This window comes from Paenibacillus oenotherae (assembly GCF_019443105.1).
GTDB classification, from domain to species: Bacteria; Bacillota; Bacilli; order Paenibacillales; family Paenibacillaceae; genus Paenibacillus_Z; species Paenibacillus_Z oenotherae.
Map to the genome: position 1 here is coordinate 57672 of NZ_JAHZIJ010000012.1, position 57671 is coordinate 115342.

Here is a 57671-nt window from a genome sequence, read left to right on the forward strand (position 1 = left end):
ATCTGCGGCGGGCTTCTACCAGAGCGTTATCGCCTTTATCATCATTATGCTGTGCAACAAATTGGCCAAGCGCATCAATGAAGAATCTTCGTTATTCTAGACGCAATCGGCAGCAAGGGAGGGGATATTGTGGAACATCGCCTAAGCAATCGAATTTATGTTGGTCTTATGTACAGTATCGTTATTTTGTTCGCCGTGTTTTGCGCCATCCCGTTTTTATTGGTGCTTAGCAGTTCCTTTACAAGTGAGGAATCGATCCTCCAGCACGGCTATAATTTATTCCCGCGCGAGTTTGATTTATCCGCTTACCGTGTCCTTTGGCTGGATGCGGAGCGATTAATGAACGGCTATAAAATTTCAATCATCGTTACCGTTGTCGGCACGGTCGCCAGTCTGGCCATTACGGCCATGTTGGCTTACCCCTTGTCTCTGAAACGATTCAGGTTAAGAAAAGCGCTGAATGTCTACACGCTCATTACGATCCTGATCAACGGAGGGATCGTTCCATGGTATATCGTCTGTGTCAAATATCTGCATCTGCAGGACAATTTGCTCGCATTGATTGTGCCCTACTTGTGCATGGCCTGGAACGTTTTCCTGCTCCGCAGTTTCTTTCAGACCATTCCAGAGGAAATTAGCGAGTCAGCCAAAATAGACGGTGCGGGCGAGTTTCGAATATTTCTGTCGATTATCGTTCCATTGGCGAAACCGGCGCTCGCAACGATTGGTTTGTTCATCGCCCTGATGTACTGGAACGACTGGTGGCTTGGACTTACGCTGTTAAACAAGGTCGAGCTGCAGCCACTCCAACTTCTGCTGCGAACGATACAGTCCAATGTTCAGTTTATTTCGACATCGGCGCAAGGTGCCGAGATCATCCGGGCTACGGGTGGGCGTCTTCCGTCAGAAGGAATCAAGATGGCGATCTGTGTATTAACGATTGGTCCCATCGTGTTTCTCTATCCGTTTATTCAGCGCTATTTCATCAAAGGGTTGACAATCGGCGCCGTTAAAGGCTGATCAGTACCAGCTTAGGGAGCCGTTGTTCATAGGAAAGTACAAATTTGAATGATGATGGGGAGGATTACAATGGCAATAAAGAGAAAAAAAGCGGCGCTCCGTTTAATGCTGGTCTTGCTCGCTGGACTGCTGGCGGCATGCACCTCAAACAACAATGGCACTTCGACCGGAAATTTGGACAATCCTGCAAAAGCTTCAACAGATGGAGCAGCTTCGCTAACCGATCTGGAAGAGGTTAAGTTGAAGATTTTTCTGCCCGGCGATGACAAGGTAGCGAAGAATGAAGTGCTGCAGGCGCTTTATGAGAAAACAAAAGACCGGTTAAACGCCAAGTTTGAGATCAACTTTGTCCCGTTTGGCGACTATCAATCCAAGCTGACGATGCTGGCCTCCTCCGGAGACCAGTACGATGCGGCTTTCACCGCCGACTGGTACGGTTACTCGCAAATGGTTAACAAGGGAGCTTTTCTTGATCTAAGCGAGCTTGCGCCCAAGCACGCTCCTAATTTGTACAAAATATACTCGGACAAAAACATGCTGTCTTCGGCGAGTATAAACGGCAAGCTGATGGCGCTGCCTTGGACGGAAATCAAAACATCAAAGCCGGTATTTCAATACCGTAAAGATATTGCGGAAAAATTAAATGTAGATCCCGGCGATCTGACTACAATTGAAGGAATCGACAAATTCCTCACCGCCATTAACAAGGCCAAGCCCGGAATGCCGATATTTTATCAGAACATGAATGCTTCCGAGGGAAGTGTTGGCGCTCTGTTGGTTTCCAAATACGAGTACATCGATCTTGGCTTCCACTCGTTGTACATTGACCTGAATGACCCGGCGCTTAAAGTGATGCCGATCGAACAGACGCCGCTGTTCAAAGAAGCGGTGACGCTTGCGAAGAAATGGTATGATGAGGGGATTATTTCCAAGAACACCCTGAACGATAAGACGAATATGCCGTTTGAGAACGCCAATGTTTTCTCTCAGAAAAATACGCTCGGCGCGCTCTATGATGCCGTGAACTTCACGGATAAAAATGCGGAAAATGCCGCAGTCGTCATTTATCCAGACAATAAATACATTCGCGACTCGCAAATGAACAATGCGATTGCCCTTAACAAAAATGCCGCGAATCCGGAACGCATGCTCATGTTTATGGATTTGCTGTCGACCGATCAAGAGGTCTACGATATGTTCTTCTATGGCATTAAGGATAAGACCTACACTGTTGACAGCAATGGGGTTATCGGATTTGTCCCGGGTGAAGATCCATCCAAACCGCTGTGGCAAAATTGGTTTAACTGGGGCTTCCTCAGAGATGAGTTTACACGTCCGACTGTAGGCCGTTCCGCCGAAGCGATCGAAGCTTCAAGAGAATTTGCTACACGTCCGAACATATTAGTTTCGCCGACGGCCGGACTTGTGCCGATTACCGATAATATTAAAACAGAGCTGGCCGATCGGGATCAATTGATTGCCGAAGACGGCAAGCTGTTATTGGTCGGCATTATTAGAGGCGATGTGGATCAGGCAATTAACCGTTATATCGAAAAACAAAAAACGGTCGGTCTGGACAAAATCATTGCGGAAGTTCAAAAGCAGATTGATGATTTTATAAATAAATAAATTTGCCGATGCCGAAAGCTCTTCTCATCCTCCGGGATGGAAGGGCTTTCATGTTGAGGAGGAGGAAAAAAGATGGATTGGACAACGGACGATTTTCTACACCGGTTATATGAGGACGCAGAGGCGCGAAAAAAGCGGAACACGGAGCGTGTCACTCTGGCGGAGCGGCAGATTCGGCTGCGAAACGCGCTGAAGCGGGCATTGGGCGAGTTCCCCGAGCGGGATCGCCCGCTTGATGCGATTGTGCTGGATCGCGCAGATTACTTCGATTTCACAATGGAGCGAGTCGCGTATACGACGATGGAGGGGGTCCATGTCCCGGTTATGGTGCTGATTCCGAGGTCGGGCACGGGACCTTGGCCCGCCGTTCTCGCTTGTCACGGCCACGGAAACGGGTATTGTGATGCGGTCGGACTGGACTCCGAAGGAGCAGAACTGGAGGATCCGGGGATTCACAACCGGTTCGCCGTCCAGTTGGTCAAGGCGGGAATGCTCGTCGTCATACCGGAAATTATGGGCTTTGGAGTCCGCCGGATGGCCGAGGAACTGAAGGCTGTGCCCAATTACAGCTCGTGCGGCACGCTGTCCGCGCAGCTGCTAATGTACGGCAGAACGCTGGCAGGCATGCGGGTGTTCGAGGCGATGCGGGCTATCGACTACATATCGGGGCGCGAGGATGCGGACGCCGGGCGGATCGGCGCTTTCGGGTTCTCCGGGGGCAGCTTGGTCGCCGCGCTCGCCTCCGGACTGGATGATCGTGTGAAGGCCACCGTCCTGTGCGGTTGGACGAACACCTTCAAGGGCAGCATTATGGCGATGCATCACTGCATTGACAACTATCTGCCCGGCATTCTGCTAAGTGCGGAGCAGCCGGAGCTGACCGGGCTCATAGCCCCGCGCCGCCTGTTCGTAGAATCGGGGGAGCAGGACCCTATATTTCCGGTCGAGCATGTGCGGCAGGCGCTGTCACAGCTGGAAGAGACTTACGCGGGCTGGGGAGCCTCCGAACGTTTCGGGTACGACATTCATCCCGGAAGCCATGAGATCTTGGGTGACCAATCGATTCCGTGGCTGTTCAAGGCGCTGGCGGCTGGCGGCAAGGACAAGCCTTGATCCCATGAAAGCTTCACATAGCTTCTTAAATTCACCGCATACGAGCCTTAAAAAACTGCATTCAACAAAAAAAATCGAAATGGTAGTCTTAAATCAAGCAATTTACTACATTGCTTCGAAACGAAAAGGGAGGCACAAAAAAGATGAAAAAGAAATCGTTTCTGCAGTTGTTCACCACCATACTTGCCCTATCGATGATACTGGCAGCTTGCAGTGGAAACAACAACAAGCCAAGCAATACGTCAACCAATACTCCGCCTGCTGATCCATCGGGCGACCAGAAAGAGGTAACCATTTCAATCGGTTACGCGACAGGTGATCCATCAGGCAAAAAGGCGACCGAGGATGTAATTGACGCATTCATGAAAGCGCATCCAAACATTAAGATCAAGAACCTTAGCGAAACGACAAGCGATTCTTATCTGGATTGGCTGAAAACAAAAGATGCGGTAGGCGAATTCCCGGATATTATCGAGATGCGTGATACGAAGGTGTTTGCGGATGCCGGCAAGCTGGCCGAACTTCCGGAAGAGCTGCACAGCCTGTTTACGTTTCTTCCCACTTACGAAGGGAAATATTACAACGCTCCGCTTTCCGCCAATGCGCCTAACGGCATTCTGTACAGCAAGAAAGCGTATGCTGATGCAGGTGTAACGGAACTGCCGAAAACGTACGACGAGTTTCTCGAAATTCAGAAGAAGCTTCAGGCATCAGGTATTTCTCCAATCGTAGTTGGCGGTAAAGACTTGTTCCACATGGGCTTCTGGGTCAACTACTTCCTGATCACGAATGTGTTTGCCGAAGATCCGGATTGGAACTCCAAACGTACGGCCAAGACGGCAAGCTTTACGGACGCGCAGGTTGTTCAGGCCATTACGGATTACAAGGAACTGTTCACGAACTATGTCGATAAAGGCTGGCTTAGCACGGCCGACAACCAGACCGCATCGATTCTCGTATCCGGCAAAGCGGCACAGCTGTTCTCCGGCCCTTGGATGATCGGACAAATCATGGAAGCGGATCCGAGCTTTGAATTTGGGTTCTATCCGCTCCCTGACCGTAAAGGCAACCTTGTGATCAACGGTCTGCCTACTCTGGCAGGCTGGTCGTTGTCAGCGGCAGCAGCCAAAGACCCGGACAAAGTGGATGCGTTCAAGAAGTTCATCAACTTCTTCTTCGACCCGGCTCAATACGCTCCATACACAGAGAAGGCCGGCAGCATTCCTTCCATTGCCGCGAAGGTTGACATTAAGACCAATGAAGTGATGCAGCAAGTTCTGGACGCTGTTGCGAACCCGGACATTAAGAAGTCGATGATGTTCAATCAATGGTACGGCGACAATGCGATACCGCCTCAATTCCGCAACTGGTTCTACAAATGGCTGCAGGAAATGGTCATCAACAAGGGCGACGTCGCGGACTATATGCAAAAAGCAGATCTTGAGTATGACAACAATGTCGCAGCAAATCAGAAATAGCAGTTGAAACAGCAGTTGACCTAGCAGTTGCTGCAGCCGGTTAGGAGAAACGATGAATCGAGATAACCCCGCCGCAGTGGCGGAGGTTATCTCACTCATCAACATGACAAAGTTTACTTGGAAGGCAGGAGAACACCATGAATGCCACTATAGTCAAGAAAAGAAAGAAGAAGTGGTGGCTTAATTACACATTTTGGTTTATATTGCCTTCGTTTGTGCTATATACCTTGTTTGTAATATGGCCGACAGTGAGCAGCATTAATTTAAGTTTTACCTCATGGGATGGAATTAATCCGGAAGTGCGTTATATCGGTTTGGACAATTTCAAAGAAATCTGGGAAAGCACGCGCGTTCATAATGCGCTGAAAAATACAATCATTCTGGCAGTGTCGCTTGTTGTGCTTGAGAACGTCGTAGCGCTGGGACTGGCTATTCTCGTTGATAAGGTGCGATGGTTTCGCAATCTGTTCCGCAGCATCTTTTATTTCCCCGTCTTGATGAGCGGGATCATTATGGGTTTTATTTGGATGATTATTCTGAATTACAACTTTGGTGTCTTTAATCAACTGCTGGATATGACAGGACTCGCATCCTGGAAGCTGGATTGGTTAGGCAATCCGGACTTTGCATTGTGGGCGATTATTTTGTCAACAGTCTGGAAAGCGGCGGGCTACTACATGATTATTTATTTGGCCGGCCTGCAAGGCATCCCTCAGGACTTGCTGGAAGCTGCAAGTATCGACGGAGCCGGAAGATGGAAGCAATTTGTTCATATTACATTCCCATTGCTCGCCGGAGCGACGACCGTATGCGTCATGCTGTCGATGATCGGGTCGCTCAAGCTGTTTGATCAAATTGCTGTCATGACGAACGGCGGCCCCGGTTTTGCAACGGAAACGCTGACATACATCATCTACAGAGTTGCTTTCGGAGAAGGCAGACAGGGCTTTGGCACGGCGCTTTCCCTTGTACTATTTGCGCTAATTTTGATTGTTTCGCTCATCCAGATCAAGTTGCTTCGCAGAAGAGAGGTGCAAATGTAACATGAAAAAGCATAAAAAAATAAAGGCTAGCGACATTATCCTGTTCCTCGTAACCTTGATCATTGCCGTTATATTTGCCTTTCCGATTTTCTTCAACTTGATGTCTGCGTTCAAGACGAACGGCGAAATATTGAGGGATGCTATTTCGTTCCCGAGCGGCCTCTATTTGGAGAGCTTCAAATATTTGCTGACCGAAACGGAATATCCCAAAGCCATCTTCAACAGTGCGGTGCTGACCGTCGTCTCCATTGTTTTCATGGTTTTCATTATTCCGATGGCGGCATATGGAATTGAGCGTACAGCGAATAAATGGACGAATGGCGTCTATATCTATTTTCTGTTCGGTATGATGATTCCATTCCAGGTGTATATGATTCCGTTGTTCAGACAAATGAAAGCGATGGGGCTGTTCGGTACTCTGGCTGGTCCGATCATGATTTATATCGCGGGTTCTGTCGGCTTCGGCGTCTTGTTGTACACCAGTTTCCTGAAGGGCGTGCCGCGCGAGATCGAGGAATCGGCGGAAATCGATGGATGCTCCAGGATGGGCATTTTCTGGAGAATCGTATTTCCGCTGCTGGGACCTGTTACAGCCAGCATGGTCGTCCTGCAGGGGCTTGGCATCTGGAATGACTTCCTTCTGCCGATGCTGGTGCTGCCGTCCGGCGAGCCGAAAACGATGATTGTCGAGCTGTTCTATTATGTCGGAGAATTTTCCTCCCGCTGGGATATGATCTTTGCAGGGACGACGATGTCGCTTATACCTGTTCTGACCGCATTCCTTGCGCTGCAAAAATACTTCGTAAAAGGTGTATCGTCCGGCGCGATTAAAGGATAAGCCACCCTATCATACACGGCCCTTGCTCCTCCAAGCGAGGGCTATAGCTATCTGGCAGCTTGCCGAAGCTGAACGGCTGAAGTGAAGCGGCTGTATTGTTAATCATAGGCCATCTGTGTCAAGAAGGAGCGAGTCATTGTGAATTCAATCGTGAAATATTGGGAGAACGAGAAGCTGCTGCATGCCAACCGGGAACAAGCGAGAGCCTACTATATTCCTTACGCGGATACCGTTTCGGCAGCCTCGCGCAAGCGCTCCCGTTCGCCGTTCTACCGCACGTTGAACGGCTCCTGGAAATTTCGTTACTACGCCAGTGTGAAGGATGCGGATAACAGCTTCTATGAGGCGGATGCGGACGTTAGCGGCTGGGATGATCTGCTTGTGCCGTCCTGCTGGCAGACGAACGGATACGACCAGCTGCACTACACGAATACGAATTATCCGATTCCTTGCGATCCCCCGTTTGTACCAGACAATAATCCTGCGGGGCTTTATGTCAGAACGTTTAAAGTTACAGAGGCCTGGAAGGACAAGGAGAATTATATCGTCTTCGAAGGGGTGAATTCATGCTTTTACTTATGGATAAACGGCTCGTTCGTCGGCTACAGCCAGGGAAGCCGGAATCCGTCCGAATTTAACGTAACCCCTTATTTGAGAACAGGCGACAATCGCATTGCCGTTATGGTGCTGAAATGGTGCGACGGCACCTATATGGAGGATCAGGATATGTGGCGGTATTCGGGCATATTCCGTGACGTATATTTGCTCGCCAGAGACAAGGCGCATGTTCGGGACGTCTTCATCCGGCAGGAGCTATCGGACGATTTCCGTCTCGGCAAGCTGCGGTGCGAGGTGGAAACGACGGGCTCCCGGGAGGTTGCCGTTGAGGTTAAAGATGCCGACGGCGAAACGGTTGGCGCCGCAACCGCTGTCATCGATGGCGGCGGGACCATTGAAATTCAGATCACGGAGCCAACGCTCTGGAATGCCGAGCAGCCGTATTTGTACAGCGTTAATGTCACTGCGGGCGAAGAAGTGCTGGCGTTCAGGACCGGCTTCCGGCAAATCCGGGTTCAGGATGGCGTGTTCCTCATCAACGGGCGCGCGGTCAAACTGAAGGGAGTCAACCGCCATGAGTCCCATCCGGAGCTTGGCGCAACTATACCTCTCAGCCATATGATCCAGGATTTGAATTTGATGAAGCGGCATAACATCAACACGATCCGCACGGCCCATTATCCGAACGATCCGAGGTTCCTTGAGCTGTGCGACGAATACGGATTTTATATGATCGACGAGGCGGATCTGGAGGCTCATGGCATGAGCTCGGCGGAGAAGTACGCCGATGGCGCGCTCAACAGACTGTCGGACAACCCGGAATGGGAAGCGGCGTTTGTAGATAGAGCTGAGCGTTTGGTCGAGCGGGACAAAAACTTCTCCTGTGTCATCATCTGGTCGCTCGGCAACGAGGCGGGCTACGGTGTGAATCATCTTGCTATGGCCCGGTGGACGCGCACGCGCGATGCGTCAAGGCTTGTCCATTATGAAGGTGCGGCGGTTCGTTACAAAGGCAGCACCAATGTCGACGACCTTGATTTGGAAAGCCATATGTATGAGTCGGTATCATTTATTGAGGCATACGCCAAGAACGATTCGGCGGCAAAGCCGTTGTTCCTGTGCGAATATAGCCATGCAATGGGCAACGGTCCCGGAGATTTGCAGGATTACTGGAACGTCATCTATCAATATCCGAAGCTGATGGGCGGCTGTGTCTGGGAATGGTGCGACCACGGGATCAAAGCCGAGACGGCGGACGGCAGTAGCTATTTCGCATATGGAGGCGATTTCGGGGATAAACCGAACGACGGCAATTTTTGCATCGACGGACTAGTCTCCCCGGACCGGATCCCGCATACGGGGCTGCTGGAGTTGAAGCAAGTCATCGCACCCGTCCGATTCGATGCCGGAGAGCTTGCGAGCGGGAAGGTTCGATTGACGAATCTGTATGATTTTATCGATCTGTCCCATCTGGCGCTGTTCTGGAAGGTTGAGAAGGATGGCGCTGCTATCTCGCAAGGGCAAGTGTGGCAGCTCGATGCCGCGCCGCACGGCGGGCAGCAAATGCTGGAGCTTCCGTACACGCTGCCGCAGGAGGAAGGCCGTTATTTCCTTACGTTGTCCTGCAGGCAGAAGCGGGAAACACGCTGGTCCGAGCCGGGTCACGAAATTGTGTTTGCACAATTCGAGCTGCCGTCCGTCCAGCCGAAGCGGCAGCCGGATCGGCGGACGCAAGAGTTGTCCGGTCATCCGTTGCACGACAATCAGATGCACGGTCATGTCATGGATATCATTACGGAGGGCCATCTGCTCGTTATGGAGGGCTTTGACTTCCGTCATACCTTTGATTTGTACAACGGAACGCTCATTGGCATAGCGAGACATGGCGTCTCTATGCTTGCCGCTCCTGCCAGGTGGAATATATGGCGGGCGCCTACCGATAATGATCAGCAAATAAAAGCAAAATGGATCACGGAGGGGTACGATAGAGCATCGATGAAGGTGTACCGCTGCGAATGGACAGCGTCTCCGGGCGGGGACGTAGAGATTACTGTGCAGTACTCGCTCGGAGGGTATACCCGATATCCGCTCCTGCACGGGACGGCGGTCTGGCGGTTCGGCCATGACGGCGGCATATCCGTCCGTACCGATGCCAAGGTGCGCGAGGATTTGCCGTTTCTGCCGCGCTTTGGCCTCCAGCTGACAATGCCGTCCGGAACGGAAGCGGTCGAATATTTCGGATACGGCCCGCACGAAAGCTATACGGACAAGAGACAAGGCGCGCGCATGGGCAAATACGAGCTGTCCCTTAGCGGCATGTTCGAAAATTATATCAAGCCGCAGGAGAACGGATCGCGTTACGGCACGGAATGGGCGGTCGTCTCGAACAGTCAGGGCATGGGCATCAAATGCACCGCTCCGAAGCCGTTTTCGTTCCAGGCTTTGCATTATATGCCGGAGGATTTGGCAGCCGCCGGGCACAACTACGAGCTGCGTCCGCGCAAGGAAACGATTGTGCATCTGGATTATAAAATGAGCGGCATCGGCTCCAATTCCTGCGGTCCGGAGCTGCACGAAAATTATCGGCTGCAGGAGAAGGAATTTTCGTTTGAACTGAACTTGACGCCCGTCTTCAAGGAAGACGAATGCTAGTCATTGCGAACGGGGATTTATTGCGGCTGAATATGAAATGATCCGCCCCGCCGCGTGCGGTGCAGAGCACTCCGTATAACAAAAGCGAGGTGAGTGACATGATCCCGGTATTCAGGGATGTGAGACCCGGAACGGCCCAAATAAGCGAAGGGCCGCTGTCAGACCGCTTTCAGCTCAACAAGGCTTATGTCATGAGCTTGACGAATCAGAACCTGCTTCGCAGCTTCTATATGGAGGCTGGATTGTGGAGCTACAGCGGCAATGGAGGGACAACAACCGCTTCTACGACCAGTATGGAAGGCCCCGAGCATTGGCATTGGGGCTGGGAATCGGTCACCTGCGAGCTCAGGGGCCATTTCATGGGACATTGGCTGTCGGCAGCGGCGCGCATCTACGCGCAAACGAAGGACGCGATGGTAAAGGCGAAGGCCGATACGATCGTGGCGGAGCTTGCGAAATGCCAGGCGGCCGGCGGGGGTGAATGGCTGGCGGCGTTTCCTGAATCCTTTATGAGCCGGCTTGTGAACGGCAAGTGGGTCTGGGCGCCGCATTATACGATTCACAAGCTGTTGATGGGACTGTTCGAAATGTACCAATTGGCGGGCAACGAACAGGCGCTTCTCATTATGAAAGGGATGGCGTCATGGTTTGACAAGTGGACCGGGAATTTCTCGCGGGAGCAGCTTGATGAGCTGCTCGACATGGAAACCGGGGGCATGCTGGAGACATGGGCTGACTTGTATGGCGCGACCGGCGAGGAGGCGCACAGACTGCTGATGCTCCGATATGTGCGAGGGAGATTATTCGACCGGCTGCTGGCAGGGGAGGATGTGCTGAGCAATAAGCATGCCAATACGCAAATACCGGAAATATTGGGCGCGGCCCGCGTGTATGAAGTGACTGGCGACGAGCTATTCCGCCGCATTGTCGAAGCGTTCTGGGACTGTGCGGTCACAAAGCGGGGTTATCTATGCACAGGAGCAGGAGACGATGGCGAGCTGTGGCTGCCGCCGGAGCGGATGGCGGCCAGACTGGGAGCGGGCCAGGAGCATTGCTGCAATTACAATATGATGAGACTCGCTCATATGCTGCTGCGCTGGACCGGAGAAGCCGCCTACGCCGACTATTGGGAGCGGCGGTTTGTCAACGGTGTGCTGGCCCATCAGCACGGGGACACGGGGATGATCTCTTATTTTCTGGGCGTTGGCTCTGGCAGCCGTAAAGTATGGGGCTCGGAAACGCAGCATTTCTGGTGCTGCCACGGCACGCTCGTTCAGGCCAACTCGTCCTACGAAACGCAAATCTATATGCGGGACGCGCAGGGCATTGCTATTACGCAATGGATTCCATCTACCGTGACCTTCGAGCAAGCCGGGTGCGAGATCGGCATTAAGATCGCGCAGGACGGGCAGCATGGCTTGTATCCATTGAACAAATGGTCGGTCACAGGGATGAAGGCCATTACGGAGGTAGATAAGCCGCCGATTCCTGCAGGCCGTCCGGACTGCTTCAGCTATCGGGTAACGGTGTCCACGACCAAGGCTGGGGAGTTTGCAATCAAATTGCGGCTCCCTTGGTGGATTAGCGGCAAAGCTGCTGTTGCGGTTAATGGGACAAGTCAGAATGATGTCCCGGCTGGTGCGGGCTTCTATGAACTTAAACGCTATTGGAGCGACGGAGATACGATTGAGGTTCAGTTCCCTAAAGCGCTCTTGGCCGAACCATTGCCGGGAGCGCCGGATCGGGTCGCCTTCGTCGATGGCCCCGTTGTACTGGCTGGCCTGACGGAGGAAGAGCGTCGGCTGACAGGCGACCCTCATAAGCCGGAGTCGATATTGACACCCGACCGGGAGCGCAACCATAGCTGGTGGAACGCCGGGTATTACCGGACTTATGGACAGAGCAGCAACTTCCGGTTCATTCCGCTTCATGAGATTAAGGATGAGCGGTACACGGTTTATTTTCCCGTTGCACCGATATAATATCGCCTCACTATGACGAAGCAAATCTACAATGAAGGGCAGGATCACCTCGTGTTAAACAATACTGAACGACAATGGCTGGAGAACGTGATAACGAAATTGACGGCGAAGATGGATGCGGTCAGCGAGCGTTCCCGGAACAAAATTCCTTATACGACCGTTAACGGCGTGCATGATGACCGGGCGGTCGATAATCCTACGGGCGCACAAGCGGACGGCATTAACTGGTGGACGAACGGTTTCTGGGGAGGCATGCTATGGCTCATGTACCATGAGACCGGCAACGAGAAATACAAGGAAATCGCACAAATTTCCGAAGCCAGGATGGACCGGTGCTTTGAGGAATTTTACGGCCTGCATCATGACGCCGGATTCATGTGGCAGCCTACCAGTGTCGCGAATTACCGAGTGACCGGCAATCCGGAATCCCGGAAGCGGGCGCTGCATGCCGCAACTTTGCTGGCAGGCCGGTTCAATCTCGCAGGCGGCTTCATTCGCGCATGGAACGACTTGAAGGACGAGGATACGAGAGGCTGGGCCATTATCGACTGTTTGTTGAACCTCCCTCTTCTCTACTGGGCAACGGAAGAAACGGGAGATCCGCGCTTCAAGCAAATTGCAGTCAAGCATGCGGATACGGCGATACCGGCCTTTGTCCGTCCGGATGGCTCCGTCAACCACATTGTCGAATTCGACCCCTTCAATGGAGGCGTGGTCAACACTTACGGCGGTCAGGGTTATGGTGAAGGATCTTCCTGGACGCGCGGGCAGACGTGGGCGTTGTACGGATTCATGACGAGTTATATTCATACCGGGAAGGACGAATATTTGCAGGCAGCCAAGCGGGTTGCGCATTATTTCATCGCTAACATTCCCGAGGACGGCATCATCCCGGTCGATTTCAGGCAGCCGGAGGAGCCGAAGTTAGAGGATGATACGGCCGCGGCAATCGCTGCATGCGGGTTCATCGAAATCGCCAAAGCCGTCGGCGGACATGAAAGCCGCCTGTTCGTATCGGCGGCGCTGAAGCTGCTGAGAACGCTGGATGAATCGCGGGTCGACTGGTCGGCCGATACCGATCATATTCTGCTCTACGGTACGGGAGCCTATCATGCCGAGACGCATCATCATGCCATTATTTACGGCGATTATTATTTTATGGAAGCGATCTTCAAGCTGAAAGGCAACGATCTGTATTTATGGTAACGCTCTTGCCGTGAGAACATGCACACAACGAGGAGGGCAACGCATTGAACAACATGATACGCAACCCGATTCTGAGAGGATGCAATCCCGATCCGTCCGTCATTCGAGTCGGCGAAGATTATTATATTGCCACATCAACTTTCGAATGGTTCCCTGGCGTGCAAATCCATCATTCCAGAGATCTCGTTCATTGGGAGCTTATTACCCGTCCGCTGAACCGCGTGTCCCAACTGGACCTTAGAGGAATCGGCGCTTCGCAAGGCATTTGGGCCCCTTGCCTGACTTACCATGACGGCATCTATTACTTGGTCTATACCGTCGTTAATTCCTTTTATGTCCCGATGTACGATACGCCCAACTATCTGGTGACGGCGACGGACATCTGCGGAGAATGGTCTGAGCCGATTTATCTGAACAGCTACGGCTTTGATCCTTCGTTGTTCCATGATGACGATGGACGCAAATATATCGTCAGCATGGTCACGGATCACCGTGTAACAAAGCGGTATAAGGGTCAGCTTGTCATTCAGGAATACTCCGTGCAGGAACGGCGCATGATCGGCGAAGCGGTCACGATCTATGCGAGCGCCGAGATGTTTCTGGAAGGCCCGCATATTTACAAGCGGAACGGCTATTATTATTTGTTCGCGGCGGACACAGGAACAGGCGAGGGACACGGGCAATCCATCCTGAGGTCGAAAAGTTTGTTCGGGCCTTACGAAGCGTATGAAGGCAATTCATTGCTGACAGCAAGGGATCATCCGGATCTGCTGCTGCAGAAATCCGGCCACGGCGATCTTGTTGAAACACAGAATGGCGATTGGTATATGGTTCACCTCTGCGGCCGGGCGCTGGAGAACCGGACGGAGAAAGGCGATCGCAAATATACGCTGGGGCGGGAGACGGCGATCCAGAAGGTAGAGTGGACCGAGGACGGCTGGCTTCGGCTGGCGAGCGGCACTGTTCTGCCGGATGTTGAGGTGGAAGCTCCTGCTCTCCCGCCGCATCCGTTCCCGAGCAGACCGGCCCGCGATGATTTCGACAATGAGCGGCTGGATATTCATTTTCAATCCTTGCGCATCCCGCTCGACAGCACCTTCTATTCGCTTACGGAGCGGAAAGGGCATCTCAGGCTGTACGGCCGGGAAGGGCTCGGCTCGAAATACAGGCAGAGCCTTATCGCAAGACGCTGGCAGGAGTTCAAATTCACGGCAAGCACATGCCTCGAATTCGAACCGGAGAGCTTCAAGCAAATGGCCGGCTTAATCTGTCTGTACGACACGAACAATTATTACTATTTGCACGTGACATTTCATGAGGATTTGGGACGGTGCATCAGCATCCTGTCTGCGATCAACAATGTTTACGCGGAGCCGATTGGACACGTTCCTCTGCCGGATAACACGAAGCGGGTCTGGCTTCGCGCCCTGGTCGATCATGACAAGCTGCAATTCGCCTATGCAACGGAAGGCGAGGAAGCGTTTGTGGGGATCGGCCCGGTTCTGGACGCCAGCACGTTATCCGATGAAGCGTGCAAGGAGGGCTGGTTCACGGGCGCCTTTGTCGGCCTGTGCTGCCAAGACTTGACCGGATTCCGCAAGCATGCCGACTTCGATTATTTCGAATATATCGAGATGGAGAATTTCTCGGAACAATAGCTGCATGCAGCGAGATCCTATTCATCCGTAATAAGAAAAGCACATAGATGAAGGAGCGTTTTCAAATGGAAATTAGATATGCATCCCATCCGCAACAATCCAAGAGCTTCGATACAGGTAGCTTGCGCGAGGAATATTTGATTGAATCGTTGTTTCAGGCCGATGCATTGACCTTGTACTATTCGCATGTAGACCGTTTTATCGTGGGCGGAGCAGTCCCTGTCCATCAACCCGTCAAGCTTGAGGCTGATAAGCATACGATTGGCGCCGATACATTCCTGGAACGGAGAGAGGTCGGCATTATCAATATCGGAGGCAAAGGGTCCATTACGGTTGACGGGACGGTATTCGAGATGGCGTCCAAAGACTGTCTGTATATTGGTTTAGGAAGCCGGGAGGTCGTGATGGCGAGCGATGATGCGCTTCAGCCTGCCAAATTTTATTTGAATTCAACCCCGGCTCATCATGCCTATAGGACGGAAAAAGCGGCCATCAGTGAAGCGGCTCCGGTGCATTTGGGCAGTCCGGCGAACTCCAATGAGCGCACGATTTATAAATATATTCATACAGGCGGCATTCAAAGCTGCCAGCTGGTCATGGGCATGACGCTGCTGAAGCCGAACAATATGTGGAATACGATGCCTTGCCATACGCATAACCGCAGGTCGGAAGTATACCTTTATTTTGATATGAACGAGGATAGTGTTGTCTTCCACCTGATGGGCGAGCCGCAGGAGACCCGCCATCTGGTCGTCCGCAACGAACAAGCTGTCATTTCTCCGAGCTGGTCGATTCACAGTGGTGTAGGTACGAGCAATTACACCTTTATTTGGGGGATGGCTGGCGAGAACCAAACGTTCGAAGATATGGACGTCGTTGCGATGAAAGATCTTCGATAGCTTTGATTTGTTTACCGTCTAATGATCAACAAGATTATTGAATGGAGGATGGACTGGCATGTTATTTCGATTGGATGGAAAAGTTGCGCTTGTCACGGGTGCTTCGGGCGGGCTTGGGCAAGGCATGGCGCTTGGACTGGCGGAAGCGGGCGCGAACATTATAGCTGTAGCTTCATCCAATTGCGATGAAACCGTGCGGCTGGTTCGGGAGGCCGGCGGCCGAATTGAACAACTATCCGCCGATTTAAGCGATGCGGACAAGCTGGAATCGGCAGTCGCAGACGCACTGAGCATCTATGGCCGTATCGATGTGCTTGTGAATAACGCCGGTATGATACGCCGCGCTCCCGCTGCCTTGCATGCAAGAAAAGACTGGTACGACGTCATTGATCTGAATTTAAACGCCGCCTTCTTCTTATGCCAGCTAGTCGGCAGCCATATGCTGGAGCGGGGGAGCGGCAAGATCATCAATATTGCCTCCATGTTGTCTTACCAAGGGGGCGTTAACGTCCCTGGCTATACGGCGAGCAAGCATGGAATCGCAGGCATAACGAAGGCGCTCGCGAACGAGTGGGCTTCCAGAGGCATTCAAGTCAACGCAATCGCACCGGGATATATGACGACAAACAATACAGCGCCGATTGCAGCGGATGCTGATCGTTACAAGTCGATCACAGAACGGATTCCCGCAGGCCGCTGGGGGCTGCCGGAAGACATGAAAGGACCGGCTGTGTTCCTTGCTTCGGCTGCATCAGATTATATGAATGGCCATGTGCTATGCGTGGATGGCGGTTGGATGGCACGCTAATGGCTGGCCGTTACGGGGAATCACAGCGGCTCGACGTTATTACTTTCGGCGAGAGCATGGCATTAATGTACCCGGAGGGGGATGGACGCGGGCTGGGCAGCGGACGCAAGCTGTCGCAGTCGTTCGGAGGCGCGGAGAGCAATCTGGCGATTGGGCTTGCGAGGCTTGGCTGCCGCAGCGGATGGTTCGGCATGCTGGGGGATGATCCGCTCGGACATGGAGTTGTGAAGAGCTTGCGAAGCGAAGGGGTGGATGTCTCTCGCGTTGGCATGACGAAAGAGGCTCCCACAGGGTTAATGCTGCGGGAATCGGTACGCGGCAAGCTGTCCGTCTACTATTACCGCAGCGGCTCGGCGGCAAGCCGAATGACGCCTGGGCTGCTGGATGCCGATTACATTGCGAATGCGGGGATTCTGCATATTACCGGCATAACTGCCGCGCTTGGCTCATCATGTCTGGATACGGTGCGGGAAGCAGTCCGAATTGCCAGGCAAGGAGGCGTGCGTATCAGCTTCGATCCTAACCTGAGATTGAAGCTGTGGCCGATCGAGCAGGCGCGCCCGATTATTCAGGAGCTGGCGCAGTCCGCCGATTATTTCCTGCCTGGCTATGATGAGCTGAGGCTGATTTACGATACGGAGGATATAGGGACGCTGCTTGCGAACGTTCGGAGGCTGCCTGGAATGACGGTAATTAAAAGCGTGCGTGACGAAAATTGGCTTGTTCGAGGTTCAAGGCTGCACCGGAGGCCATTTGAGAAGATTCATCGGCTGGTAGATCCTGTCGGAGCCGGCGACGGGTTCGCAGCGGGATTTCTGTCCGGCATCATTAAAGGGTTCTCTCCCGTTGAATCGCTGAAGCTCGGAAGCATCGTCGGTTCATTGGTTGTGCAAGAGCCCGGCGATTGGGAGGCTTTGCCCCTCTGGAGCGAGGTCGAGGCGATCTTAAATAAGACTCGGCATATCGAGAGATAGGCGCTGACAACAATGGAAAGGATCGTGCGGCGATGCGGAAGTATCATCTGCTTGAACAAATAAAGGCTGCGGGGGTTGTTGCAGTCATTCGCGGCAATTCCGCAGAGGAAGCCGTTATGCTTTCCCGGAATGCGGTGCTCGGCGGCATCCGGGTGATCGAAGTTACGATGACGACGCCCCAAGCACTGCAAGCCATCGAGACGCTTGTGAAGGAACATCAGAGCAGCGATCCCGCTGCGGCGAATTACGCAGTGATCGGCGCGGGCACGGTGCTTGACTCCGAAACGGCACGAGCCTGCCTGTTAGCGGGCGCCGAGTTTATTGTATCGCCAGCGCTTCACAAAGAAACGGTTCTGCTGTGCAACCGGTACCGGGTGCCGGTCATGCCCGGCGCGATGACAATCAAGGAGATGACAGAAGCGTTGGAGCTGGGAGTGGACGTGGTGAAGTTATTCCCCGGGAATCTCTATAATCCTTCCATCATCCCTACAATACAAGGCCCGCTGCCGCAAGTGAACTTGATGCCTACAGGCGGAGTGAACCTGGCGAATTTGAAGGATTGGCTCGCGGCGGGCGCCTTTGCGGTTGGCATCGGCTCGGATCTGACGAAGGAAGCAGTCAAACAGAGCAATTACGCGCTAGTTATCGATAAGGCGCAAGCGTACACAGAAGCGTTTCGGGAGGCGAAACGGGGGCTGGATTTATTGAAATAAGTTGAACTGGAGCCCGTGAACTTTCATGGGCTTTTTATTTATCGGTTATAATGAATATACTTAGGCAGCGAAGGGGGGAACGGACGGTGAGCAGATGGAAGCTGAAGTGGAACAGTGTGTTTTTCAAATTTTCCGCATCTTTTATATTAGTAGGACTGATACCGTTGTTTGCGCTCAGCTACTTTTCTGTTCAGACCTTTACAGGCCATGTTGAGCGGTATACAGAAAATAATTTGCGGCAGATGATTATGTATATGAGCCTTAATATCAACACGGCTTTCAAAGAATACAATGAAACCTCCAAGCTGATGTATAGATCTGAGAACGATATCGATCAAACGCATCAAGTGAATGTGTTAGGACAAATTAATCAAATTCCGATTGAAGCGTATCTGAAGACGGTATTATATAGCGATCCTAATATAAGAAGCGTTTATTTTGTTCGTTCCTCGGATAAGCAAATCTATTATCAAGGCAAAATTAATCAGGCGTTTCTGCCTGAACTGCTGCCTTTGGAGCAGTGGATGCCCGTTCTGGACGAGGAGCCGAAGCAATTAGCAATCATCCCGACGCATGAAGAAACTTATTTCATGAAGTCTCAAAAGTCGGTCATTACGGTAGGACGAAATTTAATCGATACTTCAGGGCTTCTTACGCATAAACCGAGGGTTGTCGGAACGTTGTTTTTTGACATCGATCCGGCGCTTTTCGACCAATTTTATAAGGAATTAAATTTAGGCGAGCATGATGAAATTTATATCATTAACAACGCGAACCAAATTTTTTTCAGCAATACGGAATTGCAAGCATGGAGTGAAACAAGCGATGATGTGCTTGTGTTAAGCGAAGAAATTCCTTTTCTGCAAGGCAAAGTGACCGTAAAAGTAAATAAGACAAGCTTATTCAATCAAATCGGCACAACGCGGGATGCGGTGTATATCGCTATTGCGATCTGTTCGTTAGTGCTTATCATTATGGGCGGATGGTTTTCGCGGCGCTTGGCGGGGCCGATAAGGGCGCTGACGATCCAGATGACGAAGGTTGAATCGGGCAATCTGGCAGCCAATGTCACGGTTCGGTCGAATGATGAAATGGGCAGGCTGGTTCATGGCTTCAATCGAATGGTGGAACGATTGAAATCGTTCATAGATGAAGTCTACGTTGCCGAGATTAAGCAGAAGCAGGCTGAGCTCTATGCGTTAAAAAGCCAAATTCGTCCGCACTATCTATATAATACACTTGAAGTGATACGGATGAATGCCATCCATCATGACGCCGACGAGGTAGGCGATATGATTCTGTCCTTGTCGAAACAGCTTAAATATGTCATTGATTATGGCGAAGACTGGGTGCCATTGCATAAGGAATTGCAGCATCTGCAAGATTATTTCTACATTATTGATGTTCGGTATGAGCAGCGCTTCGAGCTTAAAATAACTAGCACGGATAACGTCAATATGGATTGGCAAATTCTCAAGCTTTCCATACAGCCGATTGTTGAGAATGCGATTCAGCACGGGCTCCAGCCTAAAGGGAGGGGAACCGTTGGCATTACGATAGAACAACAAGAGGATCAATTAATAGTGACGGTGTTTGATGATGGTGTCGGAATGGACGCAGAGACGGTGGAGCGTCTTCATCGCGCGTTGGCCGATCCCGCCAAACCGACCAAAAGTGTAGGACTCAAAAATGTGCATGAACGCATTCGTTCCGCATGCGGAGAAGAATACGGCCTTGCCATCAGCAGCCGAAAGCATGTCGGCACATCGATTCAGCTGCGATTTCCAATTAAGGAGGACAACTATGCTGCGAGTGATCTTGGCTGATGACGAACCCTGGATTATTAAAGGATTGCGCAAAATGATCGACTGGCCTTCGTACAGCATGGAAATCGTAGGACAAGCGTCGGATGGGCGAGAGCTTATGAGTCTGATTGACACGCAGCGGCCGGACATCGTCATTAGCGATATTAGCATGCCCCATATGAACGGAATTGAAATTATAAAAAGAATTAAGGAAAACAATTTGCCTATCAAAGTCATCTTCATTAGCGCCTATCAGGATTTTAATTATGCCCGTGATGCGGTTACTTATGGAGCGGTTGATTATATCGTTAAGCCTGTTGAGAAATCAAAGCTCGATGAAGTGTTGAATAAGACGATCGATTATTTCAATAAGCGTCAAGAGGAAGAAATACGTAAAGGAAAGCTGCAGCATCTGGAGCACAAAAATCGGGATAAAGAGATTCAGGAAATATTGGCTTTGCTTGCAAGAGGCAAACTGTCGCCGCAAGCCAATGAATATCGATTGGCGAAACAATGGATTTCATACGAACAGTATTGCCTTGGTATTGTCGAATTGGATTATAGGGGCAATCGTTCTGAGAGATGGACGGATCACGAGGCGAAGCTGGTCGAATTTGCAGTAGGCAATATTCTTCAAGAGGTTGTTGTCTCTTCGGGCATCGGTCATGTATTTATGAAAAATAACCGTTATGTGTATTTAAGCAGAGAGATAACGAAAGCGTCCATTTTAGCCCGTGATATTTTGGAGAAAATCCGCTCTTTTCTGAAATTGAATGTATCCATCGGCATATCCGCTCCGGCTAATGAGCTGTTGTCGCTTTCTGCTGCATATGGGCAAGCCGAGCAGGCGCTTGAGCTGAAATTTTTTGACGGATTGAACGATGTATATGTGTATAAGCCTGTCGAGCAGAAGCAGACGCTTGAACAACAAATTTATAATTGCCAGCATGAAGTTATCCGTCATTTAACAAGCAGGCTATGGAAGGAGGCGGAAGTCTCTTTGGCCGGGTTGTTTGATACGATTCGTCTGGCTTCCTATCCGAGCCGAAGCCTTACACTTGCTGCATGTTTTTCGTCCGTCATGTCGATTATGCAAGCGTTAACGAAGACAGGAGCGCTCTCCAGCGCTGCCATTGATATGCATGAGCTTCAGAACAAGCTGGCGGAATATGAAACCTATGAAGAGCTTAAGGCGGAAATAATCCGTGTGCTGGATGAGTTTCACCTTGGTCTGGACGATCAGGCCGGCAATCAGGGGAAGCTGCTTATGGCGAAGGTCGTACAATATATTCACGATCATTATAATGAGGAAATTACGCTGGAATCTGTCGCAAGCATCGCGTTCATGAATCCCTATTATTTTAGCAGCTTCTTCAAAAAGCATACGAAAACAAATTTCAAGCAATATGTAACCGATATTCGCATGAATGAAGCGGTTCGCCTGCTGACGCAAACGGATATGATGGTTTATGAAATTGCCGAGCAGGTCGGATATAGCAACGCCAGACATTTTAGCGATATGTTCAAGAAGCAAATGGGCAAGGTGCCGAATGATTATCGTCAAGATGCGAGAGGGTAAAGACCGTCCGGCAACATCAACAGGTGCTCCGCAGAGGAGAGGTTTTCATTATGAGTAAATTTTGGCTGAAATTACTCGCTATATCTATATTGCTAACGTTGATCCTATCGGCATGCGCGGGAGGAAACAAGGGGAATCATGGCTCTGGCGCCAATGGGGGCGATAACGGCAGCATCGGCATCGAGCAGAAGGAAGTTTCATTCACGATCGGTTATGCGAGTGGCGACCGGGGTACGAAAGAAGCAATAGAACATGCAATTAAAGCGTTTATGGAAGCGAATCCGGCTATCCAGATTGTAGATACTAGCGAAACAACATCGTCATCCTACCTGGATTGGTTGAAAATTAAAGATGCGGTGGGCGAATTCCCGGATCTGGTCGAAATTCGAGATACCAAAATATTTGCAGACGCAGGCAAAATTGCAGAGCTGCCGCCTGATCTGCAGGATTTATTCGAGAATCTGCCGACGGTTGACGGCAAAGCGTATAATGTGCCTGTTTATACCCAAGCGCCGCATGGCCTTATTTACAGCAAAAAGGCATATGAAGCTGCGGGCATTACGAAGCTGCCGCAAACCTATGACGAGTTTCTGGCCATCCAGGAAAAACTGAAAGCATCCGGCATAACGCCGATTGCAGTGGGCGGCAAAGATATCTTCCATATGGGCTTTTGGACGAATAAATTTCTGATTGATTACCTGTATGCGAACGACCCGGACTGGAATTCCAGGCGTACGGCCAGGCAAGCAAGCTTCACGGATGCGAATGTAGTGCAAGCGATAACTGATTATAAAGAGCTGTTTGCCAACTATGTGAATAAAGACTGGCTAAGCACAGCAGACAACCAGACAGCATCGATGCTTATTTCAGGCAAAGCGGCGCAGTTATTCTCTGGCCCTTGGATGTTCGGGCAAATTGAACAAGCCGATCCCGGCTTTGAGTTCGGCTGGTATCCGGTGCCTGACAGGCAAGGGAAGGTTAATATTGTCGGACTCCCTTCACCGATCGGCTGGTCCTTGTCAACGGATGCTGCGAAAGATGCTGACAAGACGGAAGCGATTAAAAAGTTCGTCCGTTTCTTCCTTGAGCCACAACAATATGCAAAATATCTCAAAACGACAAACGCGATTCCAACGACCAAAGAAAAAATCACCTACGAAGTAGGCCAGCAAATGCAGGAAGTATTGCGCGTCATGGCTGATCCGAATGTACACAAATCATTGGCGATCAATAACTGGTGGGGCGAGAACCAAATTCCTCCGGAATTCCGCAACTGGTTCTACAAGCTGTTGCAGGAACTTGTCATCAATGACGGAGATGTCGCCGAATATATGAAGCGGGCTGATGCGGAATATGACAAACAGGTAAAAGCCATTCAACAGTAAACGCAATGAATGGAAAAGGGTTTTGCCGGTTTATCCCCCCATCCAGCTTATTAGAGGATGGGAGGGTTTCCAGTGTTTTTTTCCAAAGGAGGGAATGTTTCTGGAGAAGCGCAGCGTTCGCCTTTGTTCCCGGGATTCCACAATAAACGACTTCATTCAAGAATCCCGGGAACAACAGCGATCGGAAGAAATATCCCTACCAATCCCTACCAATTAAATTTATAGCGCTGTCCCGTATAGTTTCCGGTTCGAGTGATGTCGTAGCTGTCTTCTGACAGCGCAGTTACTTGAACCCAATTGTAGCTGCCCTCACGGAAGTCATAGGTTTTGCCGTCATCCTCATAGAGGGTGCACGCATTGGCGTTGTCGCCGAAGCTGCGGAACGAAATTTCGAATACTGCGTCATCCGCCACATGCTGCAACGGCTGAGCCAGAGGCAGCAGGGTGCCGTCTTTCATGAATACCGGAATGCGCTCCAGTCCTGGCGATACGGAATAATGTTGGCCGCCCGCATACGTTTCATTCGTCCAGAAGCAGTGCCATATCCCATCAGGCAAATAGACGCTTCGTTCCGTTTCGCCCTCAACCATTGGTGCAACGAGCATGTAATCGCCCATCATATAGGCGTCATCGATTTCATAGACGTTCGGATCGTTCGGATAATCCATGACGAGCGCTCTGAACGGAGGACGCCCTTCATAATGGTAGCGCGCATAGGCTGTATACAAATAGGGGATGAGCGACATACGGATTTCGAATAAGGAACGGCAAGTATCACGGAGTTGTTCGCAGTTATCGAGAAATTCGCCGTTTATATTTTTCTCGCGGTCAACCTGCATCCATGGCGGATTCGGAATTCTCCAGCAGTTCAGCAGCGCCATTGGCGAGAACACCGTTGTCTGTATTCTCCGAATCAAGTCCTCGGCCGACTCCGCCTGACGCACTTCCGGTGACCATAGCAGCCCGGAGAATCCGCAATTTACAACGCCGCGAATAAAGACTTTATGATCATACAGATCACTATACAGTACGAATGGAAATGGCGAAGCTAACGCTCCAGAAGAGCGGACTTGGGACAATGTTCGTACGCCCAGCTCCTCATAAGGAGCAAGAATGGCGGATTGATATAACGTTCCTAGTTGATTATGCATTTGTTCCCCATCCATGCCGGAAGGGAATTCTGTAATATCCGGGAAAGACCAGCTGGAATGGACAAAATCAGAGCTGTCGCACTCATCCAGCTTAAAGCCGGATATTCCTTTGGCTGCGAACTCCTTGAGATGATGCCCAGAGAACACTTCCTTTGCTTCCGGGACCGCTAAATCAGGAACGAGACCTTCCCAGACCTCATAATTGCCGGAAACCTCCTTTAACCCTTCGTAGATGGGAGAGCTTGGATGTACAAAAAGATGCTCCCACAGGTTAACGCGGTAGTTCAGGTCATACAATTCCCCGAGCATGGCTTCGTGGTCGGGAAAACGATTGTCATCCCATACGAACGAGCAGGAATAAGCTCTGGATTGCCATCCGGGTTCGAAACCGAACACGTCTACAGGTATTTGATCATTCCGGAAAGTATGCGCCAGCCGCGTCACATCTTCCTTCTTGGCGGCGCTGTAAGCCCGGTACCACATGCCCAGTCCCCATAGCGGCGGCAGGCAGCCGCCACCCGAGAACAGGTTATACCGCTGGACAGCGGCTGTCAGATCAGGGCCTTCAAAAAAGTAAATATCGATCCCGCGTGCAGCAGGAATATCGATCACGACTGTGCGGTCGCCCTCGGAAACCTGATACCCGTATAGTTCAATCTCGGAAGTGCCGACCTCTTTGTTGTCGAGCCTCTTATGTTCCGAGTCGCCCTTGCGCAGATTGGTGCCGCAATAGAATGTGGCGTATCTGGATGTGTCCACATACACGCCATAACCGGCTGTGGAGACATAGAAGGGAACCGGAGCATGGCTGTCGCCTGTATCCGCGACGGGGTCACTGTTCACACGAAGCACCTTTTTGCGGCCTGTATGATCGACGCGGTGCAGCTGCAGTCCGAATCCATAAATATGCTCTTCACTCTTCAGCGGAAGCTCGACCGTAATCCCGCGAGCAGTCTCTTTCGCAATGACTTGCTCATCAGAGAACGGAGCGGTTCCTCCGCAGTGAAGCTGCTGCAATTGTTCATGGCTTATCGCCTTCTCCCGATACAGAAGCGGCGTATGCTGTTCAGGGATGCCGTAACGGTATTTCCATATGCCGTTTAATATTTTTTCCATGTCCCAACCTCTTTTCCGGGTATAATTACAGTGTGTAGTTGCATGTAAATTTAACGTTATTTAATATCAGTATAACGATTTATTAACCCGATAAATTGTGCTGCAGTATCAAAAAATGTTTGTCTATTATCCAACATGGAGGGACTATGAGCAAACTGTTCGAGCCCGTTAATTTGGAGCCCAATTCCGTGCTCTGGGATTACCGCATTCATATTGAGGATTATTTCAAAGGCTATTATCATTGGCATCAGTGCTGGGAGTTTCTGCTTGTCCACGAGGGTACGGGCACGATTGTCGTCAATCAACAAACGTTCGAGATTCGAAGAGGCATGTTTTTTTGTTTTCAGCCGTATCAGCTGCATCAGGTTTATGCGGATGTCGCTCCTGCTCGCCCTTATATCCGTTCCATCTTTTATGCGGATCCGCGATTAATAGACAAGCAGCTGCAGCCATTCCCCTATCGGCAATTGCGGTATCATACGCTGTGCAATCGTTCAGATATAGCGAATGTGTTTGATTTGGAATCCGGGGCAGAAGGAATGGAATACATCTTTGATCAATATGAAAGGGCGGTACAACAAGGGAAGGGCGGGGATGACGAGGAGCTGGCGGTTTTGTTTCTGCAGATGATCAACTATTTGCCGGACAATGGATCACTGCGCCCGGACGGGGATAAGAGGGCCAAAGAAAATCGCCCCTCCCGTTACGCCGACAAGGTCATGAGCTGGGTCGAAAATCATTATCACGAGAAGTTTGATCTGGACAGCCTGGCCAATGAACTGCATTTATCCCGAAACTATATCTCCCGATTATTCCGCGAAGAGACAGGAACGAGCATTACAGAATACTTGACTGCCAGAAGAGTGAAGCAAGCCTGCCGGTTATTGGAGCAGACGGATCTGTCCGTAGAATATATAGGCAATCAAGTTGGATTTGATAATGTCTCTTATTTCATTAACCTTTTTAAAAAGGTGCTGGGGACAACACCGCTTCGCTATCGCAAAGGGGCAGCAAACCCGTCAAAAATAACAATTGACAACATCTTTTAACGGAATCTATAATATAGAAAACGATTACGTAAACGTTTACATGGAGAGCGTGGTGAGTGCTGCATGGCAGATATCAAGAAGGTTGCGGAAGCGGCGGGCGTTTCGATTGCTACCGTATCGCATGTAATAAACAGCACCCGATTCGTATCGGAAGAGACGAAGAACAAAGTAAAACGCGCCATGAAAGAGCTGGACTACCAGCCTAACTCGGTAGCAAGGAGCCTGAGGAGCCAGAAGACGAATACGATCGGCTTGATCGTTCCGATTCTGCCTTCGGACACCTCCAATTTCTTCTTCATGACAATTGCCCAAGGAATTCAGGCCGAATTGAAGGCACACGGCTATCATCTGCTGCTGAGCACCAACACAACCGAGACGGTTGAGGATGAGATCGAGCAGGTTCGCCTGCTGAGCTCCAAACGTATCGATGGCCTTATCATCGCTCCGATATCCGAGGAGATCGGTTACTTGAATGGAATGGCAGCAGGCTTTCCGGTCGTCTTTATCGATCGGCGGGCCAAAGGCTTCACGGCGGATTGTGTGCTGGCGGACGGATATGGAGGGGCCTATAACGCAGTCAAAACACTGATTGACAAAGGGCATCGCGCCATCGGCATGATTACAGGCGGCCTTGGCATTACGACGAGCGACGAGCGCTTTAGGGGCTATCGTCAGGCGCTGCAGGATCATGGCATCCCGTTCGATTCCTCGATGGTGAAGATCGAGCGCTCTAATTTTGAGAGCGGATACGCGAGCGCCAGACAGTTGCTCTCGGAGCATGAGCCCTCTGCGTTATTTATCGCCAACAATGTTCTGACGATGGGAGCGATGCGTTATATTCAGGAGCAGAGAATCCCGGTGCCGGGCAAGCTTGCGGTAATCGGCTTCGATGATTATGATTGGACGCAGATTACAAGTCCGCCTCTGACCGTCATCAGACAGCCCTCCTACGAGCTGGGCGAAAGAGCTGCAAGAGTCCTCCTGGACAGAATTGAACACCCGGATGCAGAGGCAAAGGAATACCGCTTGGATACCTCCTTAATTCTAAGAGGTTCGTGCTAACGAAGTGCGAGCCTCTTCTTAAGGGGATTAGTAAAACGATTACGTAAACGTTTTTATGGGAGGGATCATGCTTTGAAACGATCATCTGGAATTGGAAAAAGGATTCAGGCTAACTGGGAACTCTACTTGCTGCTGCTCCTTCCCGTAGCATACTTTATTATTTTTCGATACTGGCCGATGTATGGCGTCACGATTGCGTTCAAGGACTTTACGCCTGCGAAGGGGATTATGGACAGTCCCTGGATTGGTTTGGATCACTTCATGACGTTCTTCCATTCCTACAATTTCGAACAAATTATCGGGAACACCATATTCCTTAGTCTGCTGCTGCTGGCGATCGCTTTTCCAATCCCCATCATCATTGCGATCATGTTAAACCAGGTTGCGAACCAGAAGCTGAAGAGGTTTATGCAGACCTCCATATATGCGCCTTATTTTATTTCGACGGTCGTTCTGATTGGCATGGTGTTCGTCTTCTTGTCCCCGAATAGCGGGATTGTGAATACCATTATTGTCGCCCTCGGCGGTGATCCGGTTCTGTTCATGGCCAAGTCGGAATGGTTCAGACCGATCTATGTATTTACGGAAGTGTGGCAAAATACCGGGTTCGCATCAATCATCTATCTGGCAGCACTGGCCGGAATCGACCCGCATCTGCACGAGGCTGCCGTCGTGGACGGGGCCAGCAAGTGGCAGCGCATCCGGCATATCGATATACCCGGAATTACGCCGACCATTGTCATTCTGTTCATCCTTGCGGTCGGCAATTTGATGAATATCGGGTTCGAGAAGGCATTCCTTATGCAGACCGACATCAATGTGGACGCTTCAGAGATTATTCCGACCTATGTGTACAAAATCGGCATTCAGCGGGGACAGTACAGTTTCTCGGCAGCCATTGGCCTGTTCAACGCACTGATTAATCTTGTTCTGCTGCTCATCGTAAACCGCACGGCCAAGAAGCTGAACGGAAACAGTCTGTTCTAGGAAAGGAATGATCATGCATGTTTGCACGGAAGAGACAATCAACAGGGGATCTTGCTTTCGATATTGTCAATTATACGCTGCTGATCGGCTTCACCTTGATGATTCTATATCCGCTTTATTTTATCGTGATTGCCTCCTTCAGCGACCCCAACCGTGTCAATGTCGGCGATGTATGGCTGATTCCGCAAAGCATCACGTTCGAGGGCTATGAGCGTATTTTCAGCGATGGCGCCATATGGACGGGATACCGGAACTCGATTCTCTATGCAGTGCTGACTGCACTGATCGGGACGGCGCTGGCGATAATGGCGGCATACCCGCTTTCACGGAGGGATCTCCTCGGCAGGAATTTCTTCATGATCTTTTTCGCAATTACACTTTTCTTCAGCGGAGGTTTAATTCCTACTTATCTGCTTATGATGAAGTTAAATCTGATGAACACGATCTGGGCCGTTATTCTGCCCTCTGCGGTAGATGCCTTCGTTATCATTATCGCGAGAACTTTCTTTCAGGGGCTGCCGGAAGAAATCCGGGAAGCGGCGAGCATAGATGGATGCACGAATCTGAGATATATATGGAGCTTTGTTCTTCCCTTGTCCAAGCCGATCATTGCTGTCATCGTGTTATTTGCAGTCGTCAGGCAGTGGAATGGCTTCTTCGATGCCTTAATCTATCTGGAGGATGCGGATAAGTATCCGCTCCAGCTGATCTTGCGAAATATTCTGATCGAGAACCAGCCATCGGGCAATCTGGTGGATGACATTCAGACGGCTGCAGAGAAGCAAAGGATCGTAGAGCTGATTAAATACGGTGTCATCATTGTAGCGGCACTCCCGCTCCTCATTCTCTACCCGTTCCTTCAACGTTATTTTGTCCAGGGTGTATTTATTGGCTCTGTGAAAGGATAAAGTCCGTGCTGCGATGAAGGGAGGTGAGGGGCGAGAGGCGCAGGGGACTTCATAATACGGCAGTCTGATCTTGTACTTATACTGGGGAGGTTGTATCACAATGAAAAGAAAATGGTCCATGTTGATGACCGCAGCTATCTGCACCTCGCTTCTGTTGTCCGCTTGCAGCGGAAACAACGCCGAGCAATCCGGCAACGATGCCCCGCCAACATCGAATTCCGGCAAGAATACGAAGGGGGGCTCAGACTTCGCTTCGTTCCCGTTGAAGGAGGCGGTCACGTTGAAGGCTGTTGCTCCAAGACCGCCGCTCGCTCCCAGCGATTTCAATGACCAGCCCTTAATCCAGCAGCTGGAGAAGAACACCAACGTCCATGTCGATTGGAATACAATCGTAGAGACCGACTTCCTGGATAAGCGCAATCTGCTGCTTGCCAGCGGCAATCTGCCGGACTTCTTCCTGGGATCGCGGTTCTCGGATACGGAGCTTGTTCGCTACGGCGGAGACGGCACGATCATTCCGCTTAATGACCTGATCGACAAGCATATGCCCAATCTGAAAGGAATTCTCGATGCAAGGCCGGATATTAAAGCATCGATTACATCTCCTGACGGCAACATCTATGCACTGCCTTCCGGAGAGGAGATCGGCTCCGGCCAGGAAGAAATCGGCGCAAATCCGGATTTCCTCTACATTAACCAGGATTGGCTGGACAAGCTCCATTTGAAGATGCCGACTACAATGGACGAATATACGGCTGTGCTGGAGGCATTCAAAACGGGAGATCCGAACGGCAACGGCAAGGCCGATGAAATCCCGCTCACTTATATTGATAATTTCTGGACAGGCGATATCGGTGTTTTGTTCGGCGCCTTCGGTGTTCCCGACAAAACGTACCGCCCGAACAACCCTACCTATATCGATCATTTGAATGTTGTTGACGGCAAGGTTGTGTTCTCCGCCCAGCAGGAGGGCTTCAAGGAAGCTGTTTCCTACATCAGCCGATGGTTTGAGAAGAGTCTGGTCGACCTGGAGGCGTTTACGCATGATTATACGACGTATTTCGCAAGAGGGAAGACCGAGGACGAGACAATCGGCTCGATGATCTGGTGGGACAAGAATGATGTCGCGGGTCCCGAAAGAGGCAAGCACTGGGTCATCGTCCCTCCGTTCAAGGATATGGTCGTCAAGTGGAACAACGGCGGCGGAACCGGACGGGATGGCTCGGCCATTACGAAAGCGAACGAGCATCCTGAAGTAACAGCTGCTTGGCTGGATTCCTTCTATGAGCCTGCCATGGCCGCTCAGGCACGCTTTGGCCCGATCGGCGTCTGGTTCGATCAGGATGCGAGCGGCAAGCTGGTTGGCAAAACAGATTTGGCCAACCCTGGGGAGCTGCGCCAGAAGACGGCTGTATCGGGCGGCATCGGCTTGCTGCTCGACGGGCATCTGGATAAAGTCGCGTACATCGAGCCGCGCGCCCAGGAGCGGGTGAATGACAGCATCCAATACTTCGTGCCGCAGATGGAGAAGGAACGATTCCCGAATGTCTTCTTCAATGAAGAGGAGCTGGCTGTAATCGACCGGCTGAAACCGGATATTTCGGCCTATGTCAACAAAATGCGCGCCAAATGGCTGATGAGCGGCGGTGTGGAACAAGAATGGGACGAGTTCCAGAATACGCTGAAGAAAATGGGCATTGACGAGCTTCTTGCGGCACATCAGAGCGGCTATGACCGCTACATGGCGGCAAAGAAATAGCAGACTTGAACGCTCCATCCAGCTCATGCTGACAGACAAGCCAGAACGCTCCTTCGCTCTGGCTTGTCCTTATACAACGAACACGATAAGGAGTATGGCAATGGATCAGCGGATTGCACATTGGCGTTTCAATGAGGGTACAGGACATGAGACAGCGGATTTGGTCACGGGAGGGAAGGATAGCATACAATTTGCGCTTCGCAAAGGAAGGTTCCAGTCCCCTCAAGATCCGGATTGGAAGAAGGGAGCAGCAGGGAGCGCGTTGTCCTTCGACGGTTATTCCACCTTTATCCGCAAGCCGGCCGATCAAGTCCGCCAGCCGGAAGGACAGCTTACCATTGCAGCCTGGATTGCGCCGAGAACATTTGACTTCGGAATGGACAACCGCTTGTCCGCCGTTGTCAATCAACATCATCGGGAGCTTGGCCAAGGATATGTATTCGGTTTGTTCCGGCACGGAGCCTGGTCGCTTCAAGTTGGCCTGGACGATGAATGGGCCCAGGTATGGTGTCTTGACCCGCTTCCTCTTCACGAATGGTCCTTCATAGCTGGCGTGTACGATTGCCAGTCCGCAAGCATGAAGCTCTATTTGAATGGAGAAGAAGTGTCGGCAGCAGCGGTCGAGAGGCCTTCCGCTATTCGGCCGAGCACCGAGGATCTGCTTGTCGGGCGCAACAATCAAGGTGTTGTACTCGCCGAATCCTTCATTATGAATCATTTTGACGGACTCATGGATGAATTGATTGTCTATGACCGTGCCTTGACCCGTGAAGAGTTAGTGGCATTGAAGGAGCAGCATATTAGGGACGCGGGAGGGGGAATGCCGCGCATAGCGCCGCAGGACATGGAAATTCCGCGCAGACAGTTCTCGAATGACCGTCACCGCCCGCAATATCATCTGTCTCCTCCCGGTCATTGGATGAACGAACCGCATGCGCCGATTTTTTTCGATGGCCGCTATCATTTGTTCTACCAGTACAATCCGAGCGGCCCATTCTGGCATTATATCCACTGGGGACACTGGGTCAGTGAGGATTTGGCGCATTGGCGTGATGTCTCTATTGCGCTCCGCCCGGAGCCGGGACTGGATCCCGATGGCATCTGGTCGGGAAGCGCCTGCCTGGATGCGGAGGGCATTCCCGTCCTGTTCTATACGGCAGGAGATCTGCAGCAGAAGCCGAGCCAATCGGTCGGATTGGCGAGAAGCACGTACCTTGAGGATGGAGACCGGGATTTGGCCCGGTGGGTCAAGCATCCGGTGCCGGTCATTGCTCAGGAGCCGGGTGTCGGCTTGTTCGGCGAGTTCCGGGACCCGTTCGTGTGGAGGGAGGAAGAGGTATGGTATGCGCTCGTCGGAACGGGAACCGGCGATGAGGGAGGCGGCGGAACCGCCATGGTGTATACGTCCGGCAACCTGATTGACTGGACCTTCCGGGGGCCGCTGTATACGAGCGATTATGCCGCTTACCCTTATCTCGGCACGGCATGGGAGCTGCCTGTACTGCTGCCGATTGCCAGGAGGGGACAGCAGGCCGAGAAGCATATCTTTATTATCTGTCCATGGGGCCAAGGGGCAAAGGTAGAAGTGAATTATTGGATTGGAACCTGGGATCGCCTGACCTGCCGGTTCGTTCCGGATCATGAGGAGCCGGGGCTGATCGATGTCGGCGACTTCCATTTCACCGGGCCAAGCGGCATGGTGGATCCCGAATCCGGACGTACGCTCCTCTTTACCATCGCCCAGGGCGAACGGACGCCGGAGATCGACTATGATTGCGGCTGGTCCCATAGCGCTGGCATGCCGCTATCGCTGTTCCTGCGTGAGGATGGCGGACTCGGGATTGAGCCTGTTGAGGAGATCGCTTTGCTGCGCGGGAATAAGCTCTATGAAGCTTCCGGTCTGAGCATGAAGGAAGTCAATGCGGGTCTGTCGGGGATCAGGAGCGATGCGATGGAAATCAGGATTACCTTCAACACGGTCATGGCTGAGCGCTATGGGCTCTCCCTGCGCCGATCCCCGGACGGTGAGGAAGAGACGATTCTGTACTACAACCGTGCGGACGGGATGCTGATGGTTAACCGGGAAAAGTCGACTCTGGATGCAAGGGAGCGCACCGGAGGCATACAAGGCGGGACGCTTGTGCTCCCGGGCGATGAGGCATTGGAATTGCGCGTGTTTGTCGATCGGTCCTTGATTGAGGGCTATGCCAATGAGCGGAAGAGCTTGACGACACGGACATACCCGTCCCGAACCGATGCTCTGGGGATTCAGCTATGGGCGGATGGCCCGGTTGAGGACGTGTCGATTGAGATATGGGAAATGACAGCTGCATTTGATGCAGAGAGACAGTGTTAAGGAGTTGATCTGGTGTTGACAACGACATCTTATAAGGAAGCCTATCGGCCGCAATTTCATTACTCGCCGCCAGCTCAGTGGATGAACGACCCCAATGGCATGGTCTATTTTGAGGGGGAATATCATCTGTTCTATCAATACCATCCAGAGAGCACCATATGGGGGCCCATGCATTGGGGACATGCGGTCAGCACCGACCTTGTGCACTGGGAGCAGCTGCCGGTCGCGCTCAAGCCTGATCATAACGGCTATATTTTCTCCGGCAGTGCGGTCGTGGACTGGAATGATACGAGCGGGTTCTTTGGCGGTTCCCCGGGCTTGGTGGCGGTCTTCACACATGCGAAGCCGCAGCCCGGCAGCGAAGAGTCCTTGCAGAGCCAAAGTCTGGCGTACAGCTCGGACAAGGGGCGAACGTGGACCATGTTCGCGGGCAATCCCGTTATAACGGACGAGCGCTTCGCGGATTTCCGCGATCCGAAAGTGTTCTGGGATAAGGAGAGAAGCCGCTGGGCCATGGTGCTGGCCGCTGGCGACCGTATCCTCTTTTACAGCTCGCCGGATTTAAAGGACTGGTCATATTGCAGTGAATTCGGGCTGAATGAAGGGGCGCATATGGGCGTCTGGGAATGCCCGGATCTGTTCGAACTGCCGGTTGAAGGTGGCGAGGGCGGGGGCATCCGCAAGTGGGTGCTGGTTGTAAGCATCGGTGCCGATCCTGACTTTCCAGAGGGCTCACGCACACAGTATTTTATAGGCTCCTATGATGGAACCGTATTTGTGAGCGATAATCCGGCGGAGACGATACTATGGCTGGATCATGGGAGAGACAACTATGCCGGTGTCAGCTGGTCGGATATTCCGGCCATGGATGGACGGCGGCTTCTGATCGGCTGGATGAGCAATTGGAAGTACGCGAACCAGACGCCGACCGATGCCTGGAGAGGCGCGATGACGATTCCGCGAGTGCTTACGCTCAGGAGTGAAGCTGAAGGGATACGCCTGATTCAAGCGCCGATTCAGGAGATCCGTACGCTTCGCGAGCCGCTGGTTGAGATGTCCGACCTTCTTCTGTCCCCTGGGCATAATCCGCTCGCACATATACATGAAGGTTGCCTGGAGATTGAGGTGGAATTCGAGCTTCTAGCTGCGACAGAATGCGGATTTTCCTTGAAGAGCGGAGGGGAGAAGCGGACAGTAGTTGCCTATCATTCAGGAACAGAGACACTGTATATCGATCGTTCCTTATCCGGTATAACGGATTTCCATGAGACGTTCGCCTGCCGCCACGATGCCCGACTTATCCCTAAGCAAGGCTGTGTGCGAATGCATTTGTTCATCGACCATTCATCGGTGGAGGTCTTTGCCGGGGACGGCTCGGTTGTCATGACAGATCTCCTATTTCCTGAGCCCGGGAGCAGCGGAATAGAGCTGTTCGCGGCGGGAGCAAATGTGAGGATTCGCACGCTCCGCGTGTTTCGCCTGCAATCGGTGTGGGGATAAAGCGCGATGAGTCTTGCTTCTGATTCGATTTGAATTGGGATGCACAGTCCATGTAATATTAGCTATACCAGTAACCACTATAATAAGCTTGGGGTGTTACAAGAAATATGAAATTTGACATTGTAGCTCTTGGTGAATTGTTAATTGATTTTACTCCAAAGACTGTGCCGGGCGAGGATGAGACCTATTTCCAGAAAAATGCTGGCGGCGCTCCGGCCAATGTTCTGGCAGCTCTGGCGAGACAAGGGAAAAGGACCGCCTTTATCGGCAAGGTGGGAGCGGATTCCTTCGGCTCCTTCCTGGCGTCTGTATTGGAAGACAGCGGTGTGTCCACATCTGGCCTTGTATATTCCGATACTGCAAGCACAACGCTGGCGTTTGTTGAATTGAACAGCGACGGTGATCGCAGCTTCACGTTCTATCGGAAGCCGGGCGCCGATATGATGCTGGAACAAAGCGAAGTCAACCTGGACATCATTGCGAATGCGGCGATCTTCCACTTTGGCTCGCTCTCCATGACGCATGAACCGGCTCGTTCGGCAACCTTTGCCGCACTGGCGCATGCCAAGGAGCAGGGCAAGCTGATTTCCTACGATCCCAATCTGCGTCTGCCGCTTTGGCCGGACGAAGCGACGGCCTGCACGCAAATTCTCGCAGCGATGCCATATGCAGATGTAGTGAAGGTATCGGAAGAGGAGCTTCTCTTCCTGACCGGCTCACAGGATCTGGCAACCGGTGCGAAGCAATTGAAGGAGCGGTTCGGCTTGTCTCTCTTGTGTGTAACGTTAGGCGAGAAGGGCTGCTATTACCAGGCGGGCGCATATACCGGACACGTCCCGGCATTTTCTGTCCAAGCCATCGATACAACGGGAGCCGGAGATGCATTCATGGGTGGTCTGCTGAGCAGGCTGCTGGATTACGGAGCGCGGCCGTCTGGGCTGAGTGATCAGGAGCTTCAAGACATTATCCGCCACGGTACAGCTTCAGGCTCACTCGCCACAACCAAACGCGGAGGCATACCCGCCATGCCGAGCAAGGCAGAGGTCGCTGCGCTGCTCGTGAACAGCGGTCAATCTGATGGCAGCACATGAAAACTTCATAGCCATGCACGGAATAGACGTTTCTCCTATATAGTGTACGAGAACATGACAAAGGAGAAATCGAAACGAAATGTATGGTTATTCCCCGACTTACTACTATTGCGTTCACAGAAATATCCCATCGATGGCATGGCCTCTGTCCAAAGTGATGTTGAATCAGAAGCTGCGGGCCTTGTGGGAGCAGCATATCTACTGGACCAGGCTGACAGTGAATGCTATCGTTGGCGGTCAACCGGATGAAAAGGAGACGACGGAAAGGCTGCTGCGGAATGCAACTGATTTCGCGGAGGCGCTGACACCTTTCTACGGCCCGGCTATTGCCGCCAGGTTCGGTGAATTGCTCCGGGAGCATCTTACGATAGCAGCCGAGCTTGTCAAGGCGCTGCTTGCCGGCAATACTGCTGCTGCCGAGGATGCCCAGAAGCGTTGGTTTGCCAATGCTGATGCGATCGCCGAATTTCTGAGCCGAATTAATCCTTATTGGTCTCAAACGGAATGGAAGAACATGCTCTATGACCATCTAAGGCTTCTCAGCATTGAAGTCACCTCCCGTATTGCTGGCAACTATAAGGAAAATATCGCGATAAATGACCAAATCGAGCCACAGGCGCTCATGATGGCCGACGTGATGACGAATGGAATCGTCCAGCAGTTTCCGGCGGCCTTTACCCGATAATAGCGAGAGATGTGCCAAAACCAGCCCGACACGCTGCTTCCGTGTCATGGCTGGTTTTCTTTATTGCGGCGAATGGTTAACGCCATTCATTGTACACATGCCATATTGTTTAGCTCTCAGCTGGAAGAGAGGACAGAGCTGTCAGAAGCCTCGCATCGACATGCGCTGTGGCGCCGTGCTGAATGAACAGAAGCATTCAGCCCCGTCTTTAGTGCGGGTTTTGGCTGCTTTTCTTTGTCATCAGTACAGACTCATAGGTTCAGGGAGAACGCTGCATGGCTGTACAGCCTCAATGAGGCTTTATTTGTGCTACAATAAGAGAGCATCGCAGATTTGGAATCTGGTAGATAGCTTGAAGAATAGTTTGTGGAGGATATAAAGTGGCAAAAGGCAAAGTACCAAAGAGACCTACAAGAGATGAATTCGTTCTGGAGGAGATCGGCAATCAACTGTCCGAAGCGAAGATGGAGAACTCGGAAATTGTATTGACCGTCTGGGGCTTGGAAGAACAGGTTAGAGGAATGATTGCGGCAATGGATCCGCGAACCTCCAAGGTGCATATTGAGCTTGACGGGGTAACGACGAAGGTTCCATTTATGGATATTATGAAGGTGGAATACCCGAGATATTAGTCGAGGTGCAGCGCCGGGGTCTACATACGCAACTGGCGAAGCATTCGGCCGCAGGAAGTACATATTCTTTTGTTGAGGTGACATTGGGATGGCTTATGATTTTGACCGCATTTTGGATCGGAGAAACACGCATTCATACAAATGGGACCAGTCGGAGCGTTTGTTCGGCAGCGAGGATATTTTGCCGCTGTGGGTAGCCGACATGGATTTTGAAAGTCCGCCTGCCGTCCGGGAAGCACTGGTTCAGCGGGCCTCGCAGGGCAGCTACGGATACACGATTCGCACGGAGGGCTATGTGAACGCGATTACCGGCTGGTTCGCCAGAAGACATGGCTGGGTCATCGACCCCAAATGGCTGACCGATACGCCGGGCATCGTGCCCGCGCTGAGTCTTGCCGTCGAGCTGTTCAGCGAGCCGGGCGGAGGAGTCATCCTTCAATCGCCGGTCTACTACCCGTTCTATGACGTTATCCGGATGAATGGCCGTGAAACGGCAATAAGCCCGCTTGTCATCAAGAATGGACGCTACGAGATGGACTATGCCCATTTGGAGCAGCTGATGCAGGGCGGAGCGAAGCTCATGCTGCTTTGCAGTCCTCATAACCCGGGCGGGCGCGTCTGGGAGCGGGAGGAGCTGGAGCGGCTTGGCGAGCTGTGCGTGAAGTACGGCGTTATCGTCGTATCGGATGAAATCCATTGTGATGTCGTGCTGGCTGGACATAAGCATATTCCGTTCGCCTCGCTGTCGGACGAGATCGCCGATCTGACGCTGACGACGCTTGCCCCGACGAAAACCTTCAACCTGCCGGGTCTGCAATCGTCCTTTGTGGCGATCTCCAATGCGGAGCTGAAGCGCAAATTCGACTACCGTCTCAAGGCGCTGAGCTTGCATATGATGCACTATTTCAACGTGGATGCCGTATCCGCCGCCTATAATGAAGGGGGAGAATGGCTCGATGAGATGCTCGTCTATCTCAAGGGCAATGTTGATTACGCGATCGGCTACTTGAATGAGCATCTTCCCGAGGTTAAGCCGATGCGCCCGGACGGAACTTATCTGCTGTGGGTAGACTGCCGCGGCCTGGGGCTTGATATTGCCGGACTCAAGGAGCTTATGTTCCAGAGGGCCAAAGTTGCATTCAGCGAAGGCTCTGTATTCGGCCTAGAGGGACAAGGCTACCTGCGCATCAATCTCGCTTGCCCGCGCTCTATCGTGCAGGAAGCGCTGGAGAGATTTTGCCGGGCTGCGCAGGAACGCGCGTAGTTGTTAGTTGCGGCTGCTCAGCAGGGGAAGTGGATGCTGAAGTGGAAGCGGGATGGAAGTTGAAATAGAGAATGGAATGGCGAACATTGCGCATCACACTGCCTGCGGATTCCGACAATAGCATTGCTCAGAGCAACTATGGTGCACAACAAAAATCTCGAATATGGGATGCTTGCTTCTTACTCTGTACGGTGACGGGGAGCGGCATCTGCAAGGGGGCCCGGCGTATGGAACGCGGGGCCTTCTTCGTGCAGGGGAGGTTCTTTTTCCGTAATGATGGAATCTCGCGTTCAAAATAGGCCCGCAATGCAGCGGTGGTACATTTCTCAGAGGGCTGCGCGGCTCACGCGAATGTCATGTCTGAATTCCTGCGAAAGCGCAGGCTTTTTTGCCGGAAGTCGGGTATTTGGAGCAAAAGCATGCGATTAAGCAGGCATTTCAGCTATTCCTTCATCAATAGGGACTATATTCAGAAAAAGGATGCATTTTCGCAGGAATGTTCTCAATGAGTCGAACTATGAAGCGAAAAAGATGCACAATCGCAGGAATTCCGCGCATCGCAGGCGCACCGCCGCCACGGATTGCGGGCGCATCGCCGCCGCGCATCGCAGGCGCAACGCAGCCGCGGACTGCAGTCGCATCGCAGCCGCGCACCGCAGTCGCATCGCAGCCGCGAATAGCAGATGCACCGCAGCCGCGGATTGCGGGTGCACCGCAGCCGTGAATAGCAGTCGCATCGCCGCCGCGGATTGCGGGCGTACCGCCGCCGCGGGTAACAGGCGCATCGCCGCCGCGGATTGCAGGCGCACCGCAGCCGTAAATAGCAGGCGCATCGCCGCCGCGGGTAACAGTCGCATCGCCGCCGCGGATTGCAGGCGCACCGCAGCCGTGAATAGCAGTCGCATCGCCGCCGCGGATTGCGGGCGTACCGCCGCCGCGGGTAACAGGCGCACCGCAGCCGCGAATAGCAGGTGCACCGTAGCCGCGGATTGCAGGTGCATCGCCGCCGCGGATTGCGGGCGTACCGCCGCCGCATCGATCGGCTGGGCGTGGTGGTCATTAGCTCATACGCAATGTTCGATGCGGAGACGGATTGGGAGCGGCTGCGGCTGGCTCACAAACCTGCTAATAGGCATGCTTTTCCACTGGATTTCGGTAATTTTGAAGAAAAGCCTGCGAGGAAGCAGGCTTTTTGACCATTTTATCCCGAAATGAACTTGTACCGGCCAAAAGGATACATATTCGCAGGCATGTTAATCATCGGGCCAAAATACGGTAAAAAAGATGCGCGAACGCAGCAATTTCGGCAACCTGCTTGTCTGTCGTTCGCTCCCGCTGTCGTTCGCTCCCGCTGTCGTCCGCCCCCACTGTGCCCTGATTGCGAATCCATACATTCGCGATCAGGGAGTTGCACGCCACACGCTATAGCGCCAAAAGGCTTTCGCGCTGACGCTCTAAACAAGAAAACATATAATTCTTATTGACATACTAGGGTAAACGATATACCCTATACGTAAGCAGCTGCCAATTGGCCGCAGCAGCAGCAAACCGAATAATGAGCTACCGTATCAACGGAGGCAGTCTTCTTCACGGGAGAGTGCCTCTTTATTTTTTCAGCAGAGGAGAGTACAAACTTATGACACAAACCGTTCACAACCCCGGCACCAGTCCGGAAGGCCTGCAGTACGATGCCGAGGCAAGCAGGGAGAGACAGCCTGAGTATCCTGTTCATCCGCTGTTCTTGAACCGCTGGTCTCCTCGCTCTTATTCACCGGATAAGATACTAAGCGACGAGGTTCTATACACTGTATTAGAAGCGGCAAGATGGGCGCCGTCCGGGGGCAATCAGCAGCCTTGGCGTTTCTATATTGCCCGGTCGCCAGAGGAGCGCGAGTTGTTCCAGCGGTTCATTCGACCGCGCAACCAGTTATGGACTGTGAATGCGCCAGTCCTTATTCTGATCGGATCGGTTACGGTAAGAGAAAGCGGCGAGCCGCTTAACACACATGCCTTCGACACGGGAGCGGCTTGGGCATCCATCGCATTCCAGGCCAATCTTCTTGGCCTGTCTACAAGAGCGGTGGGCGGATTTGATCAAGCTGCTGCTCGTGAACAGCTTGGAGTGCCGGAGGAGATCCAGCTCCATGCCGTTCTGGCGCTTGGCTACCGCGGAGACAAGCAGGCGCTTGACCCTGAGTTTCACGAGCAGGAGAAGCCCAACAGCAGACGGCCGCTGGAAGGCAGCATTATCCCTATTGTACGGAAGGATTGACATCAGCTGCGATCGAAGTGAACCTGCTTCGTCTATCGACCCGTTTATACCGGAGATGCGCTTCCAATACGGGGTGCGTCTCTTTTTTATGTTCAAGGGCAGAAAACGCAGGATATCGACTATTTATGCTTATGCGAATACGCGCCGGACTGTCTCAAGGGTCGATGTGGTATTATAGGATCATTAGAGAATGACATCCCCGAGCGCGATCGGGGAGGCGGTCTCGCCATAGGTGCGGAGCGCTTTATCGTCATAGGTGCGGGGTACTTTATCGTAGAAATAGGAGAGGAGTGTACAGGACTCGTTGAATAAGCCATGCAGAGGAAGTGATGGTCTTTGAAGCCGCCACGGTTATTAGCTGATTTCTTTAGAGCGACCTGGTATATTTATTTATCCTCCATCTCGCTTCATGCTGTTGCAAGTATTGTGTATGTGTTTTTCCCCAAGGTGCTCGGTGATTTCACGGATCGTCTGCAGGCGGGGCTGCTTACCGGGAATGATATTGTCCGTTATAGTCTGCTGCTGCTGGCCATTGGCGTCGGTCATGCGGCTATCGGCGGCTTCGGCCAGTATCTTGTCATGTATGTCGGCAGATTGTTCGAATTTCGGACGCGGCGCAAGCTGTTCGTCCATTTCACAGGGCTTAGCGAGCATTTTTATTCCAAGAACGGTGTAGGCAAGCTGCTCAGTTACTTCATGAACGATGTGACAAGTGTGCGCGAATCGATCTCGATGGGCGTGAATCAGACGGCAATGGCGACGATGCTGCTGCTGTCCTGTCTTGCAGCGATGGTGACGAGCGGAATACCGTTCTATCTCATTGCGGCCTCGGTCGGTCCGCTGTTTCTCATTCCATGGCTCGTCATAAAGTTCGGTCCTGCGATCCGCAGACGTTCGCTCCAGGTGCAGGATTCGCTTGGGACGATGACGGAGTCGGCGGAGGAGCAGTTCGGCGGCATCCGCGTGACGAAGAAGTTCGCAGTCGAGTCTGTCATGATTGAACGTTTCGGCGCTACAGTTGACGCTATCCGGGACAATCAGCTGTCGCTCGTCCGGTTGTCATCCATCTTCCAGGCATTGATCCCGTTCCTCGGCTCGGCTTCACTTGTCATTGCGCTGGCCTTTGGCGGGTATTTGACAGTGACGGGCCATATTACGCTGGGCAATTTCGTTGCCTTGACGTTATATATCCGGATGCTGATGAATCCGCTGCAGCAGATCGGCAATGTGATCAATACGATTCAGCGGTCGCGTGCATCGCTGCAGCGGTTGAATGAGCTGCTGGAGAAGGAGCCCGATATCCGGGAAATCGAGGGGGCAAAAGAGATTCTGATGGACGAAGCCGGGATACGGTTCAAGGAGCTGACCTTTACGTATCCGGAGGCCTCCGCGCCATCCCTGCACAACATCAATATCGATATCGAGCCTGGCATGACGCTGGGGATCGTAGGGCGAACCGGCAGCGGCAAGACGACACTAATGAAGCTGCTGCTGCGAACGTACAATCCGCCGGAGGGAACGGTCTTTGTCGGCGATACCGACATTCATGAGCAGAGCCTGGAGAGCCTGCGCGGCGGCATTGCTTACGTGCCGCAGGACGGCTTCCTGTTCAGTACGACCATTCGCGAAAATATCGCCTTTAGCCGCCGTGATGCCAATGAGCGGGAAGTGGAGAACGCGGCCAGGCAGGCGCAGATCTACAATAATATTCTCGCATTTCCCCAGCAGTTCGAGACCAAGCTTGGGGAACGCGGTGTGACGCTATCCGGCGGCCAGCGCCAAAGAACGAGTCTGGCGCGCGGGCTGATCAAGGATGCTCCGGTCATGATTCTGGACGACAGCGTCAGCGCTGTAGATGCGGTGACGGAGACGGAGATTCTGAATACGATTCAGGAGGAACGCAGAGGCAAGACGACGATCATTATCGCGCACCGGATTAGCGCCATCAAGCATGCGGATCTTATTGTCGTGCTGGATGGCGGCCGGATTATTCAGCGCGGCACACATGAGGAGCTGCTGGAGCAGCACGGACTGTATGCTACGCTTTATGCGATTCAAGAGGAGGGGAGCGGGCATGCGGCAGGCCATTAACAATTGGCAGTTGGATCAGAAGGCCGATCTCAGCAAGCAGCCCAAGCCGCAGTACAGATCAGCGTTCCGTATTCTGGGCTCATACGCGAAGCCGCACCGCCGGACCTTCGGGCTCGTATTCATCTGTACACTCATTGCGATTGCGGCCGAGCTGCTGCAGCCTTATCTGGTCAAGATCGTGATCGATGACAACCTGATGGCCGGCAAGAATGACTATGGCGGCCTGCTGGCTGTCAGCGCGCTCTACCTGGGGCTGTCACTGCTGGCGCTGCTCTTTACCTATTTGCAGAACAATCTGCTGCAGTACGCCGGACAGAGCATCGTTGCCCGTATCCGCAAGCAGCTGTTCCAGCATATTACGGGGCTGTCCATGTCCTATTTTGACAAAACGCCAAGCGGCAGTCTCATTACCTATGTCTCCAGCGATACGGAGGCGCTGAACCAGTTCTTCAATCAGGTGCTGCTCAGCATACTGCGGGATGGAATGACGCTGCTCTTCATTCTGTTTATGATGTTTCAGCTGGATGCGGAGCTGGGTGCTTACTGCCTGATCCTGCTGCCGGTTATCGCCATTATCGCGGCTGCCTTCCGCTCGTTCATGCGCAATACGTACCAGATGGCGAGAACCCGTCTGTCCAGACTCGTCGCATTCGTAGCGGAGAACCTGTCGGGGATGAATCTTATTCAGATCTTCCATCAGGAGCGGGAGCAGGGGAAGCAGTTCAAGGAGCGCAACCAATCTTACTTTCAGGCAAATATTCGCGAGATTCGGACGAACGTGCTCTTCAACCGGTCGTTTGATATTCTGAGCAATCTGTCGATAGCGTTCGTAACCTGGATCGGCGGCAGAGCTGTTATCGGAGAAACAATGGAGTTCGGCGTGCTCTACGCCTTCATTACGTATATCCGCCAATTTTTCCAGCCCATCAATACGATCACGCAGCAGTGGAATATGCTTCAATCGGCAACGGTTGCTGTTAACCGGATTTGGGGTATATTCGATCTTCGTCCCGAGGTTTCCGACTCTAAGGAAGCGGGGGGCGGCGATCTGCCGCTGGAGGCTGTGAAGGGGAGCATCGACTTCAACCGGATCACATTTGCTTATGAGAGCGGAACGCCTGTTATCAAGGGGCTTGATCTGCATATCGGGCCGGGAGAGCTGATCGGGGTTGTTGGCACGACAGGTGCAGGCAAAAGCTCGCTCATCAGTCTGCTGTGCCGGTTCTATGATGTCCAGGAAGGCAGTATTCTGATCGACGGTCACGATATCCGCGACCTGCAGCAGGCGAAGCTGCACCGGATCGTCGGACTGGTCCAGCAGGAGCCCTACCTGTACGCGGGCAGCATCATTGATAATGTGCGGATGTTCGATCTGTCGATTTCGCGGGAAAAGGTAGTGGAGGCCTGTCAATTCGTCGGCGCCGACATGCTGATCCGCCAAATGAAGGATGGCTATGACACGAGATTGTCAGAGCGGGGAAGCGGCCTGTCGGCTGGTGAGAGACAGCTGCTGTCTTTTGCGCGAATCATCGTATTCCAGCCCCGGATACTGATATTGGACGAGGCCACCGCCAATCTGGATTCTCATACGGAGCAGCTGATTCAGCAGGCGCTGGGGGTCGTCTCCGAGGGGAGGACGACGATTGTCATCGCGCACAGGCTCTCCACGATTATGCAGGCTGACCGCATTCTGGTCATGCGGCATGGTGAAATCGCGGAGGAAGGAACGCATGAGGAGCTGATTGCTCTGCAGGGGTATTATGAGGAATTGTTCAGCCATTCCCAGGGGCAGCTGGGCCGAACCATGACATTGTGATAAAGAAGTTTCATACACGATCGACCGTATATACGGAGATGTGCTTCGCTAGCAGCTGAAGTGCATCTCCGTTTTCTATGTCGGAAAGCGATACAATATTGGGATAGGAGATGACGGGATGGAGCTTGTTGTTAATAACATTACCGAATTAATCGGGAGGACGCCGCTTGTTCGCTTGAATAGAATAGTGCCGGATGGCAGTGCGGAGATATTGTTGAAGCTGGAGTTTTTTAACCCGGGGAGCAGTGTCAAGGATCGGATTGCGATTCGTATTATCGAAGCGGCCGAGCGTGACGGGCGGCTGAAGCCGGGGGACACGATCATTGAAGCGACAAGCGGCAATACAGGGATCGGGATAGCGTTAGTTGCAGCGGCCAGAGGCTATAAGGCTATTCTGGTTATGCCGGAGACGATGAGCCTTGAGCGCCGCAATCTGCTGCGTGCATATGGAGCCGAGCTTGTGCTGACGCCTGGCTTTGAAGGAATGAACGGGGCAATACGGGTCGCGGAGGAGCTGTCGGCTAGCAATCCGAATTATTTTCCCGCCCAGCAGTTCGATAATCCGGCTAATGTGCATATTCATCGGGAAACGACAGGCCCGGAAATCGTCAGAGCAATTCAAGCCTTGGGCGGCAGCCTGGACGGTTTTGTAGCGGGAGTGGGCACGGGCGGGACAATTACCGGAGTGGGCGAGGTATTGCGCGAACAGTACCCCCATATTCATATTGCGGCTGTCGAGCCGACCTTATCGCCCGTTCTGTCAGGCGGGGCGCCTGGCCTGCATAAGATTCAAGGGATCGGAGCTGGGTTCATACCGTCTATTCTGGATACACAAATTTATGACGAGGTTATCGGGATTACCAACGAGCAAGCGTTCGAGACAGCAAGACGGGCAGCGAAGGAGGAAGGAATTCTGGGTGGCATCTCATCCGGAGCTGCCATCCATGCTGCCATTCAACTGGCCCAGCGTCTTGGAACAGGCAAACGTGTAGTGGCCATTATTCCGAGCAACGGGGAGCGGTATCTGTCAACGGTGCTGTACCAGCAGGAGCAGCAGCTTTAAGCTTCAATAAGAAGCCGGGCGAGACGCAGGGTGACCTGTTCTCCCCGGCTATTATTATAGACAGGCGTATTTTTCGATCTCCGCGTTTGCAGTTACTGGAAGGGGTGAACACTAAGCCAATACGCCAGCTAAGCAGAAACCCCTTGCCAAAAGCAAGGGGGGTGGGTAGAATCAACAAGAATATTCGTGATTACAACTATGCTGGCAATAATGGAGGACGGCAGTCGAATGAAAAAAGAAATAGGGGTTCATGAAAGACCGCCCATAGGGCAAAGCTTCATGCTGAGCATACAGCATCTGTTCGCAATGTTCGGCTCAACAGTGCTCGTTCCGAATCTGCTCGGTGTGGACCCGGCGGTCTGCCTGCTGATGAATGGTATTGGCACACTGCTGTATCTGTGGATCTGCAAAGGGAAGATTCCTGCTTATCTCGGTTCCAGCTTCGCCTTCATCGCTCCGGCAGGCGCGGTGATCGGCAGCCATGCCTCTCATGAGGCCGGTTATGCGGCGGCGCTTGGCGGATTTATTGTGGCAGGCCTCGTATTCACTATTCTGGCCTGGGTCATTGGGGTCGCCGGTACCGGCTGGATCAATGTCGTATTCCCGCCCGCTGCTATGGGGGCCATCGTTGCCGTGATCGGATTGGAGCTGGTTCCGGTGGCTGCGGAGATGGCTGGCTGGATAGCACCCAAGACGAATACGAAGTGGTCGCCTGATGCGGGAACGATAGCGCTCTCCACGATTACGCTGGGCGTGACCATTCTCGGTTCTGTGCTGTTCCGCGGCTTTATGCGGATTATTCCGATTCTGTTCGGCATTGTTGCCGGTTATGTTATCGCCTGCTTTATGGGCCTGGTTAATTTTGACCTTATCGCGGACAAAGAGTGGTTCGACGCGCCGACCTTCACAATGCCTGCATTTGACTGGACAGCGATTCTGACGATTGTTCCGGCTGCGCTGGTCGTCATTGCCGAACATATCGGCCATCTGATCGTTACAGGGAATATTATCAACAAGGACTTGTCCCAAGACCCCGGGCTGCACCGCTCCATGCTGGGCAACGGACTGTCCACCATGCTGTCAGGCTTCATCGGCTCCACTCCCAATACAACCTATGGGGAGAATATCGGCGTGCTCGCGATTACACGGGTCTACTCTGCCTTCGTCATCGGAGGCGCCGCCGTCATTGCGATTCTGCTCTCGTTCCTGGGCAAATTCTCGGCGCTTGTCGCCAACATACCGCTGCCGGTAATGGGCGGCGTTTCTCTGATGCTGTTCGGAGTTATTGCCGCTTCCGGATTCCGGATGCTGGTGGAGTCGAAGGTCGATTACAGCCGGCCAACGAACCTGTTCCTGACACTGATCGTATTGATTACCGGTCTGAGCGGCGCAACGATAAAGGCCGGAAGCTTCTCCTTGTCAGGCATGGCGCTTGCGACCGTCGTTGCTATCGTATTCAGCCTGCTGTTCAAGCTGTTCGAAATAACGAAGCTGAGCAATGACAACGAAGCCTCCCCGGGCCACTAAGTGTGCAATTTACCCTGCTGCTGCCTGGCTTTGCGCCATCAGCAGCGATGGATAGACGAGGCCGTCAGCCATCAGCTCATCATGCGTGCCCTGCTCCACTACGCGTCCTTTGTCCATGACGAAGATGAGGTCTGCATTGCGGACTGTGGATAGCCGATGGGCGATAATAATGGTCGTCTTGCCTGCGCGCAGCCGATCCAAGCGCTCCTGCAAGCGGCGCTCTGTCTCCAGATCCAGCGAGGAGGTAGCCTCGTCCAGAACAAGAATCTCAGGATCATCCAATATTGCGCGGGCGAGAGCAAGACGCTGCTTCTGCCCGCCGGACAGCTGGACGCCGCGCTCCCCGATCTCTTCTTCGAATCGCTTGGGGAGTCTGGCTATATCGTCATACAGCTGCGCAGAGCGGCAGGCTTCCTCTATAGCCGCTTCCCCCATGCCGTCTCTTCCGAAGGCCAGATTCGTATTCAGTGTATCTGCCATCATATAAGGATCCTGGAATACGATGCGCACTCGCCGGTTCCAATCCTCCAGGCGGATATCCTGCAGCGGCTTGCCGTTCACAATAATCTGCCCTTCTGTAGGATCGTAGAATCGGACGAGAAGCTGGGCTATCGTTGATTTGCCCCCTCCGCTTGCACCGACAAACGCCACCTTCAACCCTGACGGGATCTCGAAGCTGACCTTTTGCAGCACGGTCCGGTCATTCGTATCATAGGCGAATCCAACCTCATCGAACCGGATGCTCTGCACAGGCTCATGCAAGGGCAAAGTGCCAGGATCGACCTGCTCCTCTGTCATAAGCAGCTCCATACGGTCAATATTGGCCAGCATGCCGGATAAATCCATAATATAGCGGAACAGCCGCTGGAACGATTCCATCAATTGATTCGTGAATTGAAACACGATAACGAATGCTCCAAGCGTAAGACTTCCTGTGAACAGCTGGTAACCTCCGAATCCAAGAATCGCTAGTGTAACGATCCATCTGAGGGGATCGATAAATACGGTCTGCCTATTGATCTCACGGGTCTCTTTCATAACGGAGTTAAAATAATTCTGGTACAGCATTTGATAGATTTTGGCTTCCCATGCAGTGCGATGGTAAGCAATAGTCTCTCTTGTAGCTGAGATGCTTTCTTCGAGATGAACGGACAATTTGGTCCGGTTGTCTTCAACCTCACGATGGATATCCTTGATTCGCTTGGCAAAATAATGAGAGCCTGCAATATAGGCCAGGCTGGATATTGTTACAGTCAGCAGCAGGAAGGGGCTATGCCAGCCGACGATGCCCATCAAGAGCGCAACATTCAGCAGCCGCTGCACGCCATTGGGCGAATGATAGCCGATCATGCTGCCGCCCATGTGCAGATCGCCCGTGATGTACTGCACATAGCGGGCCGTGCGTTCGTTCTGGATGCGCGACATCGGAATCCGGAAGAAACGGCGCAGCATGCGGAGCAGCAGGATGTCGTCCATTACGTACTCATTGTACACATATCTGTAGGCGGCGATGGTGTAGAATGCGGAGGCGCCCAGAAAGGACAGCGCGAACCAAATCAGGTACTCTGGAAGCAGATGATACTCGCCCTGAATAAATACATCGTCGATAATGTATTTCTGCAGATAGGTCATTACGATATTCGATCCTGTCTCGATAAGCATGAACAGAATGGCGATGGCGAAGCCTCCGCGTATTGTCGCAATATGGGACCAGATCCATTTAAGATAGAACAACGGCTTCACCTCCGCCCGGGATGTCATGACTCTGGCCGTGGCCTTGCTGCTTCTCGCCTGCGGCCAATTGATAGAAGAGGCCGCGCCGCTCCATCAGTTCGTTGTAGGAGCCCTGCTCAGCGATAACACCGCCATCGAGAACAACGATGCGGTCATAGTCCATCACGGTGCTGAGCCGGTGCGCAACAGCAATCGTTGTCCGCCCTGCCAGCAGCTGCTGCAAGGCATCGCGGACCGCATTCTCGCTTACATTGTCCAGTGCGGACGTTGCTTCATCCAGAAGCAATATTCTCGGGTTCTTGATCAGCATGCGGGCGATAGCAATTCGCTGCTTCTGTCCGCCGGACAGCTTCATGCCCCGCTCGCCGACTACCGTATCATAACCATCCGACAGCTCGGTTATAAAGGTATGGGCATAGGCGGCCTTGGCCGCTGCTACAACCTCTTCATCCGAGGCATCCGGATTTCCGAAGCGGATATTCTCACGCACCGTGTTGCCGAATAAGTAGGTGTCCTGGAACACATAGCCGATCGATCCTCTCAGATCATCGAATGAAATATGGGGGAGCGGGATGCCGTCGAGCCGGATCATGCCCCCGGTAGGATCGTAGAATCGATCAACCAGCTTCAGCAGAGTCGATTTGCCGTTGCCGCTTGTACCGACGATTGCGATACGCTCTCCCGCACGGATATCAAGAGAAATTCCGTTCAATACCGGAGGCCGGCCCGGGTAAGCGAATTGCACGTTATCGAAGGTCAGGGCGCCTTGAATTTGCCCGATCTTCTCGGGAAGCGCAGGCTCTTCCAGCAGCGGGAGGGTGTGGACAAGCTCATAGAGAAGCGATACTTCCTGAAGCATCATATTCTGCTCGATAAATTGCGAGATAAGCCAGGACAGGCGGAACATGAAGATGCCGTACACAAGAAGGAAGGCGATGAACTGGCCTACCGTCATCCAGTTCCACTGAATCAGGTAATAGCCCAGCACAAAAATGCAGACCGTTCCAATCTGAAACAGAAAGCCGCGCAGACTCCAGCGGAAATGCCCGATGAACACCCAGCTAAGCGTCGTTCGCGTAACATCCTTGAACAGGCTGCGATTGCGGTCTATATCCCATTCCTCAGCGCCGAAAGCCCGGAATTCACGTGCCCCGGATACGCTTTCATAGACTTTTTTGTCAAAGGTAGTCCGGCTCTCAGCCATCGCACGGGATAATCGGGAGAACTTGCTGTCGAGCTTCGGGCCGAACAGATAGTAGGTCGCGAAGCAGGGAATAATAATCAAGGACAGCAGGGCGGATTGATAGAGCAGCAATACTGCTGCTGCGGTCAGGAATAGTGTCAGCTGCACAATGTCGGGGAAGAAGCGCTTGAAGATCTGCTCGGCCGACTGCACCTTGTGGTTCATTAGAGAGAGAGTCTCGCCTACTGGCCGCTGTTCGTAATAAGCGAATCCAAGCTTGCGCAAATGCAGCAGCGTATTATACTGCAAATCGCGTGCTGCGCTTGCGCTCACCCGGCTTTGCAATATATTTCTCGTTAAGCTGCACAGAAGAATGAGGAGAAATACCCCGCCAAGAAATCCAATAATTTGATAGAAACCGACCTTATCCTGCTCCGGAATGACATGATCGATCAGCCGTTGAATCAAGTAAGGAGCAAGCAGCTCTCCGGCAGAAGCGAGCAGGCCGCAAATAATGATGAGAGCCATACTTCCGCGATAGGGACGAAGATGTCCGATTACCCATTGGTAGGTCGTCCAGTTGCCTGAGGGCAGGGAGGACTTTTTATTCATAGCGACATTCACCCCAATTTATGTAAAATTAAAAAGATATGGGTATCATTTTAACATAATGCTAATTTTAGAGGAAGATATGCAGACAGGTTTTTTCCAAATTTTGCAGAGTTGTATCGTTTATGCGGTATGGAGTACTGGATAAATCGGGGTGGAAAGCATGACGAAAGGTTTGCAATAGCGGAACCAGCAGGCCAAACGTCGTATGTGATAAATCGCATACCCTTTTGCCGCTCGCTGAGCTAGAATAGAGGTAAGCTTCGACAGAGAGAAGGAGATGGTTATGTTGGAGAAGACACGAACATTTGTTATGGTGAAGCCCGATGGCGTACAGCGCGGATTAGTCGGAGACATTGTCAAACGTTTCGAGCAGAGAGGGTTCCGTCTGGTGGAAGCCAAGATCATGCGTGTGGACAGGGCATTGGCGGAGCGGCATTACTCCCAGCATCAAGGCAAGCCATTCTTCGAGGAGCTTGTTGATTATATTACATCTGATTCGGTATTTGCTGTAATTCTGGAAGGGGTTAACGCGGTTGCGATTGCCAGAAGCATGATTGGCGCAACGAATCCGGCTGCAGCGCTTTCCGGGACGATTCGCGGCGATTATGCCACCTCCGTGGAATATAACATTATTCATGGCTCGGACTCCGCAGAGAGCGTGGAGCGGGAGATCGCCCTGTTCTTCGGGGCTTCAGACGGCGTATAGTCCGTACAGTTTACTGCATGGAACAACGAAGGGATTCATAAAACGGCATAAACCCGCTATTGTACCGATAGCAGAGGTTTATGCCGATTTTATGTTGACAGCTTGTAAAATGAAGAGCGACACTGTCAATTCGTCATCAGGAGGAGTGAATTATGGAAATTATTAGAGCGAGCAGAGAAGATGCGGAGCAATTATTAGCTTTACAAAAGCTGTGCTTTCGCAATGAAGCGGAACGGTTAAACAATTTCGACATCCCCCCGATGCTGCAGACCCTCCCCGAAATTATTGAAGAATTTAACAGCCATTTCTTTTTAAAAAGTGTCGAGGATGGAGCAATTATCGGGTCAGTTCGAGCATACGAGGCGGATGGAAATTGCTATATTGGCAAGCTCATTGTTCATCCTGAATCGCAGAACAAGGGAATCGGAGCGGCTCTGATGAAGCAAATTGAACAAGCATTTTCCCATGTGAAACGGTATGAATTATTTACAGGCGCAGACAGCGGGAAGACGATCCATCTATATAATAAACTGGGCTATCGCTCTTATTCTATTAAACAGATTAATGATCAGCTCTCGTTTGTATATATGGAAAAGTTAAACAAGTCATAGCAATGCAGACCAGTATAGTTTTGTGTGCGCATATGGATAGATCCATGTAGGGGGCTATATTTATGGATTGCATATTTTGCAGAATAATAAACCGCGAAGTGTCTGCAGAAATCATTTATGAAGATGAGGAAGTTATTTCTTTCTATGGATTGCATTTTAGCGCACCGGTTCATGCGCTAGTCATTCCGAAGAAACATATCGATAGCATAATGGATATAGGTGAGGCAGATGGACATATCGTATTCCGGCTTCATCTTGCCTTTCAGACAGTAGCCCGCATATTGGGCGTAGAGAATACTGGTTTTCGAGTAATAACGAACACAGGGGTCCACGGACAACAGGAGGTTCACCATCTGCATTACCATCTTATCGGAGGAAGGCAGCTAGAATGGGAGATGTAACCGCTATCACAATGAGCTAACGGATAAGCGATCAGGGAATTCCCTTAGAGCAAAACGATTTTTCCTATGTTTTCACCGCTATTAGGGGAGTTGGGAAGGGAAAATGTGATTTTTCTCACTCGAAAAATAGGGAGGTTGGATATGGAAATTCAGTGTATCCCCCGATAACAAAGGAATCATTGTGCAGGTATGATGGAAGTAAGCAATCGAGGTTGCAAGTGTCACCCGATAAGGGTGAGCTGTATAGGAGATATATTCAAGCGTGTGTGATATAAGTCACCGCCAATTCCTTTGCCGGCACAGTATGCTTACCGTACGGAAATACAGGAACGATGATGGAGGGAATAACAATGACGACAACAAAGGAAAAGCTGGTGCTTGTCGGTAACGGGATGGCGGGTATTAATACAATCGAACAAATATTGAAGCTGGCCCCTTCCCGCTATGATATTACGGTATTCGGCGGAGAGCCCTACCCTAACTATAACCGCATTATGCTCTCCTATGTACTGGAAGGCAGCAAAACATTAGACGATATTATCCTGAACGGCTGGTCCTGGTATCAAGAAAACAACATCACACTGCATACGGGAACGAATGTGACCCGGATCGATACGGCGGCAAAAGTAGTCATGACGGATTCCGGCAGCACGGTTCCTTATGATGTATTAATTATCGCGACCGGCTCGAATCCGATCATGCTGCCGATTCCCGGCAAGGACAAGGAAGGCGTCATCGGATTCCGCGACATCGCCGATTGCAGCATAATGCTGGCTGCCTCCAGGCAGTACAAGAAAGCCGCTGTCATTGGCGGGGGCTTGCTCGGCCTTGAAGCCGCCAAAGGATTGGTCAATCTCGGCATGGAAGCAACCGTCGTTCACCTGATGCCGGAATTGATGGAGCGCCAGCTCGATCCTGTCGCCTCCGCCATGCTGAAGGCAGAGCTGGAGCGGCAGGGCTTGAAGTTCCTCATGGAGAAGGGAACGAGCGAGTTAATCGGCGGAGAGCGGGTTGAAGGGCTTCGCTTTACGGACGGAACGGAGCTTGAAGCGGATCTGGTTGTTATGGCTGTAGGCATTCGGCCCAATACGGCCGTAGTTGAAGGCAGCGGCATTGAAGTCAACCGGGGTATCGTAGTTGATGATTACATGCGGACATCGGCGCCTGGCGTATATGCAGTTGGCGAATGCAATGAGCACCGCGGCGTGTGCTACGGACTGGTGGCTCCATTGTTCGAGCAAGGACAGATTCTTGCCAAGCATATTACCGGCACGGCAACTTTGCCGTATGAGGGCTCGATCATGTCCACGAAGCTGAAAATTTCCGGTGTCGATGTTTTCTCGGCAGGCAAATTCATGGATTCCCCCGAGCTCACTGTTATCCGCAAGCAGGACGAATGGAAGAACATTTACAAGAAGCTGATGCTTCAGGATGGCAAGATCGTCGGTGGCGTACTGTTCGGAGATGTGATGGATTCCGCTGCGATTCAACAGTGGATACGTACCGGAGCGACGATGACCGAGGAGCTGTACGCGGAATTTATGGGTACTGCCGCTGCCGGCAGCCAATCGCCTGCGGAGCGCATTGCCGCTATGCCGAATGAGGAAATTGTCTGCGGCTGCAACGGTGTCTCCAAGGGCGCGATTATAAGTGCCATACAAGATCAAGGACTGACGACGATAGATGAGATTAAAGCTTGCACTGGAGCCGGGCGTTCCTGCGGCGGCTGCATACCGACTGTTGGCGGCATTCTGGAGTATGTGCTGGGTGACAAATATGCGAACACAGCGGTCAAAACGGGAATATGCGGCTGCACGACAATGAGCAGGGATGAGATTGTTGCGGCGATTCGCGAGAAACGATTAACTACGATCCGCGAAGTGATGCATGTGCTGGAATGGAAGAACACGGAAGGCTGCTCCAAGTGCCGTCCTGCTATCAATTACTATCTCGGGATGGCATGGCCGCAGGAGCACGAGGACGAGAAGGATTCACGCTTCGTGAATGAGCGCTTGAACGCGAACATTCAGAAGGATGGGACATATACGGTCATCCCGCGTATGTACGGCGGGGTTACAACGCCTGAGGAGCTGCGCCGCATAGCCGAGGTAGCCGTTAAATTCGATGTGAAAATGGTCAAAGTAACCGGAGGCCAACGGCTCGATCTTGTAGGCGTGAAGAAAGAGGATCTGCCGGATGTATGGTCGGCGCTGGATATGCCATCGGGATACGGCTACGCCAAGGCGCTTCGCACGGTAAAGACCTGTGTCGGCTCGTTGTACTGCCGCTTCGGCACACAGGATTCGGTGAATATGGGCATCCAGCTTGAGCGGATGTTCGAGCGGCTGGATATGCCGGCGAAATTGAAGATGGCAGTTAACGGCTGCCCGCGAAACTGCGCCGAATCGTGCACGAAGGATATTGGTTTTGTCGGCAATGACGGCGGCTGGGAGATTTATGTAGGCGGCAACGGCGGGATCAAGCCGCGAATTGCGGATCTGCTGTGCAAGGTGAAGACGGATGAAGAACTCAAGGAAGTGACAGGCGCTTTCCTCCAATACTATCGGGAGAATGCCAAATATTTGGAGCGCACCTCGGATTGGGTGGAGCGGGTAGGGCTGCAGCAAATTGTTACCGCTGTGGTAGAGGATGAGAAGAGCCGCAGGGAGCTGAACGAACGCATCACCATTGCGCTTGCGCAGGTGAAGGAGCCTTGGAGCGAGGTTATCGCCGATAAGGAAATCCGCGAGCACGTATATGGCAATTTGACCTAACGGGCAAGGTTAACGTGGAACCGCTGTGGAACAGCAATGAGCAGAGGGAGTGAGAGAGATGGAGAATGCAAAGGAATCGGCAAACGAGCCGGTGCGTCAATACAGAATTGGGCAGCTGGATGATTTTATCGTTCGCATCGGCCGTACGATAACCGTTAAAGGCGTGGAGCTGGCTGTTTTCCGTACTAGCGATGACCGGATATTCGCGCTGGAGAACAAGAATGCGCACCGGAAGGGCGGCCCATTGGCGGAAGGCATTGTGTCGGGGCATGATCTGTACGATCCGCTATATGATTGGAAGATCAATCTGGAGACGGGCAAGGTGTACGCACCGGACAGCGGGCAGATTCAGACGTATCCCGTCACTGTAGAGGGTGCAGAGGTAGAGATAAGTCTTCCGGTATAGGTCAGCCTGGTTTAGTACGGCAAAGGGAGTGGTGAAGGATGTATAAAGATACGCTGGATCTGGTTGTTAAATCTGCGCTTGCCAGAAAGGCCTTGTTCGATGAAAGCAAGGGGCGTTATCTGCTCTCCTCCGGCTTGGCTGGCGCCTACGTAGGGATTGGAATTATTTTGATCTTCACGGTCGGGGCTGCACTGGCTGCTGCACATTCTCCTGTAACATCACTCGTTATGGGGCTGTCCTTCGGTATCGCCTTGACCCTGGTGATCTTCGCGGGCTCGGAATTATTCACCGGCAACAATATGATCTTCACCGTCAGCAGTCTGTCCAAAGCGACGACATGGGGAGATGCGTGGCGGAATTGGCTCTGGTGCTACAGCGGCAACCTGCTTGGCGCGATGGCGCTCTGCCTGATTATCGTCGGCACCGGCTTGTTCGCGAAGATCCCGCCGGATCATCTGCTGTTCACGATCGCCGCGAAGAAGATGAATCTGGATGTGACACAGCTATTCTTCCGCGGTATAATGTGCAACTGGCTGGTGTGTCTTGCGATCTGGACATCGATGAGAGCGAAGGAGGATACGGCGAAGCTCATTCTGATCTTCTGGATGCTGTTCGCCTTCATTGCCTCCGGATATGAGCACAGCATCGCGAATATGACGGTACTCGGCCTTGCGCTGCTGCTGCCGCATCCCGATACGATTACGATAGCCGGATGGTTCCAGAATATGATTCCGGTGACGCTGGGGAATATGGTCGGCGGTGCACTGTTCGTAGGCACGTTCTATTGGATCATATCCCCTCTGCGCAAGAAAGTGTAACCACTAAATTCAAGCAAAGCAGGTGAGCTGAGCTATGGAAGCCCATCATTTGGAGCATGTCGAAGAGCTTGCTGCAAGGAAGTACAATATCTACCGCAAGAGCAAGCCGCGCTTCCTGCTGCGTTCGATGCTTGCCAGCATGTTTATCGGCTTCGGTGTTATCGTTGCATTCAAGACAGGCAATTTCTTCTATCTGGAGCATTCGCCGCTGACATATCCTATGGCTGCCCTGACCTTCGGTGCGGCAATTATACTTATTGCTTTCGGCGGCGGGGATTTGTTCACGGGCAATACATTCTACTTCACCTATGCGGCGATGGTCAAAAAGATCAGTTGGCCTGCGGTCGTGCGCATATGGATGACCAGCTATTCAGGCAATATACTCGGCGCTGCTGCGTTCGCGATGCTCATACTGGGAACGGGGCTGTTCGATGACAGCACGGTGAACGGGTTTCTGCTCAGTGTGGTGGACAAGAAGATGAACACACCGATGCTGGAGCTGTTCTTCCGTGGGATACTGTGTAACTGGCTCGTCTGTCTGGCTTTCTTCATTCCCATGACGCTTAAAGGCGACGGCGCCAAAATGTTCGCGATGATGCTGTTTGTTTTCTGCTTCTTCATCTCCGGGTATGAACACAGTGTAGCCAATATGTGTACCTTTGCGATCGCCTTGGTGCTGGATCATCCGGGAACAATCTCGTGGGGAGGTGTATTCCATAATCTGATTCCTGTTACGCTCGGCAATCTGATCGGAGGC

Annotated in this window: 47 protein-coding genes (2 of these 47 cut by a window edge); 43 read left to right on the forward strand and 4 right to left on the reverse strand. The window is 52.2% G+C overall.

Going from position 1 to position 57671, the window contains the following annotated elements; genetic code table 11:
- The 18 genes from K0T92_RS16400 to K0T92_RS16485 form a co-directional block, all read left to right on the forward strand.
- Positions 1-100, forward strand: the 3' end of a protein-coding gene (locus tag K0T92_RS16400; RefSeq protein WP_219873558.1) for an ABC transporter permease. The gene continues 830 nt to the left of window position 1, outside the view; the window shows 100 of its 930 coding nt (coding positions 831-930); its start codon lies beyond the left edge, outside the window; the stop codon is at positions 98-100.
- A gap of 29 nt (positions 101-129) precedes the next feature.
- Positions 130-1020 (forward strand): carbohydrate ABC transporter permease, encoded by an 891-nt coding sequence (locus K0T92_RS16405; RefSeq protein WP_343223724.1) that lies wholly within the window; start codon positions 130-132, stop codon positions 1018-1020.
- A gap of 69 nt (positions 1021-1089) precedes the next feature.
- Complete coding sequence (locus K0T92_RS16410; RefSeq protein WP_219873559.1) at positions 1090-2649, forward strand: extracellular solute-binding protein; 1560 nt, start codon at positions 1090-1092, stop codon at positions 2647-2649.
- A gap of 72 nt (positions 2650-2721) precedes the next feature.
- Positions 2722-3762 (forward strand): dienelactone hydrolase family protein, encoded by a 1041-nt coding sequence (locus K0T92_RS16415; protein ID WP_219873560.1) that lies wholly within the window; start codon positions 2722-2724, stop codon positions 3760-3762.
- A 143-nt stretch (positions 3763-3905) separates the two neighbouring features.
- A complete protein-coding gene (locus tag K0T92_RS16420; protein ID WP_219873561.1) occupies positions 3906-5240 on the forward strand; it encodes an ABC transporter substrate-binding protein in 1335 nt (444 codons plus the stop codon).
- A gap of 137 nt (positions 5241-5377) precedes the next feature.
- Positions 5378-6283, forward strand: coding sequence for a carbohydrate ABC transporter permease (locus K0T92_RS16425; RefSeq protein ID WP_219873562.1), 906 nt, complete (start codon positions 5378-5380; stop codon positions 6281-6283).
- Between the two features lies 1 nt (position 6284).
- Entirely contained in the window at positions 6285-7121 is an 837-nt protein-coding gene (locus tag K0T92_RS16430) for a carbohydrate ABC transporter permease (RefSeq protein WP_219873563.1), read from the forward strand.
- A 138-nt stretch (positions 7122-7259) separates the two neighbouring features.
- Positions 7260-10331, forward strand: a complete 3072-nt coding sequence (locus tag K0T92_RS16435) for a glycoside hydrolase family 2 TIM barrel-domain containing protein (RefSeq protein ID WP_219873564.1) — start codon at positions 7260-7262, stop codon at positions 10329-10331.
- 98 nt (positions 10332-10429) lie between these two features.
- Entirely contained in the window at positions 10430-12313 is a 1884-nt protein-coding gene (locus K0T92_RS16440) for a beta-L-arabinofuranosidase domain-containing protein (RefSeq protein ID WP_219873565.1), read from the forward strand.
- 51 nt (positions 12314-12364) lie between these two features.
- Positions 12365-13519, forward strand: a complete 1155-nt coding sequence (locus tag K0T92_RS16445) for an AGE family epimerase/isomerase (RefSeq protein ID WP_343223725.1) — start codon at positions 12365-12367, stop codon at positions 13517-13519.
- A 53-nt stretch (positions 13520-13572) separates the two neighbouring features.
- Entirely contained in the window at positions 13573-15177 is a 1605-nt protein-coding gene (locus tag K0T92_RS16450) for a glycoside hydrolase family 43 protein (RefSeq protein ID WP_219873638.1), read from the forward strand.
- A gap of 65 nt (positions 15178-15242) precedes the next feature.
- Positions 15243-16076, forward strand: coding sequence for a 5-dehydro-4-deoxy-D-glucuronate isomerase (gene kduI, locus K0T92_RS16455; protein ID WP_219873567.1), 834 nt, complete (start codon positions 15243-15245; stop codon positions 16074-16076).
- A gap of 58 nt (positions 16077-16134) precedes the next feature.
- A complete protein-coding gene (gene kduD / locus K0T92_RS16460) occupies positions 16135-16884 on the forward strand; it encodes a 2-dehydro-3-deoxy-D-gluconate 5-dehydrogenase KduD (protein ID WP_219873568.1) in 750 nt (249 codons plus the stop codon).
- Positions 16884-17858: a sugar kinase gene (locus K0T92_RS16465; RefSeq protein ID WP_219873569.1), complete on the forward strand. Its 975-nt coding sequence runs from the start codon at positions 16884-16886 to the stop codon at positions 17856-17858. The genes kduD and K0T92_RS16465 overlap by 1 nt, the downstream gene beginning before the upstream one ends.
- 32 nt (positions 17859-17890) lie before the next feature.
- The gene (locus K0T92_RS16470; RefSeq protein WP_219873570.1) at positions 17891-18571 is read left to right on the forward strand and encodes a bifunctional 2-keto-4-hydroxyglutarate aldolase/2-keto-3-deoxy-6-phosphogluconate aldolase; all 681 of its coding nucleotides are present in this window, start codon (positions 17891-17893) and stop codon (positions 18569-18571) included.
- Positions 18572-18657: 86 nt separating this feature from the next.
- A complete protein-coding gene (locus K0T92_RS16475; RefSeq protein WP_343223726.1) occupies positions 18658-20397 on the forward strand; it encodes a sensor histidine kinase in 1740 nt (579 codons plus the stop codon).
- Positions 20375-21955, forward strand: coding sequence for a response regulator (locus K0T92_RS16480; RefSeq protein WP_219873572.1), 1581 nt, complete (start codon positions 20375-20377; stop codon positions 21953-21955). Before K0T92_RS16475 ends, K0T92_RS16480 begins: the two co-directional genes overlap by 23 nt.
- A gap of 50 nt (positions 21956-22005) precedes the next feature.
- Positions 22006-23340 carry an ABC transporter substrate-binding protein gene (locus K0T92_RS16485; RefSeq protein WP_219873573.1) on the forward strand — a complete coding sequence of 445 codons (1335 nt, stop codon included), beginning with the start codon at positions 22006-22008 and terminating at the stop codon, positions 23338-23340.
- A gap of 206 nt (positions 23341-23546) precedes the next feature.
- Here K0T92_RS16485 and K0T92_RS16490 read toward each other — a convergent pair whose 3' ends face one another.
- Positions 23547-25607, reverse strand: coding sequence for a glycoside hydrolase family 31 protein (locus K0T92_RS16490; RefSeq protein WP_219873574.1), 2061 nt, complete (start codon positions 25605-25607; stop codon positions 23547-23549).
- 146 nt (positions 25608-25753) lie between these two features.
- Here K0T92_RS16490 and K0T92_RS16495 point away from each other — a divergent pair, with 146 nt between their 5' ends.
- The 13 genes from K0T92_RS16495 (at position 25754) to K0T92_RS16555 (ending at position 40096) form a co-directional block, all read left to right on the forward strand.
- The gene (locus K0T92_RS16495; RefSeq protein WP_219873575.1) at positions 25754-26656 is read left to right on the forward strand and encodes an AraC family transcriptional regulator; all 903 of its coding nucleotides are present in this window, start codon (positions 25754-25756) and stop codon (positions 26654-26656) included.
- Positions 26657-26719: 63 nt separating this feature from the next.
- A complete protein-coding gene (locus K0T92_RS16500; RefSeq protein ID WP_219873576.1) occupies positions 26720-27718 on the forward strand; it encodes a LacI family DNA-binding transcriptional regulator in 999 nt (332 codons plus the stop codon).
- Between the two features lie 72 nt (positions 27719-27790).
- Positions 27791-28705: an ABC transporter permease gene (locus K0T92_RS16505; RefSeq protein ID WP_246628210.1), complete on the forward strand. Its 915-nt coding sequence runs from the start codon at positions 27791-27793 to the stop codon at positions 28703-28705.
- A gap of 17 nt (positions 28706-28722) precedes the next feature.
- Positions 28723-29613, forward strand: a complete 891-nt coding sequence (locus tag K0T92_RS16510) for a carbohydrate ABC transporter permease (RefSeq protein ID WP_219873577.1) — start codon at positions 28723-28725, stop codon at positions 29611-29613.
- A 100-nt stretch (positions 29614-29713) separates the two neighbouring features.
- A complete protein-coding gene (locus K0T92_RS16515) occupies positions 29714-31372 on the forward strand; it encodes a type 2 periplasmic-binding domain-containing protein (protein ID WP_219873578.1) in 1659 nt (552 codons plus the stop codon).
- A gap of 100 nt (positions 31373-31472) precedes the next feature.
- Complete coding sequence (locus K0T92_RS16520; RefSeq protein ID WP_246628211.1) at positions 31473-33728, forward strand: GH32 C-terminal domain-containing protein; 2256 nt, start codon at positions 31473-31475, stop codon at positions 33726-33728.
- Between the two features lie 12 nt (positions 33729-33740).
- The gene (locus tag K0T92_RS16525; protein ID WP_343223727.1) at positions 33741-35228 is read left to right on the forward strand and encodes a glycoside hydrolase family 32 protein; all 1488 of its coding nucleotides are present in this window, start codon (positions 33741-33743) and stop codon (positions 35226-35228) included.
- Between the two features lie 107 nt (positions 35229-35335).
- Positions 35336-36319, forward strand: a complete 984-nt coding sequence (locus K0T92_RS16530) for a PfkB family carbohydrate kinase (protein ID WP_219873579.1) — start codon at positions 35336-35338, stop codon at positions 36317-36319.
- A 79-nt stretch (positions 36320-36398) separates the two neighbouring features.
- Positions 36399-37004, forward strand: coding sequence for an acetylglutamate kinase (locus K0T92_RS16535; RefSeq protein WP_219873580.1), 606 nt, complete (start codon positions 36399-36401; stop codon positions 37002-37004).
- A gap of 380 nt (positions 37005-37384) precedes the next feature.
- Complete coding sequence (locus K0T92_RS16540; protein ID WP_219873581.1) at positions 37385-37636, forward strand: YolD-like family protein; 252 nt, start codon at positions 37385-37387, stop codon at positions 37634-37636.
- Between the two features lie 88 nt (positions 37637-37724).
- Positions 37725-38900, forward strand: coding sequence for a MalY/PatB family protein (locus K0T92_RS16545; protein WP_219873582.1), 1176 nt, complete (start codon positions 37725-37727; stop codon positions 38898-38900).
- A gap of 505 nt (positions 38901-39405) precedes the next feature.
- Positions 39406-39624: a hypothetical protein gene (locus K0T92_RS16550; protein WP_219873583.1), complete on the forward strand. Its 219-nt coding sequence runs from the start codon at positions 39406-39408 to the stop codon at positions 39622-39624.
- Between the two features lie 247 nt (positions 39625-39871).
- On the forward strand, positions 39872-40096 hold the full coding sequence (locus K0T92_RS16555) for a hypothetical protein (protein WP_219873584.1): 225 nt from the start codon (positions 39872-39874) through the stop codon (positions 40094-40096).
- 61 nt (positions 40097-40157) lie between these two features.
- On the opposite strand, the gene K0T92_RS16560 is transcribed toward K0T92_RS16555, so the two are convergent.
- Positions 40158-40319 carry a hypothetical protein gene (locus K0T92_RS16560; RefSeq protein WP_219873585.1) on the reverse strand — a complete coding sequence of 54 codons (162 nt, stop codon included), beginning with the start codon at positions 40317-40319 and terminating at the stop codon, positions 40158-40160.
- A 217-nt stretch (positions 40320-40536) separates the two neighbouring features.
- Between K0T92_RS16560 and K0T92_RS16565 the strand changes: the two genes are divergently transcribed.
- The 5 genes from K0T92_RS16565 (at position 40537) to uraA (ending at position 47669) form a co-directional block, all read left to right on the forward strand.
- Entirely contained in the window at positions 40537-41172 is a 636-nt protein-coding gene (locus K0T92_RS16565) for a nitroreductase family protein (protein ID WP_219873586.1), read from the forward strand.
- A gap of 336 nt (positions 41173-41508) precedes the next feature.
- Complete coding sequence (locus K0T92_RS16570; protein ID WP_219873587.1) at positions 41509-43263, forward strand: ABC transporter ATP-binding protein; 1755 nt, start codon at positions 41509-41511, stop codon at positions 43261-43263.
- Positions 43247-45079, forward strand: a complete 1833-nt coding sequence (locus K0T92_RS16575; protein WP_219873588.1) for an ABC transporter ATP-binding protein — start codon at positions 43247-43249, stop codon at positions 45077-45079. The genes K0T92_RS16570 and K0T92_RS16575 overlap by 17 nt, the downstream gene beginning before the upstream one ends.
- Positions 45080-45197: 118 nt before the next feature.
- Complete coding sequence (gene cysK, locus K0T92_RS16580) at positions 45198-46142, forward strand: cysteine synthase A (RefSeq protein WP_219873589.1); 945 nt, start codon at positions 45198-45200, stop codon at positions 46140-46142.
- A 228-nt stretch (positions 46143-46370) separates the two neighbouring features.
- On the forward strand, positions 46371-47669 hold the full coding sequence (uraA, locus tag K0T92_RS16585) for a uracil permease (protein WP_219873590.1): 1299 nt from the start codon (positions 46371-46373) through the stop codon (positions 47667-47669).
- Between the two features lie 9 nt (positions 47670-47678).
- On the opposite strand, the gene K0T92_RS16590 is transcribed toward uraA, so the two are convergent.
- Positions 47679-49403 carry an ABC transporter ATP-binding protein gene (locus tag K0T92_RS16590; RefSeq protein ID WP_219873591.1) on the reverse strand — a complete coding sequence of 575 codons (1725 nt, stop codon included), beginning with the start codon at positions 49401-49403 and terminating at the stop codon, positions 47679-47681.
- A complete protein-coding gene (locus K0T92_RS16595; protein ID WP_219873592.1) occupies positions 49390-51198 on the reverse strand; it encodes an ABC transporter ATP-binding protein in 1809 nt (602 codons plus the stop codon). Before K0T92_RS16595 ends, K0T92_RS16590 begins: the two co-directional genes overlap by 14 nt.
- A 283-nt stretch (positions 51199-51481) precedes the next feature.
- Here K0T92_RS16595 and ndk point away from each other — a divergent pair, with 283 nt between their 5' ends.
- The 7 genes from ndk to K0T92_RS16630 form a co-directional block, all read left to right on the forward strand.
- Positions 51482-51904 carry a nucleoside-diphosphate kinase gene (gene ndk, locus K0T92_RS16600; protein ID WP_219873593.1) on the forward strand — a complete coding sequence of 141 codons (423 nt, stop codon included), beginning with the start codon at positions 51482-51484 and terminating at the stop codon, positions 51902-51904.
- 152 nt (positions 51905-52056) lie between these two features.
- Positions 52057-52515 carry a GNAT family N-acetyltransferase gene (locus K0T92_RS16605; protein WP_246628212.1) on the forward strand — a complete coding sequence of 153 codons (459 nt, stop codon included), beginning with the start codon at positions 52057-52059 and terminating at the stop codon, positions 52513-52515.
- Between the two features lie 62 nt (positions 52516-52577).
- Positions 52578-52916 carry an HIT domain-containing protein gene (locus K0T92_RS16610; protein ID WP_219873594.1) on the forward strand — a complete coding sequence of 113 codons (339 nt, stop codon included), beginning with the start codon at positions 52578-52580 and terminating at the stop codon, positions 52914-52916.
- 350 nt (positions 52917-53266) lie between these two features.
- Positions 53267-55690, forward strand: a complete 2424-nt coding sequence (nirB, locus tag K0T92_RS16615; protein ID WP_219873595.1) for a nitrite reductase large subunit NirB — start codon at positions 53267-53269, stop codon at positions 55688-55690.
- Positions 55691-55748: 58 nt separating this feature from the next.
- Complete coding sequence (nirD, locus tag K0T92_RS16620; protein WP_219873596.1) at positions 55749-56096, forward strand: nitrite reductase small subunit NirD; 348 nt, start codon at positions 55749-55751, stop codon at positions 56094-56096.
- A gap of 38 nt (positions 56097-56134) precedes the next feature.
- Positions 56135-56914: a formate/nitrite transporter family protein gene (locus K0T92_RS16625; protein ID WP_219873597.1), complete on the forward strand. Its 780-nt coding sequence runs from the start codon at positions 56135-56137 to the stop codon at positions 56912-56914.
- Positions 56915-56948: 34 nt separating this feature from the next.
- Positions 56949-57671, forward strand: partial view of a formate/nitrite transporter family protein gene (locus K0T92_RS16630; RefSeq protein WP_219873598.1) — the 5' portion only. 66 nt of this gene lie beyond the right edge of the window; the window shows 723 of its 789 coding nt (coding positions 1-723); the start codon lies at positions 56949-56951; its stop codon lies beyond the right edge, outside the window.

Excerpts from the sequence above, each read along its gene's own strand:
- K0T92_RS16575 (WP_219873588.1), top strand. The coding sequence starts at position 43,247 with ATGCGGCAGGCCATTAACAATTGGCAGTTGGATCAGAAGGCCGATCTC.
- K0T92_RS16510 (WP_219873577.1), top strand. The coding sequence starts at position 28,723 with ATGTTTGCACGGAAGAGACAATCAACAGGGGATCTTGCTTTCGATATT.
- K0T92_RS16430 (WP_219873563.1), top strand. The coding sequence starts at position 6,285 with ATGAAAAAGCATAAAAAAATAAAGGCTAGCGACATTATCCTGTTCCTC.
- cysK (WP_219873589.1), top strand. The coding sequence starts at position 45,198 with ATGGAGCTTGTTGTTAATAACATTACCGAATTAATCGGGAGGACGCCG.
- K0T92_RS16485 (WP_219873573.1), top strand. The coding sequence starts at position 22,006 with ATGAGTAAATTTTGGCTGAAATTACTCGCTATATCTATATTGCTAACG.
- K0T92_RS16415 (WP_219873560.1), top strand. The coding sequence starts at position 2,722 with ATGGATTGGACAACGGACGATTTTCTACACCGGTTATATGAGGACGCA.
- K0T92_RS16440 (WP_219873565.1), top strand. The coding sequence starts at position 10,430 with ATGATCCCGGTATTCAGGGATGTGAGACCCGGAACGGCCCAAATAAGC.
- K0T92_RS16425 (WP_219873562.1), top strand. The coding sequence starts at position 5,378 with ATGAATGCCACTATAGTCAAGAAAAGAAAGAAGAAGTGGTGGCTTAAT.
- K0T92_RS16545 (WP_219873582.1), top strand. The coding sequence starts at position 37,725 with ATGGCTTATGATTTTGACCGCATTTTGGATCGGAGAAACACGCATTCA.
- K0T92_RS16450 (WP_219873638.1), top strand. The coding sequence starts at position 13,573 with ATGATACGCAACCCGATTCTGAGAGGATGCAATCCCGATCCGTCCGTC.
- K0T92_RS16420 (WP_219873561.1), top strand. The coding sequence starts at position 3,906 with ATGAAAAAGAAATCGTTTCTGCAGTTGTTCACCACCATACTTGCCCTA.
- K0T92_RS16500 (WP_219873576.1), top strand. The coding sequence starts at position 26,720 with ATGGCAGATATCAAGAAGGTTGCGGAAGCGGCGGGCGTTTCGATTGCT.
- K0T92_RS16495 (WP_219873575.1), top strand. The coding sequence starts at position 25,754 with ATGAGCAAACTGTTCGAGCCCGTTAATTTGGAGCCCAATTCCGTGCTC.
- nirB (WP_219873595.1), top strand. The coding sequence starts at position 53,267 with ATGACGACAACAAAGGAAAAGCTGGTGCTTGTCGGTAACGGGATGGCG.
- K0T92_RS16595 (WP_219873592.1), bottom strand. The coding sequence starts at position 51,198 with ATGAATAAAAAGTCCTCCCTGCCCTCAGGCAACTGGACGACCTACCAA.
- K0T92_RS16605 (WP_246628212.1), top strand. The coding sequence starts at position 52,057 with ATGGAAATTATTAGAGCGAGCAGAGAAGATGCGGAGCAATTATTAGCT.
- K0T92_RS16490 (WP_219873574.1), bottom strand. The coding sequence starts at position 25,607 with ATGGAAAAAATATTAAACGGCATATGGAAATACCGTTACGGCATCCCT.
- K0T92_RS16535 (WP_219873580.1), top strand. The coding sequence starts at position 36,399 with ATGTATGGTTATTCCCCGACTTACTACTATTGCGTTCACAGAAATATC.
- K0T92_RS16465 (WP_219873569.1), top strand. The coding sequence starts at position 16,884 with ATGGCTGGCCGTTACGGGGAATCACAGCGGCTCGACGTTATTACTTTC.
- K0T92_RS16610 (WP_219873594.1), top strand. The coding sequence starts at position 52,578 with ATGGATTGCATATTTTGCAGAATAATAAACCGCGAAGTGTCTGCAGAA.
- nirD (WP_219873596.1), top strand. The coding sequence starts at position 55,749 with ATGGAGAATGCAAAGGAATCGGCAAACGAGCCGGTGCGTCAATACAGA.
- uraA (WP_219873590.1), top strand. The coding sequence starts at position 46,371 with ATGAAAAAAGAAATAGGGGTTCATGAAAGACCGCCCATAGGGCAAAGC.
- K0T92_RS16410 (WP_219873559.1), top strand. The coding sequence starts at position 1,090 with ATGGCAATAAAGAGAAAAAAAGCGGCGCTCCGTTTAATGCTGGTCTTG.
- K0T92_RS16625 (WP_219873597.1), top strand. The coding sequence starts at position 56,135 with ATGTATAAAGATACGCTGGATCTGGTTGTTAAATCTGCGCTTGCCAGA.
- K0T92_RS16515 (WP_219873578.1), top strand. The coding sequence starts at position 29,714 with ATGAAAAGAAAATGGTCCATGTTGATGACCGCAGCTATCTGCACCTCG.
- K0T92_RS16565 (WP_219873586.1), top strand. The coding sequence starts at position 40,537 with ATGACACAAACCGTTCACAACCCCGGCACCAGTCCGGAAGGCCTGCAG.
- kduD (WP_219873568.1), top strand. The coding sequence starts at position 16,135 with ATGTTATTTCGATTGGATGGAAAAGTTGCGCTTGTCACGGGTGCTTCG.
- K0T92_RS16530 (WP_219873579.1), top strand. The coding sequence starts at position 35,336 with ATGAAATTTGACATTGTAGCTCTTGGTGAATTGTTAATTGATTTTACT.
- K0T92_RS16520 (WP_246628211.1), top strand. The coding sequence starts at position 31,473 with ATGGATCAGCGGATTGCACATTGGCGTTTCAATGAGGGTACAGGACAT.
- kduI (WP_219873567.1), top strand. The coding sequence starts at position 15,243 with ATGGAAATTAGATATGCATCCCATCCGCAACAATCCAAGAGCTTCGAT.
- K0T92_RS16480 (WP_219873572.1), top strand. The coding sequence starts at position 20,375 with ATGCTGCGAGTGATCTTGGCTGATGACGAACCCTGGATTATTAAAGGA.
- ndk (WP_219873593.1), top strand. The coding sequence starts at position 51,482 with ATGTTGGAGAAGACACGAACATTTGTTATGGTGAAGCCCGATGGCGTA.
- K0T92_RS16550 (WP_219873583.1), top strand. The coding sequence starts at position 39,406 with ATGAGTCGAACTATGAAGCGAAAAAGATGCACAATCGCAGGAATTCCG.
- K0T92_RS16470 (WP_219873570.1), top strand. The coding sequence starts at position 17,891 with ATGCGGAAGTATCATCTGCTTGAACAAATAAAGGCTGCGGGGGTTGTT.